48 protein-coding genes and 1 rRNA gene are annotated in these 51202 nt (G+C 41.4%); 9 read left to right on the top strand and 40 right to left on the bottom strand.

What is annotated here, in order from left to right; genetic code table 11:
• Positions 1 to 95, top strand: a 95-nt coding sequence (locus tag FTU83_RS10045; protein ID WP_151778716.1) for a transposase domain-containing protein, incomplete at its 5' end; no start/stop codon positions are given.
• A gap of 174 nt (positions 96 to 269) precedes the next feature.
• On the opposite strand, the gene ligA is transcribed toward FTU83_RS10045, so the two are convergent.
• The 5 genes from ligA to FTU83_RS10020 all read right to left on the bottom strand — a co-directional run bounded on the left by ligA (position 270) and on the right by FTU83_RS10020 (position 8541).
• Positions 270 to 2303 carry an NAD-dependent DNA ligase LigA gene (gene ligA / locus FTU83_RS10040; protein WP_180106368.1) on the bottom strand — a complete coding sequence of 678 codons (2034 nt, stop codon included), beginning with the start codon at positions 2301 to 2303 and terminating at the stop codon, positions 270 to 272.
• A gap of 98 nt (positions 2304 to 2401) precedes the next feature.
• Positions 2402 to 3424, bottom strand: coding sequence for a cell division protein ZipA C-terminal FtsZ-binding domain-containing protein (locus FTU83_RS10035; protein ID WP_180106366.1), 1023 nt, complete (start codon positions 3422 to 3424; stop codon positions 2402 to 2404).
• Position 3425: 1 nt separating this feature from the next.
• The gene (gene smc, locus FTU83_RS10030) at positions 3426 to 6875 is read right to left on the bottom strand and encodes a chromosome segregation protein SMC (protein WP_180106364.1); all 3450 of its coding nucleotides are present in this window, start codon (positions 6873 to 6875) and stop codon (positions 3426 to 3428) included.
• 10 nt (positions 6876 to 6885) lie between these two features.
• The gene (locus FTU83_RS10025) at positions 6886 to 7581 is read right to left on the bottom strand and encodes a GntR family transcriptional regulator (RefSeq protein WP_180106359.1); all 696 of its coding nucleotides are present in this window, start codon (positions 7579 to 7581) and stop codon (positions 6886 to 6888) included.
• Positions 7582 to 7728: 147 nt separating this feature from the next.
• Entirely contained in the window at positions 7729 to 8541 is an 813-nt protein-coding gene (locus FTU83_RS10020; protein ID WP_180106357.1) for a sulfite exporter TauE/SafE family protein, read from the bottom strand.
• 29 nt (positions 8542 to 8570) lie between these two features.
• Here FTU83_RS10020 and FTU83_RS10015 point away from each other — a divergent pair, with 29 nt between their 5' ends.
• From FTU83_RS10015 to FTU83_RS10005, 3 genes are all read left to right on the top strand, one after another.
• Complete coding sequence (locus tag FTU83_RS10015) at positions 8571 to 9326, top strand: biotin--[acetyl-CoA-carboxylase] ligase (RefSeq protein ID WP_180106356.1); 756 nt, start codon at positions 8571 to 8573, stop codon at positions 9324 to 9326.
• Between the two features lie 22 nt (positions 9327 to 9348).
• Positions 9349 to 10077 (top strand): type III pantothenate kinase, encoded by a 729-nt coding sequence (locus FTU83_RS10010; protein WP_180106354.1) that lies wholly within the window; start codon positions 9349 to 9351, stop codon positions 10075 to 10077.
• A gap of 225 nt (positions 10078 to 10302) precedes the next feature.
• Positions 10303 to 10980: a hypothetical protein gene (locus FTU83_RS10005; protein WP_168378522.1), complete on the top strand. Its 678-nt coding sequence runs from the start codon at positions 10303 to 10305 to the stop codon at positions 10978 to 10980.
• Positions 10981 to 11123: 143 nt separating this feature from the next.
• Here FTU83_RS10005 and FTU83_RS10000 read toward each other — a convergent pair whose 3' ends face one another.
• Both FTU83_RS10000 and ffh read right to left on the bottom strand, forming a co-directional pair.
• Entirely contained in the window at positions 11124 to 11717 is a 594-nt protein-coding gene (locus FTU83_RS10000; protein ID WP_180106352.1) for an alpha/beta hydrolase, read from the bottom strand.
• 283 nt (positions 11718 to 12000) lie between these two features.
• Complete coding sequence (ffh, locus tag FTU83_RS09995) at positions 12001 to 13404, bottom strand: signal recognition particle protein (protein WP_078191163.1); 1404 nt, start codon at positions 13402 to 13404, stop codon at positions 12001 to 12003.
• 138 nt (positions 13405 to 13542) lie between these two features.
• On the opposite strand from ffh, the gene FTU83_RS09990 reads away from it, so the two are divergent.
• The gene (locus tag FTU83_RS09990; protein WP_078191164.1) at positions 13543 to 14352 is read left to right on the top strand and encodes an inner membrane protein YpjD; all 810 of its coding nucleotides are present in this window, start codon (positions 13543 to 13545) and stop codon (positions 14350 to 14352) included.
• 150 nt (positions 14353 to 14502) lie between these two features.
• On the opposite strand, the gene FTU83_RS09985 is transcribed toward FTU83_RS09990, so the two are convergent.
• Positions 14503 to 14712, bottom strand: a complete 210-nt coding sequence (locus FTU83_RS09985) for a cold-shock protein (RefSeq protein ID WP_067761877.1) — start codon at positions 14710 to 14712, stop codon at positions 14503 to 14505.
• A 449-nt stretch (positions 14713 to 15161) separates the two neighbouring features.
• Here FTU83_RS09985 and FTU83_RS09980 point away from each other — a divergent pair, with 449 nt between their 5' ends.
• On the top strand, positions 15162 to 16094 hold the full coding sequence (locus FTU83_RS09980; RefSeq protein WP_180106345.1) for a tRNA-dihydrouridine synthase: 933 nt from the start codon (positions 15162 to 15164) through the stop codon (positions 16092 to 16094).
• Positions 16095 to 16186: 92 nt separating this feature from the next.
• Here FTU83_RS09980 and FTU83_RS09975 read toward each other — a convergent pair whose 3' ends face one another.
• The 9 genes from FTU83_RS09975 to rpe all read right to left on the bottom strand — a co-directional run bounded on the left by FTU83_RS09975 (position 16187) and on the right by rpe (position 23651).
• Positions 16187 to 16555, bottom strand: a complete 369-nt coding sequence (locus tag FTU83_RS09975) for an SseB family protein (protein WP_180048992.1) — start codon at positions 16553 to 16555, stop codon at positions 16187 to 16189.
• Between the two features lie 62 nt (positions 16556 to 16617).
• Positions 16618 to 17271, bottom strand: a complete 654-nt coding sequence (locus FTU83_RS09970) for a nuclease-related domain-containing protein (protein WP_180106343.1) — start codon at positions 17269 to 17271, stop codon at positions 16618 to 16620.
• Between the two features lie 39 nt (positions 17272 to 17310).
• Complete coding sequence (locus FTU83_RS09965) at positions 17311 to 17793, bottom strand: methylated-DNA--[protein]-cysteine S-methyltransferase (protein WP_180005010.1); 483 nt, start codon at positions 17791 to 17793, stop codon at positions 17311 to 17313.
• 37 nt (positions 17794 to 17830) lie between these two features.
• Positions 17831 to 18148, bottom strand: a complete 318-nt coding sequence (gene sugE, locus FTU83_RS09960) for a quaternary ammonium compound efflux SMR transporter SugE (RefSeq protein WP_180106341.1) — start codon at positions 18146 to 18148, stop codon at positions 17831 to 17833.
• Between the two features lie 54 nt (positions 18149 to 18202).
• Positions 18203 to 18520, bottom strand: a complete 318-nt coding sequence (locus FTU83_RS09955; RefSeq protein ID WP_078191168.1) for a multidrug efflux SMR transporter — start codon at positions 18518 to 18520, stop codon at positions 18203 to 18205.
• Between the two features lie 300 nt (positions 18521 to 18820).
• A complete protein-coding gene (locus FTU83_RS09950; RefSeq protein ID WP_180106339.1) occupies positions 18821 to 19810 on the bottom strand; it encodes a copper resistance protein B in 990 nt (329 codons plus the stop codon).
• Positions 19797 to 21785: a multicopper oxidase domain-containing protein gene (locus FTU83_RS09945; RefSeq protein WP_180106337.1), complete on the bottom strand. Its 1989-nt coding sequence runs from the start codon at positions 21783 to 21785 to the stop codon at positions 19797 to 19799. The genes FTU83_RS09950 and FTU83_RS09945 overlap by 14 nt, the downstream gene beginning before the upstream one ends.
• Positions 21786 to 21831: 46 nt before the next feature.
• Positions 21832 to 22350, bottom strand: coding sequence for a hypothetical protein (locus tag FTU83_RS09940; RefSeq protein ID WP_180106332.1), 519 nt, complete (start codon positions 22348 to 22350; stop codon positions 21832 to 21834).
• A gap of 614 nt (positions 22351 to 22964) precedes the next feature.
• On the bottom strand, positions 22965 to 23651 hold the full coding sequence (gene rpe, locus FTU83_RS09935) for a ribulose-phosphate 3-epimerase (RefSeq protein WP_168378513.1): 687 nt from the start codon (positions 23649 to 23651) through the stop codon (positions 22965 to 22967).
• A 605-nt stretch (positions 23652 to 24256) separates the two neighbouring features.
• On the opposite strand from rpe, the gene FTU83_RS09930 reads away from it, so the two are divergent.
• The gene (locus FTU83_RS09930; RefSeq protein ID WP_168378512.1) at positions 24257 to 24553 is read left to right on the top strand and encodes a DUF2218 domain-containing protein; all 297 of its coding nucleotides are present in this window, start codon (positions 24257 to 24259) and stop codon (positions 24551 to 24553) included.
• A gap of 31 nt (positions 24554 to 24584) precedes the next feature.
• On the opposite strand, the gene FTU83_RS09925 is transcribed toward FTU83_RS09930, so the two are convergent.
• The 9 genes from FTU83_RS09925 to FTU83_RS09885 form a co-directional block, all read right to left on the bottom strand.
• A complete protein-coding gene (locus FTU83_RS09925) occupies positions 24585 to 25646 on the bottom strand; it encodes a M48 family metallopeptidase (protein ID WP_180078283.1) in 1062 nt (353 codons plus the stop codon).
• Positions 25647 to 25660: 14 nt separating this feature from the next.
• Positions 25661 to 26767: a YjgN family protein gene (locus FTU83_RS09920; protein WP_180106331.1), complete on the bottom strand. Its 1107-nt coding sequence runs from the start codon at positions 26765 to 26767 to the stop codon at positions 25661 to 25663.
• A gap of 131 nt (positions 26768 to 26898) precedes the next feature.
• Complete coding sequence (gene fghA, locus FTU83_RS09915) at positions 26899 to 27744, bottom strand: S-formylglutathione hydrolase (protein WP_180064976.1); 846 nt, start codon at positions 27742 to 27744, stop codon at positions 26899 to 26901.
• Between the two features lie 28 nt (positions 27745 to 27772).
• Positions 27773 to 29164: a C13 family peptidase gene (locus FTU83_RS09910; RefSeq protein ID WP_168378508.1), complete on the bottom strand. Its 1392-nt coding sequence runs from the start codon at positions 29162 to 29164 to the stop codon at positions 27773 to 27775.
• Positions 29165 to 29289: 125 nt separating this feature from the next.
• Positions 29290 to 30108 carry a class I SAM-dependent methyltransferase gene (locus tag FTU83_RS09905; protein ID WP_218945800.1) on the bottom strand — a complete coding sequence of 273 codons (819 nt, stop codon included), beginning with the start codon at positions 30106 to 30108 and terminating at the stop codon, positions 29290 to 29292.
• Entirely contained in the window at positions 30102 to 30926 is an 825-nt protein-coding gene (locus tag FTU83_RS09900) for an undecaprenyl-diphosphate phosphatase (RefSeq protein WP_078191179.1), read from the bottom strand. Before FTU83_RS09900 ends, FTU83_RS09905 begins: the two co-directional genes overlap by 7 nt.
• Positions 30927 to 30938: 12 nt before the next feature.
• A complete protein-coding gene (tsaB, locus tag FTU83_RS09895) occupies positions 30939 to 31604 on the bottom strand; it encodes a tRNA (adenosine(37)-N6)-threonylcarbamoyltransferase complex dimerization subunit type 1 TsaB (RefSeq protein WP_168378506.1) in 666 nt (221 codons plus the stop codon).
• Between the two features lie 161 nt (positions 31605 to 31765).
• A complete protein-coding gene (locus tag FTU83_RS09890; protein ID WP_168378505.1) occupies positions 31766 to 32296 on the bottom strand; it encodes a gamma carbonic anhydrase family protein in 531 nt (176 codons plus the stop codon).
• Positions 32297 to 32332: 36 nt separating this feature from the next.
• The gene (locus tag FTU83_RS09885; protein ID WP_168378585.1) at positions 32333 to 32941 is read right to left on the bottom strand and encodes a CoA pyrophosphatase; all 609 of its coding nucleotides are present in this window, start codon (positions 32939 to 32941) and stop codon (positions 32333 to 32335) included.
• Positions 32942 to 33067: 126 nt separating this feature from the next.
• Between FTU83_RS09885 and FTU83_RS09880 the strand changes: the two genes are divergently transcribed.
• The gene (locus FTU83_RS09880) at positions 33068 to 33616 is read left to right on the top strand and encodes an NUDIX hydrolase (RefSeq protein WP_180023250.1); all 549 of its coding nucleotides are present in this window, start codon (positions 33068 to 33070) and stop codon (positions 33614 to 33616) included.
• 68 nt (positions 33617 to 33684) lie between these two features.
• On the opposite strand, the gene FTU83_RS09875 is transcribed toward FTU83_RS09880, so the two are convergent.
• The 6 genes from FTU83_RS09875 to FTU83_RS09850 form a co-directional block, all read right to left on the bottom strand.
• Positions 33685 to 35700, bottom strand: a complete 2016-nt coding sequence (locus tag FTU83_RS09875; RefSeq protein ID WP_180106329.1) for a hypothetical protein — start codon at positions 35698 to 35700, stop codon at positions 33685 to 33687.
• Positions 35701 to 35722: 22 nt separating this feature from the next.
• A complete protein-coding gene (filE, locus tag FTU83_RS09870) occupies positions 35723 to 37072 on the bottom strand; it encodes a putative pilus assembly protein FilE (protein ID WP_180106327.1) in 1350 nt (449 codons plus the stop codon).
• 14 nt (positions 37073 to 37086) lie between these two features.
• Positions 37087 to 38751, bottom strand: coding sequence for an OmpP1/FadL family transporter (locus FTU83_RS09865; protein ID WP_180106325.1), 1665 nt, complete (start codon positions 38749 to 38751; stop codon positions 37087 to 37089).
• A gap of 12 nt (positions 38752 to 38763) precedes the next feature.
• Positions 38764 to 39963, bottom strand: a complete 1200-nt coding sequence (locus FTU83_RS09860) for a hypothetical protein (RefSeq protein WP_180106318.1) — start codon at positions 39961 to 39963, stop codon at positions 38764 to 38766.
• 60 nt (positions 39964 to 40023) lie between these two features.
• On the bottom strand, positions 40024 to 40857 hold the full coding sequence (locus FTU83_RS09855; RefSeq protein WP_180106316.1) for a C39 family peptidase: 834 nt from the start codon (positions 40855 to 40857) through the stop codon (positions 40024 to 40026).
• Between the two features lie 197 nt (positions 40858 to 41054).
• Positions 41055 to 42035 carry a DUF6160 family protein gene (locus FTU83_RS09850; protein WP_180106314.1) on the bottom strand — a complete coding sequence of 327 codons (981 nt, stop codon included), beginning with the start codon at positions 42033 to 42035 and terminating at the stop codon, positions 41055 to 41057.
• A gap of 256 nt (positions 42036 to 42291) precedes the next feature.
• Between FTU83_RS09850 and FTU83_RS09845 the strand changes: the two genes are divergently transcribed.
• The gene (locus FTU83_RS09845) at positions 42292 to 43632 is read left to right on the top strand and encodes an anthranilate synthase component I family protein (RefSeq protein WP_180106312.1); all 1341 of its coding nucleotides are present in this window, start codon (positions 42292 to 42294) and stop codon (positions 43630 to 43632) included.
• Between the two features lie 104 nt (positions 43633 to 43736).
• Here the strand turns inward: FTU83_RS09845 and hisC are convergent, their stop codons facing one another.
• From hisC to rrf, 8 genes are all read right to left on the bottom strand, one after another.
• On the bottom strand, positions 43737 to 44834 hold the full coding sequence (hisC, locus tag FTU83_RS09840; protein WP_180106310.1) for a histidinol-phosphate transaminase: 1098 nt from the start codon (positions 44832 to 44834) through the stop codon (positions 43737 to 43739).
• 181 nt (positions 44835 to 45015) lie between these two features.
• Positions 45016 to 46317 (bottom strand): histidinol dehydrogenase, encoded by a 1302-nt coding sequence (gene hisD / locus FTU83_RS09835; protein WP_180008575.1) that lies wholly within the window; start codon positions 46315 to 46317, stop codon positions 45016 to 45018.
• A gap of 201 nt (positions 46318 to 46518) precedes the next feature.
• Positions 46519 to 47220 (bottom strand): ATP phosphoribosyltransferase, encoded by a 702-nt coding sequence (hisG, locus tag FTU83_RS09830; RefSeq protein ID WP_078191192.1) that lies wholly within the window; start codon positions 47218 to 47220, stop codon positions 46519 to 46521.
• Complete coding sequence (gene murA / locus FTU83_RS09825) at positions 47220 to 48476, bottom strand: UDP-N-acetylglucosamine 1-carboxyvinyltransferase (RefSeq protein ID WP_078191193.1); 1257 nt, start codon at positions 48474 to 48476, stop codon at positions 47220 to 47222. The genes hisG and murA overlap by 1 nt, the downstream gene beginning before the upstream one ends.
• Positions 48477 to 48482: 6 nt before the next feature.
• Positions 48483 to 48734, bottom strand: a complete 252-nt coding sequence (gene ibaG / locus FTU83_RS09820; RefSeq protein ID WP_078191194.1) for a BolA family iron metabolism protein IbaG — start codon at positions 48732 to 48734, stop codon at positions 48483 to 48485.
• A gap of 135 nt (positions 48735 to 48869) precedes the next feature.
• Positions 48870 to 49202, bottom strand: coding sequence for a ribosome hibernation-promoting factor, HPF/YfiA family (gene hpf / locus FTU83_RS09815; protein WP_078191195.1), 333 nt, complete (start codon positions 49200 to 49202; stop codon positions 48870 to 48872).
• A gap of 168 nt (positions 49203 to 49370) precedes the next feature.
• Entirely contained in the window at positions 49371 to 50825 is a 1455-nt protein-coding gene (locus FTU83_RS09810) for an RNA polymerase factor sigma-54 (protein WP_180005468.1), read from the bottom strand.
• Positions 50826 to 51087: 262 nt separating this feature from the next.
• Positions 51088 to 51202, bottom strand: a 5S ribosomal RNA gene (gene rrf / locus FTU83_RS09805).

The raw sequence follows: 51202 nt of genomic DNA, 5'->3' as shown, positions 1-51202 counted from the left end.
CCTATTTAAGTGATGTGCTGAAAAGGTTGCCGACACACAAAGTGACCCAAATTGAAGAATTGCTGCCGCACTGCTGGAAACCTAAATTGAATTAAAAAATAGGTATGGGATTCAGCGGACGCTTACATTTAAAGTACGCTGTCTCACCTATAACCGCCAATTTATCTATTCATTCGATCATTTTTAAGCGCTCAAATAAAAACGCCCAATGCAATGCATCAGGCGTTTGTTCAAAAGTAACTACGTTTTCAGGTTAAATTTTTCAATACTTAAGAAGCATTTTGCTGTTGTACAAAGGCAATAAACTCGTCTTCGCTCATCACAGGTACACCCAGCTTTTCAGCCTTTTCTAATTTAGAACCTGCCTTTTCACCTGCAACTACACATTTGGTTTTACCCGAAACACTACCACTGACACGTGCGCCTAAGGCTTGTAGCATTTGCGTCGCTTCATCACGACCCATGGTGCTCAGAGTCCCTGTAATCACCCAACTCTCGCCATTCAGTGGCTGACGACTTGGTGCAACGGGTGCATCCCAATGAATCCCTGCTGCCAACAAACGATCAACCACTTCGAGGTTATGCGGCGCTTGGAAAAAGTCGACAATCCATTCTGCGGTAATATCACCAACGTCTGGCGTTTTTTTCAAGGATTCGAGATCTGCATGACGAATCGCATCAAAAGTTTGGAAAGTATTCGCGAGCATGCGTGCCGTGGTTTCACCCACGCCTCGAATGCCGAGTGCATAAATAAATGCACCTAGCGTCGTTTTCTTACTATTTTCAATGGAGTCAATGAGGTTTTGAACCGACTTCTCACCCATTTTTTCAATGGTCAGTAATTTTTCACGATGCTCATGCAAGCTATAAATATCAGCAACATCTTTGAGTAAATCCAAATGTAAAAGTGATTCCGCCCAACGGTCACCTAAGCCCTCAATGTCCATAGCTTTACGCGATACAAAGTGACGAATCGCCTCAATACGCTGTGCAGCACAGTACAAACCACCTGAACAACGTGCCAAGGCTTCACCTTCTGGCATCACGACAGGAGATGCACAGACTGGGCAACATGCAGGTAACTGAACTTCTACCGTATCTACAGGGCGGAATTCAGGCCATACTTTTTCCACTTTTGGAATCACATCACCACTACGGTATACACTGACCGTGTCACCCACACGTACATCTAAACGATGAATTTCACCAATATTATGTAGGGTGACATTGGAAACTGTTACCCCACCGACTGCCACAGGGTTTAAACGCGCGACTGGGGTCAAAGTCCCTGTACGCCCCACTTGCCAATCAATATTTTCAACCGTCGTGAGCGCTGCGACTGCAGGGAATTTATATGCCGTTGCCCAGCGCGGTTCACGACTTAAAAAACCCAGTGTTTGCTGTTGCTTCAGGCTGTTTACCTTAATCACCATGCCATCAATTTCAACACTCAGGCTTGGACGATCAATAATCATTTGCTCATACGCAGCTTGTACGTCCTGAATGCTGTCACAAATAAAGTGACGTTCACCGACAGCAAAACCAAACTGTGTCAGCCATTCTAAGCTAGCAGACATGGTGGTTTGACCATGATGTGGTTCGCACTGTGCAATGCCATAGGCATAAAAAGCCAAAGGACGTGAAGCCGCAATTGCAGGGTCGAGTTGACGTAAGCTTCCTGCTGCTGCATTTCGTGGATTGGCAAAGGTTTTTTCACCATTGGCTTCGTTTTCAGCATTGAGCTTTTCAAAGCCTGACTTTGGCATCAGGACTTCACCACGAACTTCAAGCAGACTTGGAATATTGGTCTGTGTAGAAGTCAGTACTTTAGGCAAATTACGAATGGTTTTTACATTTTGGGTAATATCTTCCCCTGTTTCACCATCGCCCCGTGTCACACCACGGACTAAAATGCCATTTTCATACCAAAGAGAAATCGCCAGCCCATCAAATTTTAATTCGACATCATATTCAATTTTTTGATTCGGCAAGCGCTCTTCTACGCGGCGTGCAAAGGCAAATAAATCTTCTGCATTAAATACATTACCCAATGACAACATAGGCACTGCATGGGTTACAGACTCAAACTTAGACAAAGCCTTTCCACCCACTTTTGTGGTTGGTGTATCAGGTTGCACTAAATCAGGATGTTGCTCTTCTAAAGCTTTTAATTGGTGAAAAAGTTGATCATATTCACTGTCCTCAATTTCTGGCGTGTCCATAACATAGTAGGCATGGTTATGCTTCGCCAAGAGTTGAATCAGTTGTCGCATCTGTGCAACGACAGTGGATTGTTGTGTCATACATTCACCATAAAAAAGGGCGGTTCATGCTCCGCCCTCAAATTTCATTATCTGTTGCTATTATAGAAACCCACTCGGTGAGTTTCAATCAAAGACGCTTAGACTTCGATAGCTTGACCTTGACGATAATCAATCGCTTGATGACGCCAATGTTCACGCATCTGCGGTGTAAATTCTTGGTTATTTTGATCATACACAGTACCGTCAATTTCACGTGCAATTAGACGTGAAATGCTGTCCATGGTATCAAAGGCATTTTGTACATCGCTGTGTGGCAGCGCTAAGAAGAAGGCCAAACCTTTTACTTCTTCAGTCGATAAAGTTTCAAGATCAAAACCTTGCGCAGCGCCATCATTATTCATTTGCAATACAGAGAATAATAACTTTGTACCTTCTTCATCATAGCGATGGAAACAGGCCATTTCGCCAAAACGCAGGCCGTATTTGAGTAACACTTTTAATGCTTTTTCACCCGACAAGGCACGGCTATCCGGGAACACATTTAAGGCGATATAAGTTTCCGCAGTTGCTAAAGCACTTTCTTCATCAACAATTTTTTGTTCGTGTAAATGAGCATCCAAAATACTGCTTTCTTCATCAAAATCGCTGATTTCAGCTTTTTCAATTGCGCTATTTACACTAAATTCCGGGGCTTTTTCTGCAGGGACAACCTCAGCCTGAACATCCGCCACAGGAATCGCGATTTCATTGGCTACATCTGCTACAGATGTAACCGTTGTAGATTCTGTTGCAGTTTGAGCGTTTTCAACTGAAATAGGATCCGTCGTAGTCGTCTCAGTCTTTGCCGTCGCCTCAACGCTCTGCTCTGCTTGTTCCGTTGCCGTTGCTTCTGGCGTTACATTTGCTTGAACAGCTTCAGTCGTTTCAGCCGCTGTGACTTTTTCCTCAGCCAAAGTCGGCTCAACACGTTGCGTGGTTTCAGATGTATTTAACTGATTTCGTACATGGCGCGGAATAACAGGTTGCTGACTATCAGGATCAATATGTAATTCGGTGTCAAGTGATGGCGCTGCATCTGCAGGTTTACGAAACATCATTCGAATGCCCACAACCATGATAATTACAGCGATTACAATCCCAACTATAGTGGTGATTTCCATGTTATGCCTCCGCAGCTAAACCGTATTCTTTGGCTTGCTCTATATTCACAGTCACTAATTTTGAAGTTCCTGGTTCTGGCATGGTCACACCAAGTAAGTCAGTTGCCATTGTCATAGCCAGTTTATTGTGTGTAATGTAGATAAATTGCACTTGTTCTGAAAGCTCTTTTACAAGATTACAAAATCTTCCTACATTTGCATCGTCTAAAGGTGCATCGACTTCGTCTAAAACGCAAAATGGTGCAGGATTTAGGCGGAAAATCGCAAAAACCAAAGCCAATGCGGTCAGTGCCTTTTCACCACCTGACAATAATGCCAAAGAGCTATTTCGTTTACCCGGTGGTCGTGCCATCAGTTTTACACCTGATTGCCAACCATCTTCAAGGCTTAAACTTGCTTCACCACCATTAAATACTTTCGGAAACAACGCTTGAAGTTCAGCATTAACCTTATCAAAGGTGGTCATAAACAGCTTTCGAGTTTCCTGATCAATGCTTTTCATCGCAGCTTGCAGTTGTTCAACGGTCTTTTGCAAGTCATCAATTTGGTGGCTTAAATCATCAAAGCGTTTAGAAACTTCAGTATATTCTTCTGCCGCAGCCAAGTTGACTGCACCCAATTTATCAAACTGCTGCTGTGCTTTTTCTAGTTTTTGCTGATGGGATACCACATCAATGCTTAAATCTGTCAGCATTTCGCTGTTCATTTCTTTCAGCTGTTCAGAATAATGCTGCAAATCAGACTGCGCGGATTGCCAAGCCAAACGCTTTTCTTCCAATTGCGTACGCAATTTTTCATCTTGCTGTTGATGTGAATGGCGTTGTTCCGTCAATGTCTGTTGTTTGCTCTGTACGTTATTCAGTTCAAGCTGCCAGTCATTCCAGGTTTTTTGTAAACGTTCAGTGACTTGAGCCTGCTCTGAATACTGTGACTCAAGCGCAGGCAATTCTAACTGTACCGGATCGACAAATTTCTTTGCCTGCTCCATCTGTCCAATAATTTGCTGAGTTTGCGCTTTCAAAAAGACCGTGTCTTTTTCTAATAATTCAATCTGTTGTTTTGTCTGTACAGACTGACGACGCACAATTTCCAATTCTTGCTGACTGTGTAATGCCACTTGCTGAGCACTTTCCAGTGCTAGACTCAACTCTTCAACTTGGAATTGCAAGGTTTTATAATTGGGCAAAGCTTGCTCAAGCTTCATCGTCAGCGCATGCAGATCAATTTCCAAATCGTCTTTTTGCATGGCATCTTCTTCGAGCTGCGCTTCAAGTTGCTGCAATTGATCTTCTAACTGCTGCTTTTGTAATGCAAATGCCTGATTGGAACTTTGTACCTTCGCAATGGCAACATCAGCATTTTGAATGTCTTTTTGCCAAGTTTTTAATTGGCTGTGTTGCTGTTGCAGGTTTTGCTGTAAAGCCTGTATGGCATTTTGCAACTCAGGCAATTGGCCTTCTAGTTGCGTCAGCTTTGGCTGCTGCTCTGCAAGTAATTCAGTCAATTCATCTAAACGAATACGGTGGCTCAATGCACCTTGCCCTGCTTGGCTGTCCTCATCATAGTCTAGACCAATCACCCAATCTGCACCGACATGATAACCATCGAGCGTGAGTATTGACTCACCAGCGGCCAGTTTAGCCTGATTACTCAATGCCACCGTCAATGTTTCGGTAATCGCGACCTGCTGCCAGATCGAAAGTTGTGGTGCTTCAATCCACGTCGCCAAAGCTTCTAATCCAACGATTTGTGCTGCGGTGTGGTTACTGCCTTTGACCTGACGTGCGGTACTGTCTTGAAAGTCATCACTGCTTCCTAAGACTTGGGCACTCAGCCATTTAGACAAAAATTTCTCGACCAGTTGTGCATGCTGTTTACCTTGTGTGCTCAACTGCAACTGCTGCATTAAATGTTGACGCTGGCTTTGCTGCTTTGGACTGGCTTTAATCATCAATTGATTTAGGTTTTTCTGCTCGGACAACAGCACCTGTATTTCTGACTTTAGCTGCAGCACCGTATTTTTGTGCTGTGCCTGCTGTTCTTGTGCAGCTGCAAGCTGTGTCTGCGTTTCGGCAATCACCAGCTCTTGTTGCATAATTTGTTGTTCGAGCTGTTGCTTATCTTGCTGATACTGCTCCAACTCATCTTGCTGCGCCTGATGCTGAATTTGACCACGTTGCTGTTGTAGGGTCTCACGCTGTTGCTCAATACGACCAATATTTTTGGTCAATTGTTCACTCTGCGCCAACATCTGTAGCTTTTGCTGTTGCTGCTTTTCGACTTGCCCACGGCATTGTTCAAATTGTTGAACCGCTTGTTGATGCTGAGCTTTCAAATCGGCTAACTGCTGGGTCTGATCTTGACTACTGCTTTCTTGACGCTGTAATTGCTCAACAAATCCATCTTGCTGTTCTTGCAGCGTTTCCAGTTGTAACTCTAATAGCTGTAAACGTTCTTTGGTTTGGGCTTTTTGCTTTTCAAGCTCCACCAAACTTGCCGAATTTTGTGCAAATAAACCCTGTTTTTGCTCCAGCGTCATTTTCAACTCAGACAGTTTCTTTTCCGCCTGTTGCCATTCGCTTTGTAATGGCGTGGACTGTTGAATAAGCCGTTGAAATAAAGCACTGGTGGAAGATAAGTCATGCTCTAGGGTGTTCAGCTCAGAACGAACCAGTTTGAAGGTTTCCCCGAGCTCATTCATCTGAAGCGTGTATTCTTGCTGTAAACGCGTGCTTTGTTCACATTGGAAAGACAGCACTTCGATCTTAATGGTACGAATCTGGGTTTCTAATTCTTTGTATTGCACTGCCGTTTCAGACTGCCGTTTTAAGGTTTTCAGCTGAGATTTCAGTTCTGATGCAATGTCTTCGAGACGTTCTAAGTTTTGAGTGGTGTGTTCTAGATGCTGTAAAGTTTCACGACGACGAGCTTGATAGCGAGAAACCCCAGCGGCTTCTTCAATATACACACGCATTTCTTCAGGTTTGGCATCGACCAAACGGTTGATCATGCCCTGTTCAATAATCGCATACGAACGTGGACCTAAACCGGTACCTAAGAAAATATCGGTAATATCACGACGGCGGCATTTGGTGCCGTTGAGGAAATATTCGGATTTACCATCACGATTGACCTGACGACGAACTGCTAGTTCAGTATAGGCATTATAAGCGCCACCTAGCTTGCCATAGGTATTATCAAAACGCAGTTCAACACTCGCCATCCCGACTGGTTTACGCTTGGCCGTTCCGGTAAAAATAACATCTTGCATGGTGCCACCACGCAATTGACGGGCACTGGATTCACCCATAACCCAACGAATGGCATCAATCACATTGGATTTACCACAGCCGTTCGGTCCAACAACCGCACTACGGTTGCCTTCAAATTTTAGAGTTGTGCTATCGGCAAAAGATTTGAAGCCGGAAAGTTTTAAACTGCTTAAACGCATAATGTCCTGATCAGCGGCGTGAACGTCTCGCCCACGCTAATTCGATTTGTTTCATCCGTGTTAGTGATTCCAACACAAGGTTGCGTAAGTGTCGACAAAAATCTTCCACAAATAAAGTGGCTTGATGTGATTTTCTGATTAAAACTGCATCAGTCACTAATTTAAACAAATCAAAAGATTCTTGTATTTCACGTCGTGAAATATTCAGTGTCAGGAAATAACTGCGTCTGAGTGATGGCAACAATTCTTGGTAATAACGCATCAGGTAGGTATTTCCCACCATTTCATGCTGACGAGCCATGCCCTGAAAAATCAGATCATAAAACTTTTCAGTATTGCCTTGGCGAGTTTCCACGTCTAATTGTTCAAGTAATAACTGAATACGCTCAGCTTCATGGCTGCGCCACGTTTCCGCCATACGATGCACAATTTGACCCAACAATAATGCTGCAATATCAAATAATGAGCGCACTTGTAAAGCCGACATTTCAGAGACTAAGGCGCCACGGCGTGGGTAGATTTCAATGAGCTGGGTCCGTTCTAAAATCAATAAAGCTTCACGAACAGAGCCACGGCTCACATCCAATTCGGCCGCAATTCTGAGTTCCTGAATACGCTCGCCTTCGACCAACTCACCGCGAATGATTTGTTCACCGATGTGTTTGGCAATTTGTTCTGACAAACTGTCCGCTTCTTGTTGTTGCATACTGTTCCTATCTTTTTTTTATAAGATGCAATGTTCAGATTTACACTCAATCTATTTGCATTAGAAACGATAAGCAACCTAATTGAACATGACATTGTCTGACAATCTTGTGTCAACAAAGCCAATTTTGTCAGTCAAAACGGACAATCAAGCGCCAAAGGCTTGCACACCTTGATAAATAAAATAGCAACCAACTGTTGTTAATAAGCATGCAAAACAACGCTTTAGCATAAATGGTGACAACATATGAGCCACTTTCGCACCCAATTTCGCAGTGATGAAGCTCATTACACTAATCCCGATAAATGCATAAATATGGATATAACCAATGGTATTGGGAACCTCGATATCGGCATGATGACCAAACCACATAAAGCCGAGTGCCCCTGCAATCGCAATCGGTAAACCACATGCAGCAGAGGTTGCGACCGCTTTTTGCATAATGACGCCGTTTTTATTCAAATACGGGACGGTTAAGCTACCTCCACCAATACCGAAGATCGCAGAGGCAATCCCAATACCACCCCCTGCTGCCATTTGCATGGCTTGTGAGGGTAAATGTTTATTCGGATCGACTGGTGTCGCTGCACCGCGAAACATTTTAAAGGCCACCCAGACCGCAAAAAAGCCAATCAACAGTTGCAAACCCTGCCCTGAGAGATAATCAGCAATGCCTGCACCGAGAAATGAACCGATCACCAAACCCGGTGACAAATTCCGAAAGACATTCCACAGCACGGCACCTTTTTTATGATGAGCCGAAACCGAACTGAGTGAGGTGACAATAATCGTGGCTAAAGATGTGCCCACCGCCATGTGCATAATCACACTGGGATCATATTGAAGTTGGGTAAAGACAATGAATAAAATCGGCACAATAATCAGGCCACCGCCCACACCAAATAGCCCCGCAGCAAAACCAGCGATTGCACCAATCAGTAAATATATGATTAACTCCATCAATATTATTCCACAACTCTCAGATTCAAATGGATTTAGAGACCAGACACTTACAGCAATTGCTGAGCACAGTACCTCAGCCGCCTGAAGTTTTATTACTGAAGCCCATTACCACATCGACCAATGACGATGTCCGTGAGATTGCCAAAAAAGGCATTCAACATGTTTTGGTATGCAGTGAAGAGCAAACTCAGGGGCGTGGGCAACGCGATCATCAATGGGTCTCACCCGTTGGTAATATCTATTTAAGCACATTGCTGAATTTACAAACAGCGATAGATGGACGGCTTGCACTCGAAATTGCCTTAAATATCTTACAAATGCCAAGTTTGCAAAATCTCGCTTTACAAGTGAAATGGCCTAATGACCTGTATAGCCCACAAGGCAAATGGGGCGGGATTTTGATTGAACCGATTTCGCCACATCAAGCGATAGTCGGCGTTGGCATGAACTTATTTCCGATTCCATCCATAGGAATTGAGCAACGTGCAACATCGTTATCTGAACTCGGACTTCCCTCGCCAAACCGGTTACAGTTAATTACTGAACTGTATGCAGCAATTCAACTTGCAGGTGAATGGTTCGATCATAACTGCTATAACCTCGCTGAACGATTCAACCATTACGCTGCATTTATGCAACAGCCCGTTGAACTTGAACACCTGCAAGGCAAAAGCCAAGGTCGCTTTCTCGGCATTGAAAATGATGGTTCGATCAACATCCAAACCTCGCAGCGCTTAGAAAATTATTTCCAAGGCCGCTTACGTTTAGCAGATCAATCATAAACAGGATTGCAAAGGCCTACTGATGAAAAAATTATGGCTCGATGTCGGTAATACACGGCTGAAATACTGGATTACCGAATACGATCAAATCATAGAGCATGCTGCGGAACTGCATTTACAGTCGCCTGCCGAACTACTTCTCGGTTTGATCCAGCACTTTAAAAGCTTGGACTTAGATCAGGTCGGGATTTCTTCAGTACTCGACAAGAAAAATAATGATCGGATTCAAAAAATTCTTAAATTTTTAGCGGTTCCTGTCACCATTGCCAAAGTTCATGCCGAATATGCGGGCTTACGCTGTGCTTATGAAGACACCAGTAAATTCGGGATCGACCGTTGGCTGCAAATGCTCGCAGTGGTCAAAGACCCTACTCAAAAATACTGTGTCATTAGTTGCGGAACGGCACTCACCATTGACTTAACGGATGGCTTACAACATTTAGGCGGTTATATTTTGCCAAATTTGTATTTGCAACGTGATTCGCTCATCCAAAACACCAAAGGCATTAAAATTCCAGATGCCACCTTTAACGAGCTGTCTCCTGGTAAAAATACCATAGACGCTGTTCATCATGGCATCTTGCTCAGCTTGGTCAGCACCATTGAAAAGGTTCTCGACAAATATCCAAGTCAGTTGATTTTAACCGGTGGCGATGCTGCGCTATTTGCACGCTATTTAGAACAATATCAGCCAGCTGTCGAAGCAGATTTGCTGCTTCGAGGCCTACAAAGTTATGTAAATGGCGTGTAATTTAGCCATTTTTTGATAGCAAACTGTGAAAGCGTGATGACCAATGGTGATCACGCTTTTTTATTGATGGTCATTTCATATAAGCGTGGTTACAAATTGTATCGCGATTCATGACCTTTTTTCGTCCAAGGAATTACAATAGCCTGCGATGATCGACAGATACATCAGCAACTTTATAATTTAAAAATGTCTTTCAAGATAGAATATAAGACGAAGAGTATAGATATGAAATTTAAAAATTTACTGGGTTTAAGCCTGCTCGCCTCTACATTATTCTTCGGCGGTTGTACCACGACACAAAATCTAGCCAACTCTAAAATCCCTGCCGAAATCAAATCACAGCTCAGCACCTCTGAAGCTGTTTTGGGTTATTTCGGTGATGAAGATAATCCTGATTACTGCGGCTGCGTATCGTATATTGACTCAAGCTATTACATGACCCCAGTCAAAGACGGCTATTACCGTGTACTTTTAGGTCGTAATGCCACAGGTGATTTTTTAGTCCAAGATTTTTACCAAGAAACCAAAACCCCTCAATCCTCACCTGCTTGGGTTAAAGATCCGATGAAACTATTTAGTTTCAGTGGCAGTGACATTGAAGGTCCGGTAACGCTTTATCGCAAAAACGGCAAAGTAGAATCAACCTTTGTGAACCAAGATGGCGTGAGCATCCACGGCGAAGAGTTTTATCCAACAGGACAACGTGGCGCAGCGTATAAAGTCGATGAAAATGGCAATGATGCCTATCGCTTATGGTATGCCTCAGGAAAAATTGCGGCTGAATATGTCGTCGATACCGATGGTGAATATGTTGGTGCTTATAAAGCATGGCAGGAAGATGGTCGCGAAGCCAATGACAACATTGACGACATTCGTGAACGTGTTGCTTTAGAACTCGACTGATCTATCAACAAATCGAACAAACAAAAGGCGCAGATTGCGCCTTTTTTTATCTTCAATTGCACCTATTGCATGATCAATTTTAGTTTTCACTATTACCTTATCTACAAAACACGCGATCTATTAAACACGCGCACAAAACCTATCTAAGCCGTTAAAATCGGCTCTAACACGTGCCACAGTTGTGGAATCTCAGAAAAGCCATCTTTTGCTGTGAAATGCCCTGCTTCTTTCACTTCATAAATTTGTGCATTTATAAAATTGCCCAATTGAATCGCAACCGGTGGCGGCACGATTGGATCATTGGATGAAATCAGACTGATACAAATCGGCATATAGGTCTGTAAAACACCGCTATCCATTTTTGCACGTTGAATAAATGCGGTTAATTCAGGCTGTGTCGGTAAACTACTTTTAAAACCTGACACAAAAACGCCCGCTTTAATCCGTGTGCTATGCTGTTCAAAATATTGATTGAGATAATGCAGCGTGGTTAAGCACCCCAAACCATGTGCAATCACGATGGTATTTTCATCCAAATCAGGCATTTGCAACGCTAGAAATTTCTGCCAATGGTCAAAATCAGGTTGTGCTGCATTTGCCATAACGATGCGTCGAGAATAATGTCCTGCTTCTTGCAGCTTTCGTCCTAACCAAGGAAACCAATGATCATTCGGCGAAGTATCATGACCATGAACAATATAGATCTTTTGGCTTTCTGGCGTATGCGGTGTATTCATGATTTGATTCTTATTCTAGGTGATTATTTTTAGTGAAGCTTTCAATTTGCAGTTCGGCAAATTTTCACCTCTGTTTTAAACCTGCCACCTACACGCTCTCAATGTCAATTTGGCATCTTTTTGTAATGATTTAGCTCAGTTCGGTATCTATCTGCTGGTATAGCAAGATTCCCTCATCCAGTACTTGCTATCAAATGCACTCGATCACTTTGCTTGAGCGTACAGTCTCGTTAAATTTCAGCCATAAAAAAAGGCGCTGAATGCGCCTTTTTTTAAGTCCAAATTACTTCGGATCTTTACTGCCGAACAATGGACCCATGCCACCGCCGCCAAATTGTTTTTGCATATTGCCCAATGATTTCATCATTTTTGCCATACCTGTTGGGTTGGCAAACTTCTTCATCATTTTCGCCATTTGCGCATGTTGCTTGATGAGTTTATTCACTTCCGCAACATCCATACCACAGCCTGCTGCAATACGTTTTTTACGGCTTGGATTCATCAAGTCTGGGTTACGACGTTCTTTAATGGTCATCGATTGAATAATCGCTTCCATTTTCTTCACTTGCTTTTCAGGATTTGCTTGTGCAATCGCATCTTGAATCCCTGAGTTGCTCATGCCTGGAAGTTTATCCAGGAAGCCCATCATGCCGCCCATTTTGTTCATTTGTTCAAACTGCATCAGCATATCTTCAAAGTTGAAGCTACCGCCTTTTTGCAGTTTTTTCGCCATTTTTTCGGCTTTTTCTTTGTCGATTTTACGTTCAACTTCTTCGACCAAAGAAAGTACGTCACCCATACCCAAAATACGCTGTGCGATACGTTCAGGATGGAATGGCTCTAGGGCATCGAGTTTTTCCCCCATACCCAAGAATTTGATTGGCTTACCAGTAATGGCACGAACAGAAAGTGCTGCACCACCACGTGCATCACCATCCGTTTTTGTCAGGATCACACCCGTCAAAGGCAAGGCATCATTAAAGGCTTTTGCCGTATTCGCCGCATCCTGACCAGTCATGGCATCAACCACGAACAATGTTTCAGTCGGCTTAATCGCTGCATGCAGCTCTTTAATTTCATCCATCATTTCGTCGTCTACATGTAAACGACCTGCTGTATCGACAATCAAGACATCAGCAAATTGAATTTTTGCTTGCTCAATCGCACGATTTGCGATGGTAATTGGTTTTTCGTCTGCGCTTGATTCAAAGAAAATCGCGCCAACTTCACCAGCAACTGTTTGTAGCTGTTTAATCGCCGCTGGACGATAAACGTCGGCAGACACCATTGCTACTTTTTTCTTTTGACGTTCTTGTAAGAAACGTGCAAGTTTTGCCGCAGTAGTTGTTTTACCCGCACCTTGCAAACCTGCAAGAAGCACAACAACTGGTGGTTTTGCCGCTAGGTCTAGGCTTTCATTCGCCTCACCCATCATTTTGGTCAATTCGTCATGAACGATTTTGACGAAAGCCTGCCCCGGTGATAACTGAGTCATCACTTCTTGGCCCAATGCTTCTTCCTTAACTTTCGCGATGAATTCACGAGTTACAGGTAACGCAACATCGGCTTCAAGAAGTGCCATACGTACTTCGCGTAACGTATCTTTAATATTGTCTTCGGTTAGCTGCCCTGAGCCAGTAACATTTCTTAAACTCTGCGTGAGTCGTTCTGTTAAGGTATCAAACATTGCAAAATCCGCTTAAAATAGCCATGAGCAAAAAATTGTTTCTTAAAATAGAAAATTTATGCATAGAATGCTATAGGATACTTTAGTTCTTGCAGAATTTATATAAATGAATATTCAACATCCTGAAAAAGGTTTGACATGATCAGTCTCCCCTTGGTTTACACGATCCTAGCATTAATCGCTTATACCACGTCTTTTTGGTATTTATTCAGCCATTTAATGTCTAAACGTGCGCCGAACCATTGGTTTATTGGTGTTGTACTTGGTTTAGGCATGTTATTGCATGCAGGTGTTTTATATAACGACATGTTGACGCCTATGGGTGTGAACTATGACGTGTTCAACCTGATGTCATTTACTTCAGGTCTCATGCTATTACTCAGTGTGTTATTTAGTACCTATCGACCTGTGCTGGCAATGAACCTGTTAGGCATTCCTGTCGCAGCGACAGGGTTGATTTTAGGCTTTGCATTTAGTCGACAAAATCAATTTATAGAACAACATTCGCTGGGTTTAGACATCCATATTATTTTGTCGCTTTCCGCGTATGCCGTCCTGCTGATGGCAACTATTCAAGCGGTTATTTTGCGTTTACAAGACCGTGAACTGAAAAACAAGCAGAAAAAACGTGTATGGGTGAGCCTGCTTCCATCCTTCCAAGCCATGGAATCTTTACTATTTGATTTATTGATTGCTGGTTTTGCACTACTGACCGTGGCACTTGGGTTTGGTTTCTTCACCATCGATAACTTCTTTGCACAGCATTTGGCGCATAAAACTGCCTTTAGCATCATTTCATGGTTCGTCTATGGAGCTTTGCTCATTGGACACTATCGATTTGGTTGGCGTGGTCAAAAAGCCATTCGCTTTACCATTATTGGTTTTTGTCTCTTGGCAGTTGGCTTTATTGGTTCTAAGTTTATTTTAGAAATGGTTTTGGGCCGCTAAGTCGACGATGAAACAATTTTAAGTTTTATTAAGAAGTAAGTTTTATTACGAAGGGAGCTAAGGCTCTCTTTTTTATAGCTTGATTATTCACACAGAAATAACAGGCATAAAAAAAGCGCTATACAGCGCTTTTTTTTCATTACGTCTAAATTATAGAGCAACGATGTTTACAGCATTCGGGCCTTTTTGACCTTGAGCGATGCTGAAAGAAACCTTTTGGCCTTCTTGCAAAGTTTTGAAGCCAGAACCAGTGATTTCGCTGAAGTGAGCAAAAACGTCAGGACCGTTGTCTTGTGCAATAAAACCGAAACCTTTAGTTTCGTTGAACCATTTAACTGTACCAGTAACTGTATTAGACATAATAATACCTATTAATTTGTTGATTTAGCCATTGGATGATGACTGACTATAACTTGGAAAATAATAAAGAATTGAACTTCATTTCTGTAAAAAACGAAGGATTATGACTAACACTGCGATACTTAAAGAAAATTTACGAAACAATACTTTTTTTCTAGTTGCAGCCATCATACATGAAATCTTAAAAGATTCAAGCACAGTATATGTTGTTGATTCCATTAAAAAACAACAGTAAAAGCCATCTTCTTATTATTACTATCCATCTGTATTTACTCATTTTATTGTTTAAGTTTTATGTCAGTCAAGACTTTACGACTTTGGTCCTAATTTCACCAAATAATTACATAAAATCTTGTGATTTCGTATTCCGCATCACCAGAAGCACAAAACCTAGACATCCCTTTCAAAACCACGTATAACTCCGTTTTTCAATTTTTGGCTGTGTGACCGTGAAACTTGTTCTTGCGCCGATGGAAGGCTTAACCGACCCAATTATGCGAGATGTGTTGACGCATGTTGGGAGTTTTGACTGGTGTGTAACCGAGTTTATCCGTGTCACGGACTCTGTCCTGCCCGACCATATTTATCATAGTTATTGTCCCGAACTGAACAATGACGGCAAAACTGCAGCAGGAACACCGGTTCATGTGCAGTTCTTAGGTAACAATCCGACCATGCTCGCGGCAAATGCTGTACGCGCAGTAGAACTTGGTGCACCTGCGATTGATATGAACTTTGGTTGTCCTGCAAAAACCGTCAATCGCCACCGTGGTGGTTCAGTTCTGCTAGATGAACCTGAAGTGGTGTATGAGTTAGTCAAAGCTGTGCGTGATGCTGTTCCGAGTCATATTCCTGTATCGGCAAAAATGCGTTTGGGTTATATGGATCATAACTTCACCATGGAAAATGCGCATGCCATCGAAGATGCGGGTGCCGCATGGGTTACAGTCCATGCGCGAACCAAAGCCGATGGTTATACCCCGCCTGCCTTTTGGGATCAGTTGCAACCCATTCGTGAAGCATTGAAAATTAACGTGATTGCCAACGGTGAAATTTGGAACAATGCCGATGCCAAACAATGCCAACTCGAATCTGGTTGTGAAGACCTGATGATTGGTCGTGCTGCGGTGACCACCCCTGACATTACACAGTGTATTCGTCGTAATACCGATGAGCCGCTGATTACATGGCATGAACTGCTTGGCTTACAAATTCGTTTCTTAAACGGTTCGTATAAAAAAGAAATGAATATGGTCGGTCGTTATAAACAATGGCTCGGCATGATGTCGAAGCACTATCCAGAAGCCAAAGTCCTTTGGGATGAAGTAAAACGTGTCAAACCACTTGATGAAATCGTGCAAAAACTCAAAGCCGGTATGTAAGTTTTAAAGCACATCGCCCAATATGAAAACGAAAAAGTGTGAAAACAGCTATCTCAGCGTAGCCGCAGAGCCTTTGATTACACCTACAGTGTTCAAAGGCTTTGTTGTTTGGCAAACTCTAAAATTGCATCGATCTCATCTGCCAAAAACTCTTTCGGATGTTCCGAAGTCGGGTTCATCACCAAGCTTGCGCCTTTGGTAATGGCAAACAATTTTTCAGCACTGATCATGACAAATTCTGCGTCTGCGCCAACATCCTGTTGAAGCATCGCAAGACTCAGAAAGAATGGAATGGCTTGCTCGCCCTGCTCCTTTTCCATCAATTGAAAATGTAAATGCTGCTCAGCATCACGCTCACCCAGACAATACACTTGGCTGGCTAAAAGTTGCTGATAAAAGTCTTGGTATTGCTCAGGATGATCTAAAGTCGATTCATAAAGATGTTGAAGCGTGTCGTTCATTGTTATTGTCCGTCTATTTTTATCAGTCAGATACTGTTCACAATCCACAGCATACAGGAAGTTTATGAATTATGCCGTTGATTTAATTCTTCAACGTGCTGTCGATTTGTTTTCCACGATTTTTCTAAAATTTCTTTTTCTAAACGCAACTGTATTCGTTTAAGTTTCATTTCAGAGACCACGGGTTGCTGAAAGGTTTGAACATAGTCCACCCAAGCTGTACCCCGAAATACATTCGACGGCATCTTTGTTTTAAACACTGCTTCAGGCATAAAAACAATCACAGAATGCATATTGTCTTTATCCACAATATCGCTCAACACCTGTTCTAACACTTTCATATGTTTATAATTTTGGTGAATTGGATTTTGAAATTTAAAACTTTTTTTATAAATCTTTTGCGTCCATTGTTTTTGTCTCTCGCTCCCAAAAATCCAGCCCTTATAGTTTTTAGTTTCAATCACAAACACACCAAATGGGCTTAAAAGAAGATGATCAATTTGAGTTGTAGCTCCTTCGCCATCTGGTAAGGTCAAATCATTTAACAATATATAATGGTCTTTCAAATAAAGTTTGACATGAACGGCGACAGCAAACTCCCCCATTTTCCCCTTTAAATAAGGTTTAAATGCTTTGATTGCCCCCACAATCAGTAACAATGGAATTAGCCACCACAACGTCGAAATGAGGGGTGCAAAGATTTGAGAAATATTCATTGTTTTGATTCATTATTTTAAATAAGTATATTTTATATTTTATTGTAATTTCTCAATTTTTAACAATATTTCTTTATTTTCTAAACCACCCGCAAAACCCACTAATTTTCCATTTGCGCCCACGACACGATGACAGGGTGCAATAATTGAAATTGGATTTTTACCATTGGCTGCACCGACAGCACGTACGGCTTTGACATTGCCTATCTGCTCTGCAATTTGTTTATAACTGCGAGTTTCTCCAAAAGGAATTGTCAGTAAAGCTTGCCAAACTTGTTGCTGAAATTCGGTACCTTCAAAGTCTAGCGGCAAGTCAAATTGCTGTCTTTTACCTGCAAAATATTCATTTAATTGCTGTGCAGTTTTGAGCAAAATCGGGTGTTGCCGATCTTCAACCAAAGCCGCCAATCGCACACGATTAGGGTTTTCATTTTCCCAAAGGACAGCCACCAATGCGGTTTCATGTGCAACAAGTTTTAATTGTCCAACGGGCGAATCTAAAAACTGATAAGAAAGTTGCATGACATACTCCAAGCTCAAAATCGCAGCACTTCATTATTCAGGAGGACGATAATTTCATCAAGACTAGTCCTGAAATAATCAGTACCGCAGCTAGCATGCGCATGGCATTGGCAGGCTCACCCAATACAACGATGCCGAGGATAAATGAACCCACTGCACCAATCCCTGTCCACACCGTATAGGCTGTACCCAGTGGTAAGGATTTCATTGCATAAGACAATAAAGCGAAACTTGCGATCATGAAAACAATGGTCAAAATACTTGGCGTCAGTTTGCTAAAGCCTTCAGAGACTTTCATACAATAGGCCCAAACCACCTCAAGTAATCCCGCTACAATTAATAAAACCCCAGCCATATTTTTACCCAAAAAAAAGCACAGGGATCAATGACCGCTGTGCTTTAGAACATATTAACTTGAAGATAATTTCATCAAGATTAGACCCGAAATGATCAGTACTGCGGCTAACATCCGCATGGCAGTTGCAGGCTCACCGAGTATAAAAATACCCACGAGGAATGAGCCAATCGCGCCGATTCCTGTCCAAATGGTATAAGCTGTTCCCAGAGGCAACGTTTTCATGGCATAGGCCAATAAACCAAAGCTCAGGATCATAAAAAATAAAGTAACTAAACTTGGGCCAAGTTTTGTAAAGCCTTCTGAGAGCTTCATCGAATAGGCCCAAACGATTTCAAAAATACCAGCGAATACTAGAACAACCCAGGCCATGATGCCTTCCTCCATATTAGTAGAGTCAGGTCGTCCTGACGATTTTTCTTACTGGCTTCGAACAAAGATGTAAGGGAGGTCGTTCCTCCGAATATTGTCTCAGTATAGCAAATATGCTGAATTTTAGTGCAGTCTTTACATTTTTTGACCAAATTCAGGGCGTTATTCAGTTAAGGAAAAAACTTGTGCAGATGAATTGCGCCAAAACATAGCATATCTTTTCAAAGGACAGATTCAGAGATAAAAAAGGCACCACCAAAACCAGTTGATGATGCCCTCTTTATTTGGTCTATTTTTCTATTAGAACTTCAGACGAAGACCTGCGCCATACCACCATTGCTTTTCACTTCCAGTTTCAGCTTGCCATGCCGTATGCTGACTTCCTTTTTCATAGCTGTAAGCAACATCGATAAAGGGCATTAACTTTTTATTGATTTCATAGCGTGTTTCTAGCCCTAGCCATACAGAACTGAGTCCTGTTTTTTGTGCATAAGCAGAGTCATCACTCAGCACCACATCTAGGTTCAAATATGGTTTTAAAATCAATTTTTGCGTCAGCAGCAAATCACGTTCGGTTTCTAAAGAAAAACTGACCTGTTTATCTGCACCAAAATATAGATAAGCATCGGTTTCAAAGAAATAAGGTGCCAGACCATGCAGACCCACCACAGCATCTAACTGTTCTTTATCCGTCACTTGATGTTCATCGACCCGATAACGCGCACCAATTTGCGCATCCCAAAAGTCAGAGATCATACGGCTATACATCAATTGAGCCGCATAATCAGCGTCTTGAGATTCTGCTTTATTGGCATGTAGTTTGATGAAGAGCTTATTTTCATCGGTCCCGATTCGACTGTCAATTTCGGTCTTTAAACGTCCTCGGCCATCGGCATTATAGAGCCATCGATTGTCTATCTCAGTCGCTTGATAAATCTGTCCACCATGTTCACGCTTATGATCAACAGGATGCTGCGCAGAAGTAGTACGTGACGCAATAGATGATGCATTTGCATGTTCTGCATGTTCTGCATGTTCTGCATGTTCTGCATGTTCTGCATGTTCTGCATGTTCTGCATGTTCTGCATGTTCTGCATGTTCTGCATGTTCTATCTGGCTCGATTCAATCCCTGTTTGCATCTCTTGATGCGACGAATCAAGTGAGGAATGCAACTCATGTTGAGCTGACGTCGGCATGCTGTGATGTGCATCTTGCGCCATGGTCATTTGAGTGACCGATGCCAAAGCTAAACTTAGAACCGTATATGTGCATGGTTTAATGATGCGCATGAGACACCTCCTTTTGCGGTACAGATGCCGTTTTCGTATTCTCTGCGACATTTGCGACCACAAGTTTATTCATCATCCCTGCAGACATGTGATACAGCAAGTGACAATGAATCGCCCATTCCCCTAATTCATTGGCCGTTAACAGAGCCGTCACTGTTTTCCCCGGCGGCACAATCACCGTATGTTTATTTGGCATTTCAGAAGACACTTGCCCATTTTCCAATTGCATGAACATGCCATGTAAGTGCATCGGATGCGCCATCATGCTGTCATTGACAAATTTCAGTCGAATTCGCTCACCATATTTCACCTTTAGTGGTTCAGCTTCACTGAATTTTTTGCCATTCATGGTCCACATATAGCGTTCCATCGTTCCTCCCAAATGAATGACCAAATCTTGCGTCGGTTCACGTGTATCAGGCTGCGGGGTTAACGCTTTTAGATCACTATATTGCAGTGCCTTATCACCCATAGGTGTTGATGCATTGGCCCAACCCATAACCGTTGCTGAATTTTCAACTGCCTGCTTCTCCTCTTTAGACTGTGCATGCTCCATCGCTGTATGCATATCATGTTTCATGGATGAGTTTATTGAGGAGTGGTTCATAGATGAATGATCCATCACACTATGATCCATATTGGCATGCGCTGAATCAGACATATTCTGTTTATGCATATCTGGATGCTGCATAGTAGTATGCGCAGTCACTGGAGAATGGTCCATGTCATGTCCCATAGCGGCATGGTCATGTGCTTGATTCGTCTGAATCTTTGATGGATTGACAGTATGCGCGCTGTACTCATGAGCATTCGCTTGCTGGATTGCTGAAGTTTGGGTTGAACCTGTAGCCGTATGCTCCATATTGCTATGATCCATACCTGCCATTGAACCATGCCCCATATCTTCCATGGTCAGCAAAGCGCGTGGTCGTGCTTTTGGCATGTGAATGCCTGTGTGCTGAGGCTGAGGCTGAGTTTCATCATGTAATGTACCGATCGCAAATCCTGTCCGATCGATCGACTCAGCCTCTATCTGATAGTGCGCAGATTTAGGCTCTACGATCACATCGTAGGTTTCCGCAGCACCAATTCGGAATTCATCCACAGCGACCGGCTTGACCGCTTGGCCGTCTGCACTGACCACCGTCATTTTGAGCTGAGGAATGCGCACATCAAAAAACGACATGGCCGCAGCATTTACAAAACGAAGTCTGACTTTTTCATTGGGCTTAAACATCCCCGTCCAGTTCTGCTGTGGTGTTTTGCCATTCACTAAAAACGTATAACCCGTGACATCAGACAAATCCGTTTTCAGCATTCGCATCTGATTCCACATCGAACGATCTTTCCAAGTGTTTTTTAAACCTGTTCGTTGAATTTGCGTCCATACATCTGAAACTGTTTCACGCTGATTTTGATAGTATTCGGCAGACTTTTTCAGATTTGCCATAATCTGAGCGCTAGATGATTCATGAAAATCCGACAGCATGACCACATAATCACGTTGTGTCTGTTCATGTGCGGCAAGTGCTTGTTTACCTTTCGGATAAATTACCAAAGCGCCATACAATCCGTCTTGTTCTTGACCTTTGGAATGCGCGTGATACCAATAGGTTCCGCTTTGACGGACTTTAAATTTATAAGTAAAGCTACCATCAGGCTGTATTTCATTGAAACCATTAAAGCCGGGTACACCATCCATTAAGCCGGGCAGCAATAGACCATGCCAATGCACCGAGGTATTTTGTTTTTTGAGCTGATTATGTACATGGATGACCGCATCATCGCCTTCTTCAAACTCCAGTAAAGGTGCTGGAAACTGACCATTGACGCTGATTTTCTTGACCGCTTTACCAGTCAAATTGATGGTCTTTTCATCAATATTCAGATGATATTCTTTAATGGCTGCAAACGCCCACGTTGGAGACAGCAGACACACCCCGAGCACGAGGCATGATTTAGATAAATTAGACATGACTTAACCTTTATAAAATAACGAAAAAACGTATTTAATACTCAGGTTAAGCTTGCGGAGGTCTTAGAATTTCTTGCCAAAAGCCTTTTAAATGCTGTCCAGCAAAAATGAAACGAGGAGGTTCTGCATAGTGATGCACATGGAAGGTCTGCAATGCGACCAAGGCGCTATCGACATAAGAGGTACTGATTTGGCAATGTGCGAGTGTACAGTCCTGACGACAGTCTGTACTTTGTGTCGTTGAATGATGCGCCTGACCATCTTGCAGTGCAGATGTCACATCTAAAGATTGATGACAATCCATCATTGAAATGACTTCAGGTGTCGGCTGCTTGCTATGATGTGCTGCATGCTCAGGAACAGCTTGCCGCTGATTTTGATGGCAATTTGCCATTTTAAAATGCGAAGGATCAGTATGTGCTGTATGAACTGATGCCTGATGGGCATTCGCAGTCATCATTTGTTGATGTTGAAAATTTTGCTGTGCACTGACCACGCTGCTCCACCCCATGACAAACGCCATGAGCCAAGCAAAGCCAAGATGCTTACGCAAAAAATTGAACAATTTAGTATCCTAATTCAACCCAATGATGCACTGTGACAACATGTCCCGAATAACACATCCTTAGAAACATCACGCGATCAGCTCAGCCGAAATCTGCATGAAACACCATGAAGATATTATTTACGATTCAAATGCAATCACATGACATTTGTATCAATATGACATGCAGCTCGACCGATTTATCCATCATGAACGATACATTCAGAAATATCTAATAGCACGAGCTAGTGCGATCGATGATGTGTTTTGCCAGTCGCAGCTTATCTCAATAGTTGCTAACAGCATAATTAATTGTGCAGTTATTCACAACAGTTTTAAATTTATTGCGCTGTCATAAAAATCAGCGTATATCGTCCAGTTAAAACATAAAAGTTATTTTTTAAACTGATTAATTATTTACCACAGATTAATAAATACACAATATTTCAAATACTTTGACCCATATAAAAAGGACTCAATTGAGTCCTTTTTATACTTAATACGTCTAATTATTAAACCATTGATGCACAATCGTTTATAATTTATTCAAGTTATCCATATACTTATCTACACAGATATCCATACGGTTATCCATAAAGTTATCCACAAGCCATGAATAACTTATACCCAAAGGCTTAAGCCTCTTGAGCATGCACTTTTGCCAATTCAGAACGCATGTCATCAATCACAGCTTTATAATCAGGCTTACCAAAAATCGCTGAACCTGCAACGAACATATCTGCACCAGCTTCAGCAATGTCACGGATATTGGCTGGGGTAACACCACCATCCACTTCTAAGCGAATATCACGGCCTGAAGCATCAATAATTTTTCGTGCTTGACGCAGCTTTTCTAAAGTCATTGGAATGAACTTTTGACCGCCAAAACCTGGGTTCACACTCATCAACAAGACTTGGTCAACTTTATCTAAAACGTAGTCTAAATAATGCAAAGGTGTCGCAGGGTTAAACACCAAGCCCGCTTGCGCACCACCAGATTTGATTAACTGTAAAGAGCGGTCAATATGGTCAGTTGCTTCGGGGTGGAAAGTGATGATATCTGCACCAGCGTCTAAGAAATCGCCAATCATACGGTCTACCGGTGAAACCATTAGATGCACATCAATTGGCGCTTTAATGCCGTATTTTTTCAATGCCTTACAAACGCCCGCACCAAAAGTTAAGTTCGGTACATAATGATTATCCATGACATCGAAATGAACAACATCTGCACCTGCTTCTAGAACATTTTCAACTTCTTCACCTAAGCGCGCAAAGTCTGCTGACAAAATTGAAGGTGCGATTAAGAATGGCTTGGACATGAAAAACCTAGCTTTGAAAAGGGAGTGATTGACGCATTATAGCAAATTGTCCCCCTATTCGCTGCCCATGCCCTTAGTCGTTTTTTCGATGCCGATGATTGAGATCTCTATAATAAAGAAACCTAGGATGAACTGATATTACGCAGTAACATCAGAACCGAAATTTGATTCAAATAAAAGAACGATACGCGGTAACGTCATCCGCAATTGTTTGAGACAGCACGACTTCTAATCAAAAATGTTTTTGCAATACTTTAATTAAATAGACGCTAGAAAGCGAGTTTTGCGGTGAGGAGCATTGCTCTGCAAGATGGTTTCCTTGCGAAGCTTCGCTTCTCATTTTGCCTAATGAGAATCATCGTTTCGTAAGAGTACCTCCAGCCGAAGGCTAATCCCTTTATTTAAGCCCTAGATGTAAGACTCAGTCGAATTGACTTAAATATCATTTTAAAAATGCAAAATTATTTTTTGCGTGCGTAACATCAGTGATTAATATGGATAAAGATCTCAGGGATAGAAACACAGCGTTGCATTTTTAGACTTAACGGGCATCTATGTACTTTGCTAAGTTAAAGGACTGACGACTTAACAATAAAATTGCATCTATGAAAAGTTCAACACACATCACCACCGCCCAAGCAGCGCGTGTTGCTAAACGCCTAGTCAATCATTGGAAACATAAATTTGAAGTCAATGAACAGCTCATTGGAGAAAATACTGCATTCAAGATTCAACTACCCTCTGCAGAGGTCAATCTTTTACCACAAGCTGCTTTTTTAGATGTAGTAATTTCAGCCCAAGATCCAAGTGCAAATCTAGATCAATTGGAACATGTGGTTTTAGATCATTTGATCCGTATGGGACAAGAAGAACTCAGTGCAACATGGCAACGCGAACCGTAGTCTACGTCGCCATATTGTCAAAGCCTTTCACTCAATGCTGATGTGATTGATAATTTCTAACTGCGTCAATACGGGCTTTCGTCGCTGGATGTGACTCAAAGAAATCTGTCCAAGATCTCTGATCTTTGGCAGTTTCATCCTTTGCACCTTTCTCTTTTGCTATTTCACCGTCAGCTTCATCTTCCATACGTTGTAAGAAGTTTGCAAAATGTGCCGTTGGAATTTGATGTTTTGAAAGTTGTTTTAGGGCGTATAAATCTGCTTCAGATTCAAAGTCTCGTGAGTAGCTCGCACCCACCGCAGCTACCGGTAAACTGGTGAGAATATCTGAGCCATCCCCTGTAATCATCAACAAAATAATACTGATGCCTAAACCTGACAAACTTTGCTGCAAACTATGGCGTTGAACTAAATGCCCCTGCTCATGTGCAAGTACACCAATTAACTCATAATCATTTTTCGCTAATTTAACCAACTCATCTGTCACGATAATGGTGTTATTGGGTATCGCCAATGCATTTGCACCGATGCTACCACCACCACGAAATAACAACTTCGCAGGTCGATTTTCAGCCACCAATTGTTGATATTCTTGCTTCAACTTGTCTTGGCGTGCTTGTGGTAATTTTGTGGGTTCAGTCATATCGATAATATATTTTTCCGCCTGATCCCCCCAACTCTTTAACGCTGTCTCAGGAAGTTGATTGGCCACCACATGCGACGCCGCAGGTATACCCCATTTAATCAATACAAAAGCAAACGCCACCACGAAAATCACACTAAAAATGATTAGAGAAGGTGACCGTTCTAACTTCCAAATCGAATGCCAACGCGACTTTACGTCGAGATTAAACCACTCTGGCAAAGGTTGATGAAACTCTAAACGAGCATCATCCTTTAACTCAATCACTGGCTGAATATCACCTAAAGCACCGATCAGCGTCATATCTTGATAGGTGTAGTGCTGCGTTTGTTCTAGGTCTTGACCATAACGCACAATCACAGCATGTTCCCCATCTGCACTGATTTGAGCAACAAAGGGTTTTGACACTTTCCCATCATAATAGGTTGCATTCACTACTGATGTTTTCATGTAATTCACCTGCGTTATAAGGAAATATCTAGGTCAAAAATATCGGATAATTCTTCAGCAATTGCATTGTGATCTTGCTGCATTTGATTTTGTAATTGGTCAGGATCATCGACCAACATTAAGTGCAAAGATTCAGTCTGATATTTATATAGTCGTACAACTGCCCATGGTGTCAGTAAACCGAGGCTAATCACTTTAGCCAACCAATTACTCAAGACAATCCATGCATAACGCCATTGATTACAGTCCGTATGAAACTGACTGCGACTCAACGTGGTGTTATTCCAAGTGGTAATAAAAATACGTGCAGCTGTGAGTGGCCAAATAAACATATAGCCAATCAAATACATCCCAAAAATAATGAAGACATAAGATGCGTCATTTAAACCATCTGAACTACCAAACAATATCGCAAAGATCACTGCCAGCAATGCACCAAAGCCCATAAACAGAAATAAAGGCACATACATGGCACGCATATAATCGCCCCAAGTATTATTCAGATTAAATTTTAACTGACCCAGATACAAATGATTCAGACATTCACGTTTATATAGCCAGACCGCAACTGGTGTAAACAAACCAAGGGTAAAGACAACCACCGCAAGACATTTGACAAAGCACCAATATGCGCTTTTATTCGTCCCTGAAAAAAAGAATCGGCTATTACTAAACTTACTGTTACGGGCGCGGAAACGAATCGTAGATCGAATAAGCCAAGGAACCGCAAAGAAGATCAGGACAAAGCCCGCTAAGAAAGCTTCCCAAGAATAATTTATAGCAAAAGAGAAACCACCATAGACCACTAACGCAATGATTCGTCCAACTAAAATTTTTGTAGGCAAACCGGTAAAGTCAAAACGACGCTGAAACACCCAAGTATTACCGTAAAAATAACGTAAACGGCGGACCTTTGCCCAAGGCGCATAAAGTCCAAGCGTGACAATCGTCAGTAAGATATTCACAATCCAAATACCGAAATATTCAGACGCATTACCTTTAAACCTAAAATGATAATTTCTTCCCAAAATATCAGCCTGTTCTGTCTCACCAAATAAACTCGGTGGATTCATTACGGGCAGCTCTGGCGGAAGCGGCGTTTCCATTTGTGAATTTTGCATAAGTACCCTAAATTATTTTTTTTGGTATGTCGAATTTATTCATTTGCATGGCAATGCTCATCACCATGCCTTATTTATACGTATATCAAAGCAAGCTGTGCCTCAATATTTTTTAAACACTGGCTTTAGAATTAATGAACCGCTGTTTGCAATTGGACAGCGTGAAATTGCAAATGATCATCCATAAAACTTTGAATAAAATAATAACCATGATCATAGCCTGCATGTTCACGCACTTCGAGTGGCTGCCCAACTTGCTCACACGCTTGCTTAAACAACATCGGATTTAACTGGCTATAAAATTGATCATCAATACCTTGGTCAATCAAAATGGCTTTAAACAAAGCCCCTTTAGATTTCACTAAAGCTGTAGCATCGTGCTGAAGCCACTGCTGTCGGTCTGAACCTAGATATTGATTAAAGGCTTTTTCGCCCCATGGACACTGACTCGGCGCACAAATCGGTGCAAAAGCAGAAACCGATTTAAACAGGTCAGGATGCTTCAACGCTAAAGTTAATGCCCCATGACCGCCCATACTATGTCCGAATATGCCAATCGCACCTTTTTGTACCGGAAATTCAGCCTGTACCAGCGAATACAATTCTTCAGTAAGAAAACGTTCCATTTGATAATGCTCGGCCCACGGTTGTTCCGTTGCATTAATATAAAAGCCTGCGCCTTGCCCAATATCCCAATGATCACCTTGTGCTACCTGTTCCCCACGTGGAGAAGTATCAGGGCTGATTAAAATCAGGCCAAGCTGCGCAGCTAAACGCTGAGCATGCGCTTTAATGGCAAAGGTTTCTTCAGTACAGGTTAATCCCGCCAAATAAAACAATGCAGGACACGCTTGGCCTTGTAAGGCTACTTCTGGCAGAAAAATACCAAACTTTGTCGCGGTCTTTAGACTTGAAGAATCCAATTGATAAATGCGCTGCTCACCAGCAAAACAAGTATTTCGTTGTACTAATTCCATGATCTTTATCCTAAACTTTTTTAATCTTTTAAGGCGTAACCGTCGTAGCCGGTGCAGTAGTTGTCGGCGGGAACAATCGTTGTTCTAATTGAGGCAACATTAATGCCATGTTTTTCCCCATCGACCACTGCGGTTCAGAAGGTTCGAAACCTTGCGCTGCTTCCCATTTCGCAACAGTCGCTTTGGTTTCATTAAATGCCGCTTGAATACTGGTCTGCTCACGCATCGCCTGATCAAAGAACGCTCGGCCAAAATAGGTGTATTCAGCTTCATTCGAACAGCCAAAAGACTGTCGATCAGCTGCCGATGCAGTAATAATTAAAGTATTATCATTTTGTAGTGCTGGAATAAAACTTCCTGAATAACATGAAGAAATCACAATCACACGCCAACGAATTCCGGACGCATCCAAGGCTTCTTTTAACCATTTAGGATCGACTTGCGCCAAATCCAAAGGTGCATTTTCCATTTCAAAGACATTTGGTAAACCATGTGAGGTCATATATAAAAATAAGACATCACTTTCTCGGTTCATCTGCTGACCGATACGACGCAGCGCCAACTCCATACTGGTTTTAGATGCCAGCGGAATTTCAGTGCGTGTTGCAGGGTTATTGATAAGTTCAACCGAACGCCCATAGGTGCCAAAACGTGTATCAAACTGTTCTTTAATCCGTTCAATTTCCAGTTTAAAGACATCTTGATAACTCGCACCCGCCACCCCTAAGAAGTACCAATGGGATTGAGCAAATTCACCATATTCCACTGCGTCTAAAGATTTATTGAGCAAACGGCTTTGTGCATAGAAGGCATCTTCAGCAAAGCTTGGTGGAACTTCTTCCACTTTCCAAATCGGCTGATCTTTGACTGAGACTTGCCACACGACCAAAGTAAATAGCGTCGCACCCATAATCAGTGCTCGCTCCCACCATGGCCATTTCAGCTCACGTGAAAATACCCAAACGACAGCCAGACTTTGCCAAACAAATAGAATAATGAATAACGTTGGAATGTAGTCGTACAAGAAGTATGGAAGAAAATCGAGATCTCCCAAATATTGAATCAAACATTGAAACAACATGATGTGCGTATCAAGCACCAACCAAAGCAATGCTGGGACCAACATTAACCGTGGATTATTCACACGTTGTGACAGGAAAATCCCCACGATTAAAGCAATAAATGGCCACAATGCGTAGCTAATGAGACCTTGGGCATTAAATTCGCCAATACGCCCCGTGCTGAGCCAACTAAATAAACTGTTGGCACAACCACCTAAAATCCCCCAAAACACCAATTGTAAAATCGATGGTCGAACGATTTGTAAAGAACGACGAGACCCCAAAAATAACCACATCCCCGCAGTTTGGTTGCTTTTAAAATCATGCCAAAAATTGATGGAGGGTTTGAAATCAATCATAGAGTTCTGATGGTGGCCTTGGCTCGCTTAATTGCACAAATAATTTTATGCCTGATGTCGTTTTTAGCAATGCTATTTTTTAACTATATAACAAATCTTTGAACAATATTGAAGCAAATATCATTTTAAGTCACAAGATCATGTTGGAAATATGCATCAAAGCGACAAGCATCACCTTGCCACTGATGTTGTGGCTCTTGATTCGCTAAAAAAACCGCCAATCGTGGACGTTTAACCACGACACGTTTAGCAATTTTTTGTGCTAAATCCAGTAAATTATCACCTAAATCCATCTCACCATCTTCAGGTAACAGCAAATGCAGTAATTGCATTTGTTTTTTGACCTGAGCTTGCTTTTTGACGGCTTGCTGGTTTTGATCTCGCTGCGGAAACATCGGATCGAGATAAACCACGTCAAAGATTTGATTGGTCGTCGACAAATGTTTCAAATAATCTGCCGAATCTGAAAAGACCAATTCAATTCGAGCTACAACCGAACTTAAAAACGCATCTTGCTGCGCACGTTGATGTGAGTCTTCCAATAGGGTAAATAAAATTGGATGACGTTCCACAAGGGTCACATGCGCACCCAAATGGGCCATCAATAAACTATCATGCCCTAGCCCTGCGGTTGCATCTACAAGCTGTGGTTTTTCAGCCAAATTACACGCACGTGCAATCATCTCAGACTTTAAGGATGCTCGCTTTAAACGCCCCACTTCTGCTTTCCAATCGGGTTGCATCTTCATGCCATTGGCCGCTAACCACAAACCATCTGCATCGACACACAAACTGAGTTCAGAGTTTAAACGTAAAAAACGCGCGTTTAATTTTTCAATCAATTCAATATTTACAGATACACCACGTGAAGAAAGCACAGCAGAATACTGCTGTGCTTTCTCATGAAACTCTTGTTCTGTGTATAAGCGGATTTCGCTTACCATAATTTCCAGCCTGTAAATGCGAACAATAAAATCAATAAACCTGAAACAATTCGATACCACGCAAAAATCATGAAATCACGTTTTGCCACATAAGCGACAAGCGCACGAATTAAAATCAATGCAGAGACAAATGAAACGATTAAACCAACGGCGATTACCGTCCAATCTTGAGTGCCTTGAAATACATCATAGCTTTGATATAAATCCAGCAAACCTGCACCGACAATAACCGGAATACCCAAAAAGAATGAAAACTCAGTGGCTGCTTTACGAGAAACCCCTAAGAACATGGCACCAATAATAGTCGCACCTGAACGTGAAGTCCCTGGAATTAAAGACAAAACTTGAATTAAACCAATCCAAATCGCATCTTTAATGGTTAAATCTTCTACTTCTTTGGCACGCACTTGCGGTGGATTTTTTTCGATCCAAATAATGATCAAACCACCGATAATCAACCCCATAGCAATCGCAATGTTATTGAACAGCAGCTCTTTCACCGTCTGACCAAACGTCAAACCAATCAATACGATTGGAATCGAAGCGAGAATTAAGCCAAAACCTAAACGGCGACCTTTTTCTTCACCAGTCACCATACCGGTTGCTGCGCCCCACAGGCGGCCCCAGTATTCATAAATCACCGCCGCAATCGCACCCATTTGAATTGCGATCACGAAAACATCACTTTTTTCTTTGGTCCAAAAGTTCATTAATTCTGAAGCCAGAATTAAATGCCCTGTACTTGAAATCGGTAAAAATTCGGTAATACCTTCAACAATACCCATGATTGCCGCTTTGAGCAGCAGTAGAAGATCCATATATAACCCTAATTATGGCTTGCCTTGTTCTGAAATTTTCTTCCAGGCGTTATCTCGTAAATATACGGGCAATGCAAGTTCAGCACTCACCCATGCTTTTCTTTGCGCCGCTACGCGGGCAATAGTAGCAATATCTTGTGCTGTTGCACTTAAGTCTTTGTATTGTGTTTGTTCTGATTGAATGAGCTCACTACCAGAACCCACGACGGTAAATTTGATCTGCGGTGTGGCATCTGCGTAGCTTAATAGTTGTTCTTCATCTACAACCTGCATAATGCCATTGGCATCGAGTTGATAGCTTGCGATATACACTTCTTGCATGCGAGCATCAAGGACTGCCGTTACTTCAGTCAAACCATGTACACGATGCGCCGCTTGAGCCAAAGCTTGCAAAGTTGATACTGGAACAACAGGTATATCATTGGCCCATGCCAAGGCTTGTGTTACCGCTGCATTAATACGAACACCACTAAATGAGCCAGGCCCACGACTAAATCCAATCGCAGTTAAATCAGCTAACTCAATAGCAGTTTGATTAAGCCCTTGCTCAATCATTGGGAGAATGGTTTGCGTCTGCGCTTTTGCCCGTAAATCGAGTTGAAAATAAAGCTCTTGAGTTTCATCTACAATCGAGACGGAACACTGCTCATTGGCAGTTTCCAATGCCAGTAATTTCATGCGCAACCTTAATTAAATTTAATCTTAAAAAACGTTGAATATGATACTCCACTCCATCGCAGTTCGCGAGATGTTCCACCACAGACTCAGCGCTTTCTGTATTTAATCTATAAAAAGCCTCGACAAACTTCGAGGCTTTTTTGCTTGCCATGTATAGCGTTCTAAAGTTCAGCGGCTTCTAGTTGAGTAAAATGTTTAAAATGAGCGGCATAGTGCATGGCACTCATTTTTAGACGTGCTTCCGCTTGTTCATCTAAAGTCTTAACAACTTTACCCGGTGACCCCATCACAACAGAGTTATCCGGAATCACCTTCCCTTCTGGAATTAAAGCATTTGCACCAATGATGCAATTTTTACCAATCACAGCATGATTTAGAACCACGGCATTGATTCCGATCAGACTATTATCACCTACGGTACATCCGTGTAGCATGGCTTGATGCCCAATCGTGACATAATCACCAATGATCATTTCAATGCCCGCATCGGTATGCAGCACCGCATTTTCTTGTACATTGGTAAAATCACCCAGTTTGATACGACTATTATCCCCTCGGATGACGGCTCCGAACCAGACACTCACTTCTCGGCCTAATTCAACTTGGCCAATGACCGTTGCATTTTCTGCAACCCAACCATCCCAAGGTTGATGCGTGGCTTTCGGGCTATATCCTTGAAATTTGTACAACATGATCAAACATCCTATTTTGACTTTCTAAATAAAGGTTTATGGCTCACGGCCCAAATGAAATGAAGGAGAATTTAATAAAAAAGGCCATTCTTTTTGATAATTCAGACCATATTGAAATAAGGAAATCAGCATCCGTGCAGTCAAGCCCCATACGATTTCGTTTTCGATTCTTAAACTGGGAAAATAAAGCGATTGCTGGGCAAAACGAACTTCATATGGCGTTGGCGGTGTTTCTAAAAGCTGTCTTAATGATGCAAAAAAAATACGGTCAATTTCAGTTGGTTGAGGTATTAAATTTACGTCAGGCGGGATCAATCCCACGATCGGTTTAACTAACATTCCATTCCGTGCTTTTTGCATCGGTAAATCACCCAAAAGCTGCACATCAAATGGATTTAGAGCGGTTTCTTCTTGAGCTTCTCTTAACGCCACCACGATATTACTGGTGTCTTGGACATCACGTTTGCCACCGGGAAAGGACACTTCACCGGCATGATTATTCATATAGAGCGAGCGGCGGGTCAATAAAATACGTGGATTATCTTCTTGGGTAATCGCAATCAATACAGCAGCATGCGCAGGTTGAATACGCTTAGAAAAACGTAAACTTTGCTGCAATCGCTGAGTCAATAAACCCTCATCCATCCACATTACATCCTTATAATTATCTTATTTTCATCATAGCTGAATTTCGGCCAAGCTGGTTAGAAATGATGCCAAAGTTTTATTTTTAAGTTATTCTGACGGTTCACACAATCCATGACGATGAATATGAACTTTTGCTCAAACTGCGGACAAAAAACAAAAGAAGCGATCCCGCTTGGAGATCATCAGATACGCCGTATTTGTACCGCATGTGGGTTTATTCATTATGTGAATCCTAAAGTTATTTGTGGTGCTTTAGCCGTTTGGGACAATCAAGTTTTACTTTGCCGTCGTGCGATTGAGCCACGTTATGGGCTATGGACATTACCCGCTGGCTATATGGAACTCTATGAGACAATGGAGCAAGGTGCAGCGCGTGAAACTCGCGAAGAAGCCGAAGCAGAAGTCAACATTGAGCAACTATATTGCATGTATAACATTCCCCGTATTGGGCAAATTTATGCCTTGTTCAAATCTGAACTAATCAATGGTGAATTTGGTGCGGGTGATGAAACCATTGAATCACGATTGTTTAGTGAAGAAGATATTCCTTGGGATGATTTAGCCTTTCCTAGTGTGGAAAGAACGCTGCGGCATTATTTTGCTGACCGCAGAACAGGTCAGTTTGAAATGCATCTCGAAACTCTCGGTACGCGACTCGATCACACAGGTTAGTTTGCAGATCTCTTAAATAAAAAAGCCCATCACGGATGGGCTTTTTTATTTTTCCAAGATTTAAATTTTTATTTTACCTTGATGGTGTAACAAGGGGCTAAATCTAAGGAAATATCACCGCCACTTAACTTCGCCGTTTGAGCAGCTGCAGTATCATTTGGATTTTTTAAGCTATAAATATAACTAAAGCTGGCCAAACTATTCCCCCATTTCACCACTTTATTATCCGAATCTGTCAAAGCAACGCCAGAGGGACGTGTGCCTGCATTGGCATTGATCATATTGTGTAACTGCACTAAAGCACCGCCCACAACCATTGATGTGTCCGCTGAAGTTTTCACACTTGAGTTCATTCCAATTAACGCACCATCAAGCGTGTGGAAATATGGATCAGCTAAAATCATACGAATCGAAATGGTATTGGGATTAATATTCCCTTCAGGCGTAAAGGTACGGGTTGTCGTTCCGATACGGTATTGCTGTACACCTTTGTCATCTTTCATTAACAGTGGATCGAGCACATCTTTTCCACTACAGCCTTCCGTCGCGTGTGTAGACAAATCGACAATTTGACTATCTTGACGAGTAAATACATCATCTGGCACGCCAGATTTTATATTTGTGCGAATATCACCATTACGGTCAATCACCACACCCAATTTCACTGTTTTGATCGAGGGATCGGTAAATTTAAAGGTTAAATCTGCATATAACGGGAAGATATAATTTTGTCCAGCAGCAACATTTTCAACAGACTTAAAGACTTTTTTGTCTAAATACGACAGCGGATAGAGCTTGTATAAATCCATCGTGCCTTTAAATTGCACTTGGTTAATGTTTTGCTCCCATAGGCCTAATTTTTTCTTATCATCGGCCGTCAGAACATAATCGTCTTTTTTAGCCATTAACGTTTTATATAAACTTCCACCCGTACCGACCACCATTTTGTCAGCAAGTAGCGTCCCTTGTTTAATAATCAGCGGACCAGAGTTTGCTTCTTCCGCATCAAAACGGAAACCCAGTATGCCAGGTTTATCAATTTGCTTGGTAAGCGGATCAATCCAATTGTCCTGTGGCGTTGCTGTTAAACGTGTTGGTCGAACCTGCGTCAAGAGTAAGACATTCACACCACCAATGGTACTCAACTGTTGATCAACTTTGCCCTTCCACTGTAAACCACTACCAAACGTCATACCTTGGCGGTCCGTCATTAACATGAAATGACCAAATAAATTGACTTTTGAGCTATCGGTCGGCAAACATTCATTTTTGTCACAGCCGACAAGTCCATTTGAACCACTGGCATTGGTAATCACGCCATCAGTTGAAAACAACGCAAACTCAGGCTGATATACCGCAGCCGTTGAGATATTCATGAGTTTTGAAACTAAGGTAAATGCGTTTTCATTGCTGACTTCGGACAAGTCTAGCCAAGGTGTAAACAGGTCATTAAATTCCGTATCTGAACTGATACTGAAATCCGCTGTCGCGACATTCCGAGTGATTTGATCAATCAATACTTTATCTGCATTGTTAATATAAACCGCTTGGATATCTGTAGCTGTAACTGCGCTATTATTTTTCAAAGCCAAGGCTTGAATAATTTTGGCTAAACGCATGGCCACTTTAACTGTTGCGTCGGTATTTGAAATCGTTGCAGCAGGTTTACCCGCGATGCCGGCAGCCAAATCCAATAAGGTCAAACGTGGGGGTGTCGTGCCACTGGCTACATTTGAAATTTGTTTCAAATCTACTTTACCCAAATCAATTCGACGTGATTTTTCACCTTGGACAAAGAAAGTCACCGTATCGCCAATTTTACAGGCACCTGTCGAAACACCCTCTTTTAGATCAAATAAAGTAATGTAGGTATTTTTAACGTCGCTCGAACAATTAAAATTCAGACCTTCAATTGGATAATCTAAAACGAACTCAACACAGCCTTCGGTATTACTTTTACAGGTACCATTGGTTGTACTGGTATCATAAATTTCAGGATTCACATTTGCACTTTCACCGCCACAGCCACTGAGCGCTGCAACCAATGCCGTTAAAGCAAACGGTAATAAAATTTTATTTTTCATCCTAATTCTCTTTCTTATGTCCTTAACGGATTGCTGTTAATTTAAGTTGGCCTTGATTGGTTAATACGCGGCCATCGACGTCTATTGCAGTTGCTAAAGGCGTTAAGAATAAATACTGGCTACCTTTAGGCACTTGAATCACGCCTTCAATTTTTTCATGGTAAAGATGATCCGCTTCACCTTGGTTATTTTTGAATCCACCTGCGCCTTCCATGACACATCCATTTTTGTCTAAAAATACCGCAAATGGCCAATAAAATGTAGGATTTTGTACTTTGGATGCAAATGAATGTATACGAATATTTTGTAATGGTGATTTTAGTTTTACGACTTCATAGTCAAATTCGTCTGATAAAGGCGCTCGAGGCCATAAATTAATATCTTGAGCCAAGTCAAGCTCTTTGGCTTTCTTCATTTTTTTATTTGAAAAACATTGCTGACCTAAACCTTGAATGGTATCAGCTTGTGACACCCGATAATATGATGTGGCTAAAGTGATTGGGCCTGTATCTTCGGGTTGATTACGTTTAAATAAATTATCAATGACGGAGCGACTTACACCTTTTTCACGTTCAATGGTTTGCATCCGCGTTTGCCCCATCTTGCTATCAATAACGCCTTCGGGCATGGTGTAAAAGCGCTTTTTGCCTTCTAAGTTAAACTCTTTATCTTCAAGATATTCATTATTGACATACTTTTCACCAGCCATCGTCGAAAAGCCTTGCTCTTGTTTTGCCTTAGCCGATTGTTTTGAAGGATGATTTTCTAAGTTTTCACCTGAAGATCGTACGGATTGATCAGTACTGACTACTTTCTCAGCAAGGATGTTTTTCTCGACGACAGGTTTATCTTTTTCAGCTAGAACTTTGGACTGATACGCTTCACGAGGTTGGGTTAGCTCTGATTGCTGTAACTTTTCTGTCCATGCGGTTGAAGGTAAGACTTTTGCTGAAGTATCTGACGCTTGTACTGACTTTTCAGATTTGGGAACTTTATCACCTGAGACGTTTTTAATTTTATCTACTGTGACAGCTTTAATTTCATCCCGTTTTTCCGGCTCGCGTATACTTAAATGTTGAGAATTCACTGGTCCAACAGCCTGTGCTGTTGGACTCGTTTGACGTGTCATCGGTGTCTTGGTTTGAGACGGACTAATACTTACGGATGGTTGAATAATTTGTTGTACAGGTTGAGAGTCCATCGTTTTAGCAGTTGGACTTTCTTTAGGTTTTTTTTCTGGTTTTTCTTGCACTTGTACCACCATTGGGCGCCCATCCGGCCCAATAATGGTATGAAACGCTCCGGCATAGGCATACGACACTTGCACCACAGACAGTACAAGTAACGCGTTTATGAATAAAATCCTTTTCATTCTGTTTGCTTATCCTACCAACGAGTTCTGTAATTTAATCCTAGGATGGTGATTTTCGTATCGGTTTTTACATTCATTCCAGCATATGGGTTTAAAAGTATGTTATTCACACCGGTTAAGTTTGCAAGACTACTAGTATTCGCTGGAATGTTATCTTTACTGCGTAAAAAGCCGATTGATAAATCTAGATCCGTATCTGCATCAAAACGATATCCAATCCCCATACCAAAGAGTTGCGCACCATTAATTGGTACCATGGTATTTCGCTTACCGTCAGGAATAGAGGTACTCCGTGGTTCATAGCCTGCACGCAATTTCAAACGATCTGTTGCTGAATATTCAATACCGATGCCCCAGTTCCAAGGCGACGTAAATTTCAAAGGTAAGGCCAAAGAATTATCGGTCACATTTTCAGATAATAATTTTGCAATTTTCAGCGCTGAAATTTGACGGTCGAATTCAAAACGGAATTTGTCCCAAGCACGATAATCGGTCCAGCCCACATCAAAATTGATTTGTAAATCAGGCATAACCTTATATTTGATCCCCGCCTGTACATGCTGTGGATATTCAAAATCCATCGAAACCAAACCCGACTCCGAGTTTGGCACAGCATTTGGGAAACCTAAAATTGCAGCTAAAATTTGACCTGTTGGTGATGACATTAATCCCTTAATCATCTCCTGAGGTGCTTTCGCATTTTGTATGCGATAACGACCTTTCATGCGCATTTTCGCTGCACTTTGGTACACCATACCAAAACTAAAATCTTCGCGTGGCTCCCACAAAACCCCTAAGTTGTAACTTGGGCTCAGTGACTGCTCTAAAGCCAATTCCATCTGACCAAATTTGCCAAATGGATTCATCCCTTCTTCGGTATTACACATCCCCAATAGCAAGATGTCGGTAATAATGTCCGAATTTTCCTTAAATGGTGTACAGACGACTTCATCTATCATCCTTAACATGCCGATCAATTCATTGGGAAATCGCAGGTCAGATTTCAATCCAATGGCTTGATAGGACATCCCCACACCACCACCAATCGATAGCTCATCACTGACTTGATAGCCTACTGTTGGCGATAGATAAGTAATACGCTCTAGAGCAACTTGTTGCCCCATGAAATTACCTGGGTTACCATTTTCAGCACCAAAACCCGCAATCAAAGGTGCATAAACAGCTGATGCGAATGTTGCTTTAGAACCCGGTGGATTGTAGGCAATCCCCATCGTTGGCGCGGCAATGGGTTGTCCAGCACCAAAATCCACCATCTTTTTTAAGACAGGTACATATAAGGATGCATATTCAACATCACCAGAAACCTTATCTTTAAAGTCCGTACAAATATCAGCCGTCACTTCAGGACCATCATTACAGACTAATGGATCATCTGAATAACCAAAAACGTTATAACCCGCAGGAACGGTAAATTCACGTTGAATATCAAAGTTTGCAATGATGCCCTGCATATCTGTTTGCAAACCTTCAATTTTGGTTAATGCTGCAGGGTTAAAATGCACGGCACTAATCCCCGGAGGATCAGCAGTTACTGCATTACCTAATGCAAGTGACCTTACATCAACTGAAAGGTTGGTACCCAATTGTGCAAAAGCAGCACTAGAACAGCCCGTTAAAACGATCGCACTAACAAGTGGGCTGAGTCGAATTTTACGCATACGACAGCCCTCTTAACGAAGTTTTTTTCCAAAACCTAGGATATCTAACGGGAAAGACAGTCCTAAAGACACATCTGGTGCATCTTCAGTTAAACCTAGTCCCACCGTACCGTTCACAATCGTATCTGGAGATACACGCACACCTAAAGAAATCGCGAGAGTTGAGCTGGTTTGGTCTGCAGGTGAATAGGATTCGCCACTGCTATACGTAAATTCTGCGCCGGTGTTGAAACTTTGTTGATATGACATGGTGAGGGAAACATCGTAGTTAAACGAGTATGCAAAACCGAATGCAAAACCGCCACTAATGCCCGGCTCAAACTCTTCAATGACTCGCGAACCACGACGTTGGTTTAAGTCAGTTTCTTTGAAACCATAGTTTGCCGAGACGGATGCAAACAACACAACGGGATCAATATATTTACGTGTGCTGGCACCGATACCTGCAGAATAGTAACCTTTACCTGTTGCTAGATCATTTACAGCATTAATTTCGTATGGACTATCACCAGTTTTCGTGGACAAATTACCAAATAAAATAAGAGGCAAACGACCTTGCTTCAGTGGGAATGGTTCCCAGCGTGCGCCTAAAGAAATATCCCCTAAACCTGCAGTTGAAGTATCTTTTAATAAATCAGTTTTCGCCACTAAAGGCAAAGATGCAGAGAATGTCAAATTATCCATTACACCGTATTGCACGGTAAATGTATTGGTCATCGAATGTGTTGCATTTTCTTGTACACGTAGTTGATAAAGCTGGCCTTGTGCCATTTCCATATCAAGCTGTGTATCACGGTAATAGGTGTAATCTATATCGTAAAAAGATGATATTTCACCTTTTTTAATCAATGAATACTGACGTTCATTCGAGCTAAATACTTCCTGTAAATTCGCTTCTTGGCTCGCATCACCTTCTTGTTGCTGAAGTGCTGTCGATGCTTTTTCATTGGCAGGAGCGACTTCGGATTGTGGCATTTCAGCTTGTACGGGCTCTTCTACAGATTCATACTGTCCAATTTCTGGCTCGGCAGTAGCTTCATGTGTAGTATCAGCTTGGGTTGCCGTAACAGGAGATGCCGACTCTTCAACAACTGTCTCTTGCTCAACCGGATCATACTCTCCTAGACTTGGCTCTTCAGCTGCATAGGCAACCCCCATCACCACCTGAATACTCATGGCTAGTAGTGTTTTGTTCATCCATTTACGATTCATGTTCCTTCCCACCGTTTTTATTTTTTTAATCTTGACGCTTTGTTATACGCATTCATCTAATTATTTACTCTTATAGTAAAGCCTTAGAAAGTTGTAATTCGATTTACCATATGACTCCGACTCTTCATTCATATTTTTATCAAGTCGTATCGTAGATGCCTTGTCCGCAATTTTTTCCATATAAAACTGCGGATATTGAATATCAACCAATGCATAACGGTTCACGGTTGCATCTTCAACATGTCGCAAGTCTGTATCTTGCAAAGCCAATAAATTTTTACGTTGCTCAGGTGCAACATTGATTAAGAATAAAGTATTGTTTTCCCATATTTCTTGAAAACGAACTTCATCGAAACTAATATTCCCAAGTGCTGGATCTGCAACATAAACACGCCCATCTTTATAGGCTTTAAACACCACAAAATGTTTAAAACCAGCATATGAAATGGGAACAATTGCAGGCTGACCTTGCTTAACTAGATCTGAAAACTCCCCTTTGTAGCCCCCACTGTCTAGCCCGACAGCAGCGACAAAACGTTTCATGTCTAATAAGGAGAAACTTCGACGTTCGATAATTTTTTCAGTTTCACCAAATTTCAGCAAACCATTCATGGTCTGTTGCTCAGTTAGCTGTGTCCCTACATAACCATTTAATAAAGTGGTTAAGGCTGCTGAACCACAACTGTAGTCATAGGCTTGCCGAACGATGCCTCGAAATTGATCTTCTATGGCAGGTTTAATTTTTACAGTTTCACGGTGCATCCGACTAAAGGAATCATTTCGTGAATCCAATGTTTCGGTATAGTGAACTGTTCCGACTGGCTTTTCTTTTAATTCGAAGGACTCTTTGGCAAAGTAATACATCAATGCCGAGCCCACAGCTATCTCTAACATAAGTTCTAACTTTTAGTTATCGGCAATGATGTGCCTTTTTTCATTATTTTTTAGAGCTAATGCTCTACATCCATGTATTATGCAAGATACCTTTTTTTTTATAAAAAAACAGCATTTTTTTATGCTTTGTTGGGTCATTCCGCATGTTTTTGTAAAAAAAAGCGCGTGATCAACACGCGCCTTCTTTGTATTCTAAATTACTTACTAGAAATCGTAATTACAGAACCTTGGTTATATACACCCATATCTGGGCTGTAGAATGTTTGTAAGCCTTGAACTTCGATATCACCAATTGAACCAGCATCACGGCTACCTAAATGAACACCTTTCACATAGTTATCAATTGGACCAGAGTTGCTTACCATTTGAATATAACCATTGCTTGTGCCGTCTTTACCATACACACGTACATCTTGATTAATGGTTAAGTCAGTTTTACGAGCATCAGCAACTTTGATGCTCTCAATGAAGATCTCACCCGCTGCACGGTTAGCCGCACTTGTGCCATCGCCCGTACCTGCTTTAGTTGATGCATCAAGGATACCTAGATTTTGAATTTCTAAGCCACCAACCATAGTGGTACTCAGTTTAATCATTGCACCTTGTGGAGCAGCACCTAACTGAACATTCGCTGTCATTGGACCAGTTTTTAGAGAAAGGCCTGATAAAATTGCATTGTAGTTGGTATCAACACCACCACGACGAATGCCTGTAGTACCAGCTGTACCAGATGCTGTTACACCAATTTCACCAATTTTGATATCTAAACCAGAAACATCAGCTGCGATATTAATGAATGCACCATTTGCACCTGTACCTGCATCTGTATCAATACGTAAATCAGCTAAATTACGAGAAGCTAAAAGATAAGCACCGTTATTTCCATAGTTTGCACCAATGATGATACCTTTGTTCTCTAATGCATCACCCTTAATACCGTTACCTTGAATAACGATCGCACCAGCAGTACTTGTACCACCCTTAGCTGTATCCGTTAAACCGTCGTTATCGTGAATGAAAAGTTTTTCGATTTCAATTTTTGAAATACCAATCCCGATGTTAATACCATCTTGACCAGTAGTTGAACTAAGTGCAGCATCATCCATTGCCTGCATAGCCATAGCATTCGCACTAAATGCGATTGAAGAAACTAGAGCTAATTTAGTGAAATTTTTCATACGGTACTCTCCCAAGAGTATTTATTTTTTTTTGATTTTCAACCACTCGATTTATTCAGCTGTAATATTATTTTGTGACAACTGTTAAACCTTTCCTTGAGTCGTTTGCTCGCTCGATTAAATTATATCCAAGCTAAAATTTGTTCAACTGTCGTTGGTCGCAATCTAATTCTTACCGATAAACGGTATTTGCAAACCAAATGAATTAGGAATGGTATAAAATCCATTTTAGTCTTTAAATTTAATTTCTCTGTTGATGCAAAAACCGATTTCTTTAAAAAAATTTATTCTCAAACAAAATGTTAGTGCTCAAAAAATTTTGCAAGCGCTTGCACCCTTGTCACATGTGATTTTTTTAGAAGATCAAAACCAACCTGTTATTTGCTTTTTGGCAAATCAATATCAGCAATTTAAGAATGCTGAACTGAAAACTTATATCCGTACCAATTTAGATCAATATGAGGAATGTGATACTCAGCCCTTGCAAGATATCGCCTTCCAAGATTTATGTTCAAAATTAGGCAGCGGGTTTTCTGGGGGCTGGGCTGGTTTTATTAGCTATGATTATGCAGCGCAACAACAGATTTCCCTCCATGCAAAAGTGCAACCTCGCTTTTTTTTAGGACAATTTTCCAGTTTTTTTAAATTAGAAGAAGATGGTTGGTATTTTTATAGTTCTGATCATTCTGCAGCTAAGATTTACGACTACATAGATCAGTTCATTCAAACAGAGACTACTCAGAATCAATTTAAATTAAGTCAAAAATGTACTGCAAGATGGTCCAAGTCAGACTACACAAAAGCCTTTGATCAAGTTCAGGAATATATTAAAGCGGGCGATTGCTATCAAATTAATTTAACACAAGAGTTCACAGCTCAAGCAAACGGTTCACTCTTAGATACTGCTCAAGAATTTTGGTCACTGACTGATGCACCATATTCAGGCTACTTACGTATTGATGATTTTGAAATTTTAAGTTGTTCGCCTGAGCTTTTTATAGATTTTAAGCCTGAACGCAAGATTATTACTAAGCCAATCAAAGGCACGATGCCTCGCTATGAAGATTCAGTGTTAGATGCGCAGTCAAAACAACGGTTAAAATCATCTGAAAAAGACATGGCTGAGAATGTCATGATTGTCGATTTACTGCGTAATGATTTGAGTGTTTATGCTGAAACAGGTTCTGTAAAAACACCAAAACTTTTTGATATTGAAAGCTTTAATCAGGTACATCACATGGTCAGTGAAGTTGAGGCCGTGCTGAAAACAAATGTAAATCCTTTTGAGGTTCTGATGTCGGCACTGCCGGGCGGTTCGATTACCGGCGCGCCTAAAATTCGTGCGATGCAAATCATTGAAGAACTTGAAGGCTCCCCGCGCGGCGCCTATTGCGGCTCGATGGGTTATTTTAATCACGATGGTACAGGCTCTTGGAATATTTTAATCCGCTCTATTCAAAAATACCAAGATCAGGTTTCGCTGTGGGCAGGCGGCGGAATCACCATCGCGTCAGATTGCGATGCTGAATATCAAGAATGCTTTGATAAAGTCGAAGCCATGCTGGATTTGTTAAATACCTGGCATAAACCTGAATAACAAAAAAGCGATTCTATTGAATCGCTTTTTTGATCTATCTATCCCAACTTCCTTTTAAAAAAGGAAGATTAGGCTAGATTTACATTTCGCGGAGATTGCAAAGATTAAGCCAAAATATCGTTTTTCAAAGTATCTACAAGGCGCTGATTTTGTTCATCTGTACCAATGGTGATACGAAGGAATTGATTAATCCGCGGCTTATTAAAATAACGCACGATAATTCCGCGTTCGCGCAAATCAGCAGCCAACTCACTTGCATCCTTATTAGGCAATGATGCAAAAATAAAGTTTGCCGCAGACGGCAATACCTTAAAGCCCAGCTCAGACAGCTGCTCTACAAGCTTTTCACGGCTCGCAATCACCTTGGCATTTTGCACTTCAAAATACGCTTGATCCTCAAATGACGCCACGGCTGCTGCAATCGCAAAACGGTCCATCGGATAGGAGTTAAAGCTGTTTTTTACTGCCTCAAGCGCTGCGATTAAATGCGGCTGCGCAATCGCGAAACCCACACGCAAACCAGCAAGTGAACGCGACTTAGACGTCGTTTGACAAACCACAAGGTTTTCATATTTCGCAACCAAAGCCACAGCAGATTCTGCACCGAAATCGACATACGCTTCATCAATCACAACCACTGAATTCGGATTGGCTTGCAACACTTCCTCAATTGCAGACAAACCTAAAGCAATACTGGTAGGCGCATTCGGATTGGTAATGATGATACCGCCATTCGGCTGTTTATAGTCATCAATAACAATTTCAAAATCATCGTTCAGCGGCATAATTTTAGTATTGGCAGCTATACCAAAAAATTGGCTATATACCGGATAAAAACTGTAGGTAATATCTGGATACAAAACCGGCAGCTCTTGCACAAAAAAGGCTTTAAAAATGTGCGCCAGAACTTCGTCCGAGCCATTGCCGACAAAGACCTGCTCAACAGGTACATGCTGCTGTTTTGCAATCGCTTGCTTTAACTCAGACGCATCTGGATCTGGATATAAACGTAAAACGTCAGCAGAATTTGCCAACACTTTTTGAACTGCTTCCACCACTTTTGGCGATGGCGGATACGGGTTTTCATTGGTATTGAGTTTTAAAATATTTTGGATTTTAGGCTGTTCACCCGGTGTGTACGGCTCTAATTCACGTACATCAGGACTCCAAAAACGCATTTGTTCAGCGGTAATATTTGGCATTTTATTTTGCTCTTTCTCACCCTCTCCTAACCTCTCTTGCACTTCGCTTTAAAGGAATCCTTAAAGCTCGTTCAGGGAGAGGAATATTCATTTTATGAGATTTCCCCTCTCCTGAAAGGAGAGGGTTAGGGAAAGGTTTATATTTTTGGAAAACTAAGTTTTTCACCTAGTCTATATTTTCTTACTGATAACGATAGCGTGCTGAACGCGCATGCGCATCTAAGTTTTCCTGCTCCGCTAATGTATCAGCCGTTTTCGCTAAACTTTTCACACCATCTTCAGAGCACATAATTAAACTTGAGCGCTTTTGGAAATCATAAACACCGAGCGGTGATGAAAAACGCGCTGTGCCCGAAGTAGGCAACACGTGGTTTGGACCTGCACAGTAATCACCAATCGCTTCAGGCGTATATCGACCCATAAAAATTGCACCGGCATGGCGGATATCTTCAGCCATTTCCTGCGCTTGATCTAAGCACAGCATCAAATGTTCAGGCGCAACCTGGTTAATCAATTCAGCGCCTTCAGCACGGTCTTTGACTAAAACTAATGCACCACGGTTTTCAATTGAAGTGCGCGCGATATCTGCTTTAGGCAAAGCTTCTAAATGCTTTTCAATCCATTGCTCTACTTGATCTAAAAGATCCGCATCTGGCGTAATGAACACCGCTTGAGCCACAGTGTCATGTTCCGCTTGAGACAACAAATCCATCGCCAGCCATTCAGCGTTATTTTGACCTTCTGCATAGACCAAAATTTCGGATGGCCCTGCAATCATATCAATGCCAACTTGACCAAATACTGCACGTTTTGCTGCCGCAACAAAACGGTTGCCCGGGCCAGTGATTTTATCCACAGATGGGATGGTTTCTGTGCCGTAAGCCAATGCTGCAACCGCTTGCGCGCCGCCAATGGTAAATACACGGTGTACGCCGGCTAAATAAGCTGCCGCCAAAACCAATGGATTCAAATCACCGTTCGGCGCAGGCACCACCATAATAATTTCAGGCACGCCAGCAACATGCGCAGGCACAGCATTCATCAATACAGATGACGGATAAGAAGCTAAACCGCCCGGCACATAGATACCCACACGGTCCAGTGGTGTGACTTTTTGACCAAGCGTATTTCCTAAAGCATCGACATAGGTCCAGCCGTCTTGCTTTTGCGCTTGGTGAAATTCACGAACACGGTTCGCAGCAAGTTCTAAGGCCTCACGCACTTCTGAACTTAACCCCTCAAATGCTGCTTTCAACTGTTCTTGTGTCAGCTCTAATTCTGAGAATTGATGCGCTGGATGTCGATCGAACTGCTGTGTCAATTTAAGAACATGAGCATCACCATGCTGACGAACATCAGCAATGATTTGGTCAACGGTTTTTAAAAGTTCTGGATCATTCACAGTTTCAAAAGCCAACAAGTCAGCAAAAGCTTGCTTGAAGTTTTGATCTTGAGTCGATAAACGTCGCATCAATTTACCCACAAGGTAATCTATTGGAAAAGATTAGTTTACCTGTTTTACAGCAGCTTGTGGACATCTATCGCATGTGTTCATGTGGAGTTTTATTGAAAATAACTTTCGTTAAAATTGATGAAAATACAGTTTTAACATTATTTTTCAGTTTTCATAAAAAAACCGCCCAAATTTGAGCGGTTTGATCAGCATAGCTAGAAACTTAACAACTTATGCTTTTTTTGCTTGCTCGCGTTCTTCCACGGCTTTTTCTAGCTGTGCAAGAATTGGATTCAACAAAGTTTGTTTACGTTTAAAGCTTGCTTTGTTCACGATTAAACGTGAAGACACTTTACAGATTTCTTCCAAAGGCTCTAAACCATTGGCACGTAAAGTATTCCCGGTATCCACAACATCGACAATGTAATCGCCTAAACCAACCAATGGTGCAAGTTCCATAGAACCATAAAGTTTGATCACATCCACTTGCTCGCCCAAGCTTGCATAATATTGACGGGTCAAATTGACATACTTGGTTGCAATCTTTAAACGACCGTTCGGACGAACCATGCCAACTTTACCTGCGGTCATTAACTTACAGTTGGCAATTTTTAAGTCCAATGGTTCATACACATTTTGTGCACCATGTTCCATCAGCACATCTTTACCTGCCACCCCAATATCTGCAGCACCATTTTCAACATAAGTTGGTACATCAGAAGCACGTAAAATTAAAATACGTACGTGCTTATGGGTCGTTGGAAAAATTAACTTACGAGATTTATCCGGATCTTCCAATAAGTTAATGCCAGCTGTTTCCAACAATGGCAAAGTTTCTTTTAAGATACGTCCCTTACTTAATGCTAAAGTTAAACCATGATCAAAATTGCCCATTACGTCAAAATTGGGATCATCGTTTCTCATATCGCTCATTAACTTACTCGCTTAATTTGGGCACCTAAACCTTGTAACTTCGCTTCAACATCTTCATAACCACGGTCAATATGATAGATACGGTCAATCAACGTTTCCCCATCAGCGGCAAGTGCTGCTAAAACCAATGAGAAAGAAGCTCGTAAATCAGTTGCCATCACGGGTGCAGCAGATAATTTCTCTACACCTGTAACAACAGCATCATTACCTTCAACCTGAATATTGGCACCCATACGTGCTAATTCAGGTACATGCATGAAACGGTTTTCGAAAATCGTTTCAGAAATTGTGGCAAAACCACGACCAATTGCATTCACCGCCATCAGCTGTGCTTGCATATCGGTTGGAAATTCTGGATGTGGTAAAGTCTGGAAACTAACTGCTTTCGGGCGTTTACCCATCATATCCAGTTCAATCCAATCTTCACCGCGCGTAACTTCCGCGCCCATTTCTTCAAATTTATCTAGCACAGACTCCAACAAGTTTGGATCAGTATGTGTGGTTTTGATTTTACCGCCAGTGATCGCTGCTGCAGCGAGATAAGAACCTGTCTCAATACGATCAGCAACAACGGCATATTCACAGCCATGTAGGCTTTCAACACCTGTAACAACCAAAGTATCTGTGTCCAAACCTTCGATTTTTGCACCCATCTTGATCAACATATTAGCAAGATCGGTAATTTCAGGTTCACGAGCCGCGTTACGAATGGTCGTTACACCGTCTGCAAGAACCGCAGCAGTTAGAATATTTTCAGTACCACCAACTGTGACCATATCAAAGACAACTTCGCCACCTTTTAGACGACCATCCACTTTGGCATGCACATAACCTGCTTCAACTTCGATCTCAGCACCAAGTGCTTCTAAAGCTTTTAAATGTTGATCTACAGGGCGTGAACCAATTGCACATCCACCCGGCAAAGACACTTTTGCACTACCATAGCGCGCCAATAACGGGCCAAGCACCAAAATAGATGCACGCATGGTTTTCACGAGTTCATATGGTGCAAATTGATTATCTAAGCTAGAAGTATCAGCCTTAACCGTATCACCTTCATAACTGATTTGAACACCTAAACCTGCGATCAATTTCACTAAGGTGTTCACATCTTTTAGATTTGGCACATTAGTTAATGTAATAGGTGTATCCGCAAGGATAGTTGCAGCGAGTAATGGCAATGCAGCATTTTTCGCACCAGAAATACGAACTTCACCTTCGAGCTTAGTACCGCCCTGAATCAGAAATTTATCCATTAATTATTAAGCTCCGAATAAGCTTGCTTTGCGCCATTCTTCTTTGGTCATTGCACGAATTGTTACTGCATGTACTTCACCGCTGGCAATGTAGGAGTTCAAAGGTGCATAAACAGATTGTTGACGAGCAACAGGACGTTTGCCTTCAAATTGATCATCGACAATGCGTAGATCAAATTTGCCGCCTTGCCCACTAACTGCAACCTCAGCTTCTGGAAAAGCAGCTTTTAAAATTTCAGTGAGCTGTTCACTATTCATCACAAGACCCCATATAGGACTAACGGTGTAAAACCCGTCATTTTACTATAAATCTAAAAAATAATTCATTAGTCACATACATTATATATATAAAAAAAGAGGTTATAAAAAACCTCTTTTTGTACAATTTACAATCTAAACCGTTAAAGGCATATAAATGAGCTGCATTTTTCGATGTTTATGTAATTGTTTTTTTAATTTTTCAGACAATTTTTTGATCGAGGTATACATATCATCAGCGCACGCTTGTGCAAAAAGTTCTGTCCCAGGTAATCGTATAATCGCTTCCGCAATATGATTATCACTACCTTTTTTTGAACGTTTATCAACCTGATGATCTTTAGTCAGTTTGACTTGCATACTATTGACCTGATCTAAATGTTTGGTCATTTCCGCAAATTTAAGACGAATATTTTCTTCTATTGCTGGCGTAATTGTTAAATGATGGCCACGAATTGTAATCTGCATAATTCTATCCCTCACCTTCTTTCAGGACTGGAAAAGTTCAAGCCGAATCATCCAACTCAATATGCGAAGCATACATTTACACAATCAGATCATTTCGGCCATTCCTTATAAAAAAAGAGATTCATTATTTCGTCATAATGAACCTCTAGAATAGTCAGATTTTCAAATTTAGATCAACACTTTTCGCTCTGAAGATGATGGAATATGTAACGATTCACGATACTTCGCAACTGTACGACGAGCAACATCAATACCTTCTGCATTAAGCAAAACTGCAATTGCATTATCAGACAAAGGCTTACGTGTATTTTCTTCTGCAATCAACTTTTTAATTTTTGCACGAATTGCCGTCGAAGACGCTTCCCCACCAGACGATGTTCCAACATGACTTGAGAAGAAATATTTCAACTCAAATAATCCACGTGGTGTGAGCATATATTTATTTGTGGTTACACGGGAAACTGTGGATTCATGGAGTTCAACTTCTTCCGCAATATCTCGCAGGACCAAAGGCTTCATTGCCTCAGGCCCTTGTTCAAAGAACGCTCGTTGATGCTCCACAATACAGGTTGCCACTTTTAATAAAGTTTTATGTCGTTCATCAATGCTTTTAATGAAATTCTTAGCTTCAAGCATTTGATTACGTAAATATTGATTATCGTCACTTTGATCTGCACGCTTGATCATATTGGCATAGAAAGAATTCACTCGTAGCTTTGGCATTACATCAGGATTTAACTGTACCAACCAATGTTCATTCTTTTTTAGCACCACTACATCTGGAATTTGATAGTCTGAATCTTTATCTTCAAACTCTTGCCCTGGATGTGCTTTTAATGTTTTTAACAAACAAATGGCTAGTTTAAGTTGTTCCGTATTTAAACCCGTTTGCTTAATTAACTTAGGTAATTCATTGGTAATCAGCAACTCATAATTTTTCAATAATAAAATAGCTTCATATCGATATTCGACATGTTCAGGAAGATTTTCAACTTGTACCATTAAACATTCAGCGAGATTACGTGAACCTACACCTAAAGGATCTAGACGCTGAATATGCTTTAAAACCACCAAAACTTCGTCATCTTCGACTTCTTCTTCATAATCCATAGAATCTAAAAGATGCTGAACAGATTGGGTAATTTCATTTAAGTCACAATCTAAAAAACCTTTGTTATCTAAAGCATCGATAATACAGTGTGCAATTAGTTTATCGATCACAGAAAAGTGTAAAAGATTAACTTGCTCAAGCATATGTGCTTGTAAACTTTGATGCCCCTGCCGATTATCTTCGCGCTCTTCAAATTCAGCAGCACCTAAACTTGTAGGTTGATGCGTATAAACATCATCCCACTCCGTATCTACCGGTAACTCATCAGGCAAATGATCGGCATTTAATTCATTGGTTAAGTCTTTATTTTCCCTTTCTTGTTCTTGTAAGCTATTTAAACTTTCAACGGTATTTTGTTCTTCAACTTTCTCTAATAGAGGATTACTGTCGAGTTGGATTTGAATTTCTTGTTCCAATTCCAAACTTGAAAGCTGTAATAAACGAATGGCTTGTTGTAATTGAGGTGTTAATGATAAGGAATTGGCAACCTTTAACCCCATCGCTAATTTCATTAATAACTCCCCCTATAATTAACCGCACTTTATAAGCAATTTTTATGCCGTTTTATTTTTTATAGCATAATTTTGAACAGAACGCCCGATTTTTTGTCTTTTTTAGACACATTATTCAGCTAATTTATTCTTTTATTAGGAACAATTCGCCTTATAAATGAATTATTTAATTAGATATATTATTAATTTCACTCTATTTTCCTTTTCACCACACATAAAAAAACACCCCCAACGATTAAGTTGGGGGTGTTTTCGAATAATGAGCTGGCGATGACTTACTCTCACATGGGTAACCCCACACTACCATCAGCGCTAAGAGGTTTCACTTCTGAGTTCGGGAAGGGATCAGGTGGTTCACTCTTGCTATTGTCGCCAGC

Origin of the sequence: Acinetobacter sp. YH12152, assembly GCF_013418285.1 — a bacterium.
Lineage (GTDB): Bacteria > Pseudomonadota > Gammaproteobacteria > Pseudomonadales > Moraxellaceae > Acinetobacter > Acinetobacter amyesii.
The sequence above is the reverse complement of the archived record's forward strand: the minus strand, read 5'-3'. Positions and strand labels throughout refer to the sequence as shown.

Excerpts from the sequence above, each read along its gene's own strand:
- ligA (WP_180106368.1), bottom strand. The coding sequence starts at position 2,303 with ATGACACAACAATCCACTGTCGTTGCACAGATGCGACAACTGATTCAA.
- FTU83_RS10035 (WP_180106366.1), bottom strand. The coding sequence starts at position 3,424 with ATGGAAATCACCACTATAGTTGGGATTGTAATCGCTGTAATTATCATG.
- smc (WP_180106364.1), bottom strand. The coding sequence starts at position 6,875 with ATGCGTTTAAGCAGTTTAAAACTTTCCGGCTTCAAATCTTTTGCCGAT.
- FTU83_RS10025 (WP_180106359.1), bottom strand. The coding sequence starts at position 7,581 with ATGCAACAACAAGAAGCGGACAGTTTGTCAGAACAAATTGCCAAACAC.
- FTU83_RS10020 (WP_180106357.1), bottom strand. The coding sequence starts at position 8,541 with ATGGAGTTAATCATATATTTACTGATTGGTGCAATCGCTGGTTTTGCT.
- FTU83_RS10015 (WP_180106356.1), top strand. The coding sequence starts at position 8,571 with ATGGATTTAGAGACCAGACACTTACAGCAATTGCTGAGCACAGTACCT.
- FTU83_RS10010 (WP_180106354.1), top strand. The coding sequence starts at position 9,349 with ATGAAAAAATTATGGCTCGATGTCGGTAATACACGGCTGAAATACTGG.
- FTU83_RS10005 (WP_168378522.1), top strand. The coding sequence starts at position 10,303 with ATGAAATTTAAAAATTTACTGGGTTTAAGCCTGCTCGCCTCTACATTA.
- FTU83_RS10000 (WP_180106352.1), bottom strand. The coding sequence starts at position 11,717 with ATGAATACACCGCATACGCCAGAAAGCCAAAAGATCTATATTGTTCAT.
- ffh (WP_078191163.1), bottom strand. The coding sequence starts at position 13,404 with ATGTTTGATACCTTAACAGAACGACTCACGCAGAGTTTAAGAAATGTT.
- FTU83_RS09990 (WP_078191164.1), top strand. The coding sequence starts at position 13,543 with ATGATCAGTCTCCCCTTGGTTTACACGATCCTAGCATTAATCGCTTAT.
- FTU83_RS09985 (WP_067761877.1), bottom strand. The coding sequence starts at position 14,712 with ATGTCTAATACAGTTACTGGTACAGTTAAATGGTTCAACGAAACTAAA.
- FTU83_RS09975 (WP_180048992.1), bottom strand. The coding sequence starts at position 16,555 with ATGAACGACACGCTTCAACATCTTTATGAATCGACTTTAGATCATCCT.
- FTU83_RS09970 (WP_180106343.1), bottom strand. The coding sequence starts at position 17,271 with ATGAATATTTCTCAAATCTTTGCACCCCTCATTTCGACGTTGTGGTGG.
- FTU83_RS09965 (WP_180005010.1), bottom strand. The coding sequence starts at position 17,793 with ATGCAACTTTCTTATCAGTTTTTAGATTCGCCCGTTGGACAATTAAAA.
- sugE (WP_180106341.1), bottom strand. The coding sequence starts at position 18,148 with ATGGCTGGGGTTTTATTAATTGTAGCGGGATTACTTGAGGTGGTTTGG.
- FTU83_RS09955 (WP_078191168.1), bottom strand. The coding sequence starts at position 18,520 with ATGGCCTGGGTTGTTCTAGTATTCGCTGGTATTTTTGAAATCGTTTGG.
- FTU83_RS09950 (WP_180106339.1), bottom strand. The coding sequence starts at position 19,810 with ATGCGCATCATTAAACCATGCACATATACGGTTCTAAGTTTAGCTTTG.
- FTU83_RS09945 (WP_180106337.1), bottom strand. The coding sequence starts at position 21,785 with ATGTCTAATTTATCTAAATCATGCCTCGTGCTCGGGGTGTGTCTGCTG.
- rpe (WP_168378513.1), bottom strand. The coding sequence starts at position 23,651 with ATGTCCAAGCCATTCTTAATCGCACCTTCAATTTTGTCAGCAGACTTT.
- FTU83_RS09930 (WP_168378512.1), top strand. The coding sequence starts at position 24,257 with ATGAAAAGTTCAACACACATCACCACCGCCCAAGCAGCGCGTGTTGCT.
- FTU83_RS09925 (WP_180078283.1), bottom strand. The coding sequence starts at position 25,646 with ATGAAAACATCAGTAGTGAATGCAACCTATTATGATGGGAAAGTGTCA.
- FTU83_RS09920 (WP_180106331.1), bottom strand. The coding sequence starts at position 26,767 with ATGCAAAATTCACAAATGGAAACGCCGCTTCCGCCAGAGCTGCCCGTA.
- fghA (WP_180064976.1), bottom strand. The coding sequence starts at position 27,744 with ATGGAATTAGTACAACGAAATACTTGTTTTGCTGGTGAGCAGCGCATT.
- FTU83_RS09910 (WP_168378508.1), bottom strand. The coding sequence starts at position 29,164 with ATGATTGATTTCAAACCCTCCATCAATTTTTGGCATGATTTTAAAAGC.
- FTU83_RS09905 (WP_218945800.1), bottom strand. The coding sequence starts at position 30,108 with ATGGTAAGCGAAATCCGCTTATACACAGAACAAGAGTTTCATGAGAAA.
- FTU83_RS09900 (WP_078191179.1), bottom strand. The coding sequence starts at position 30,926 with ATGGATCTTCTACTGCTGCTCAAAGCGGCAATCATGGGTATTGTTGAA.
- tsaB (WP_168378506.1), bottom strand. The coding sequence starts at position 31,604 with ATGAAATTACTGGCATTGGAAACTGCCAATGAGCAGTGTTCCGTCTCG.
- FTU83_RS09890 (WP_168378505.1), bottom strand. The coding sequence starts at position 32,296 with ATGTTGTACAAATTTCAAGGATATAGCCCGAAAGCCACGCATCAACCT.
- FTU83_RS09885 (WP_168378585.1), bottom strand. The coding sequence starts at position 32,941 with ATGGATGAGGGTTTATTGACTCAGCGATTGCAGCAAAGTTTACGTTTT.
- FTU83_RS09880 (WP_180023250.1), top strand. The coding sequence starts at position 33,068 with ATGAACTTTTGCTCAAACTGCGGACAAAAAACAAAAGAAGCGATCCCG.
- FTU83_RS09875 (WP_180106329.1), bottom strand. The coding sequence starts at position 35,700 with ATGAAAAATAAAATTTTATTACCGTTTGCTTTAACGGCATTGGTTGCA.
- filE (WP_180106327.1), bottom strand. The coding sequence starts at position 37,072 with ATGAAAAGGATTTTATTCATAAACGCGTTACTTGTACTGTCTGTGGTG.
- FTU83_RS09865 (WP_180106325.1), bottom strand. The coding sequence starts at position 38,751 with ATGCGTAAAATTCGACTCAGCCCACTTGTTAGTGCGATCGTTTTAACG.
- FTU83_RS09860 (WP_180106318.1), bottom strand. The coding sequence starts at position 39,963 with ATGAATCGTAAATGGATGAACAAAACACTACTAGCCATGAGTATTCAG.
- FTU83_RS09855 (WP_180106316.1), bottom strand. The coding sequence starts at position 40,857 with ATGTTAGAGATAGCTGTGGGCTCGGCATTGATGTATTACTTTGCCAAA.
- FTU83_RS09850 (WP_180106314.1), bottom strand. The coding sequence starts at position 42,035 with ATGAAAAATTTCACTAAATTAGCTCTAGTTTCTTCAATCGCATTTAGT.
- FTU83_RS09845 (WP_180106312.1), top strand. The coding sequence starts at position 42,292 with ATGCAAAAACCGATTTCTTTAAAAAAATTTATTCTCAAACAAAATGTT.
- hisC (WP_180106310.1), bottom strand. The coding sequence starts at position 44,834 with ATGCCAAATATTACCGCTGAACAAATGCGTTTTTGGAGTCCTGATGTA.
- hisG (WP_078191192.1), bottom strand. The coding sequence starts at position 47,220 with ATGAGCGATATGAGAAACGATGATCCCAATTTTGACGTAATGGGCAAT.
- murA (WP_078191193.1), bottom strand. The coding sequence starts at position 48,476 with ATGGATAAATTTCTGATTCAGGGCGGTACTAAGCTCGAAGGTGAAGTT.
- ibaG (WP_078191194.1), bottom strand. The coding sequence starts at position 48,734 with ATGAATAGTGAACAGCTCACTGAAATTTTAAAAGCTGCTTTTCCAGAA.
- hpf (WP_078191195.1), bottom strand. The coding sequence starts at position 49,202 with ATGCAGATTACAATTCGTGGCCATCATTTAACAATTACGCCAGCAATA.
- FTU83_RS09810 (WP_180005468.1), bottom strand. The coding sequence starts at position 50,825 with ATGAAATTAGCGATGGGGTTAAAGGTTGCCAATTCCTTATCATTAACA.